Annotated in this window: 46 protein-coding genes and 2 pseudogenes (1 of these 48 running past the window's edge); 9 read left to right on the top strand and 39 right to left on the bottom strand. The window is 70.0% G+C overall.

Annotated features, from left to right (window positions below; translation table 11 throughout):
• On the top strand, positions 1-178 hold the 3' end of the coding sequence (locus tag ACFY12_RS33115) for an FHA domain-containing protein (protein ID WP_390719665.1). Its footprint begins 755 nt before the window's first position; only the last 178 of its 933 coding nucleotides appear in the window; the start codon falls outside the window, past its left edge; it ends in the stop codon at positions 176-178.
• A 59-nt stretch (positions 179-237) separates the two neighbouring features.
• Positions 238-1,035, top strand: a complete 798-nt coding sequence (locus tag ACFY12_RS33110) for a right-handed parallel beta-helix repeat-containing protein (protein WP_390719664.1) — start codon at positions 238-240, stop codon at positions 1,033-1,035.
• 158 nt (positions 1,036-1,193) lie between these two features.
• On the opposite strand, the gene ACFY12_RS33105 is transcribed toward ACFY12_RS33110, so the two are convergent.
• Complete coding sequence (locus ACFY12_RS33105; RefSeq protein WP_390719663.1) at positions 1,194-1,841, bottom strand: hypothetical protein; 648 nt, start codon at positions 1,839-1,841, stop codon at positions 1,194-1,196.
• Between the two features lie 278 nt (positions 1,842-2,119).
• Here ACFY12_RS33105 and ACFY12_RS33100 point away from each other — a divergent pair, with 278 nt between their 5' ends.
• A complete protein-coding gene (locus tag ACFY12_RS33100; protein WP_390719662.1) occupies positions 2,120-2,782 on the top strand; it encodes a phosphatase PAP2 family protein in 663 nt (220 codons plus the stop codon).
• 7 nt (positions 2,783-2,789) lie between these two features.
• Here ACFY12_RS33100 and ACFY12_RS33095 read toward each other — a convergent pair whose 3' ends face one another.
• From ACFY12_RS33095 to ACFY12_RS33000, 20 genes are all read right to left on the bottom strand, one after another.
• Entirely contained in the window at positions 2,790-4,169 is a 1,380-nt protein-coding gene (locus tag ACFY12_RS33095; protein ID WP_390719661.1) for a glutamate-1-semialdehyde 2,1-aminomutase, read from the bottom strand.
• Positions 4,170-4,176: 7 nt separating this feature from the next.
• A complete protein-coding gene (gene rfbC, locus ACFY12_RS33090) occupies positions 4,177-4,728 on the bottom strand; it encodes a dTDP-4-dehydrorhamnose 3,5-epimerase (RefSeq protein WP_390719660.1) in 552 nt (183 codons plus the stop codon).
• Positions 4,725-5,969 carry a polysaccharide pyruvyl transferase family protein gene (locus ACFY12_RS33085; RefSeq protein WP_390719659.1) on the bottom strand — a complete coding sequence of 415 codons (1,245 nt, stop codon included), beginning with the start codon at positions 5,967-5,969 and terminating at the stop codon, positions 4,725-4,727. Before ACFY12_RS33085 ends, rfbC begins: the two co-directional genes overlap by 4 nt.
• On the bottom strand, positions 5,966-6,913 hold the full coding sequence (locus ACFY12_RS33080; RefSeq protein ID WP_390719658.1) for a glycosyltransferase family 2 protein: 948 nt from the start codon (positions 6,911-6,913) through the stop codon (positions 5,966-5,968). The genes ACFY12_RS33085 and ACFY12_RS33080 overlap by 4 nt, the downstream gene beginning before the upstream one ends.
• Entirely contained in the window at positions 6,910-8,199 is a 1,290-nt protein-coding gene (locus ACFY12_RS33075) for a hypothetical protein (protein ID WP_390719692.1), read from the bottom strand. The genes ACFY12_RS33080 and ACFY12_RS33075 overlap by 4 nt, the downstream gene beginning before the upstream one ends.
• 5 nt (positions 8,200-8,204) lie before the next feature.
• A complete protein-coding gene (locus ACFY12_RS33070) occupies positions 8,205-9,488 on the bottom strand; it encodes a DUF4910 domain-containing protein (protein ID WP_390719657.1) in 1,284 nt (427 codons plus the stop codon).
• Positions 9,476-10,501, bottom strand: a complete 1,026-nt coding sequence (locus ACFY12_RS33065; RefSeq protein ID WP_390719656.1) for an NAD-dependent epimerase/dehydratase family protein — start codon at positions 10,499-10,501, stop codon at positions 9,476-9,478. The genes ACFY12_RS33070 and ACFY12_RS33065 overlap by 13 nt, the downstream gene beginning before the upstream one ends.
• A gap of 3 nt (positions 10,502-10,504) precedes the next feature.
• A complete protein-coding gene (locus ACFY12_RS33060; protein ID WP_390719655.1) occupies positions 10,505-11,185 on the bottom strand; it encodes a PIG-L deacetylase family protein in 681 nt (226 codons plus the stop codon).
• A complete protein-coding gene (locus ACFY12_RS33055; protein WP_390719654.1) occupies positions 11,182-11,976 on the bottom strand; it encodes a glucose-1-phosphate cytidylyltransferase in 795 nt (264 codons plus the stop codon). Before ACFY12_RS33055 ends, ACFY12_RS33060 begins: the two co-directional genes overlap by 4 nt.
• A complete protein-coding gene (locus tag ACFY12_RS33050; RefSeq protein WP_390719653.1) occupies positions 11,973-13,217 on the bottom strand; it encodes a class I SAM-dependent methyltransferase in 1,245 nt (414 codons plus the stop codon). Before ACFY12_RS33050 ends, ACFY12_RS33055 begins: the two co-directional genes overlap by 4 nt.
• Complete coding sequence (locus tag ACFY12_RS33045; protein ID WP_390719652.1) at positions 13,214-14,458, bottom strand: glycosyltransferase; 1,245 nt, start codon at positions 14,456-14,458, stop codon at positions 13,214-13,216. Before ACFY12_RS33045 ends, ACFY12_RS33050 begins: the two co-directional genes overlap by 4 nt.
• Positions 14,459-14,460: 2 nt before the next feature.
• On the bottom strand, positions 14,461-15,693 hold the full coding sequence (locus tag ACFY12_RS33040) for an O-antigen ligase domain-containing protein (protein WP_390719651.1): 1,233 nt from the start codon (positions 15,691-15,693) through the stop codon (positions 14,461-14,463).
• Between the two features lies 1 nt (position 15,694).
• Positions 15,695-17,671, bottom strand: coding sequence for an alginate lyase family protein (locus ACFY12_RS33035; RefSeq protein WP_390719650.1), 1,977 nt, complete (start codon positions 17,669-17,671; stop codon positions 15,695-15,697).
• Complete coding sequence (locus tag ACFY12_RS33030; protein WP_390719649.1) at positions 17,668-19,863, bottom strand: bi-domain-containing oxidoreductase; 2,196 nt, start codon at positions 19,861-19,863, stop codon at positions 17,668-17,670. Before ACFY12_RS33030 ends, ACFY12_RS33035 begins: the two co-directional genes overlap by 4 nt.
• A gap of 17 nt (positions 19,864-19,880) precedes the next feature.
• Positions 19,881-21,815 carry an asparagine synthase (glutamine-hydrolyzing) gene (gene asnB / locus ACFY12_RS33025; protein ID WP_390719648.1) on the bottom strand — a complete coding sequence of 645 codons (1,935 nt, stop codon included), beginning with the start codon at positions 21,813-21,815 and terminating at the stop codon, positions 19,881-19,883.
• A 3-nt stretch (positions 21,816-21,818) separates the two neighbouring features.
• A complete protein-coding gene (locus ACFY12_RS33020; protein ID WP_390719647.1) occupies positions 21,819-23,432 on the bottom strand; it encodes a Wzz/FepE/Etk N-terminal domain-containing protein in 1,614 nt (537 codons plus the stop codon).
• Positions 23,429-24,826, bottom strand: a complete 1,398-nt coding sequence (locus tag ACFY12_RS33015) for a polysaccharide biosynthesis protein (RefSeq protein ID WP_390719697.1) — start codon at positions 24,824-24,826, stop codon at positions 23,429-23,431. The genes ACFY12_RS33020 and ACFY12_RS33015 overlap by 4 nt, the downstream gene beginning before the upstream one ends.
• A complete protein-coding gene (locus tag ACFY12_RS33010) occupies positions 24,823-26,103 on the bottom strand; it encodes a glycosyltransferase family 4 protein (protein WP_390719646.1) in 1,281 nt (426 codons plus the stop codon). Before ACFY12_RS33010 ends, ACFY12_RS33015 begins: the two co-directional genes overlap by 4 nt.
• Entirely contained in the window at positions 26,093-27,418 is a 1,326-nt protein-coding gene (locus ACFY12_RS33005; RefSeq protein WP_390719645.1) for a nucleotide sugar dehydrogenase, read from the bottom strand. Before ACFY12_RS33005 ends, ACFY12_RS33010 begins: the two co-directional genes overlap by 11 nt.
• Before the next feature lie 109 nt (positions 27,419-27,527).
• Complete coding sequence (locus tag ACFY12_RS33000) at positions 27,528-29,006, bottom strand: sugar transferase (RefSeq protein WP_390719644.1); 1,479 nt, start codon at positions 29,004-29,006, stop codon at positions 27,528-27,530.
• An 849-nt stretch (positions 29,007-29,855) separates the two neighbouring features.
• On the opposite strand from ACFY12_RS33000, the gene ACFY12_RS32995 reads away from it, so the two are divergent.
• Complete coding sequence (locus tag ACFY12_RS32995) at positions 29,856-30,389, top strand: nucleoside-triphosphatase (protein ID WP_390719643.1); 534 nt, start codon at positions 29,856-29,858, stop codon at positions 30,387-30,389.
• Positions 30,390-30,583: 194 nt separating this feature from the next.
• Here ACFY12_RS32995 and ACFY12_RS32990 read toward each other — a convergent pair whose 3' ends face one another.
• From ACFY12_RS32990 to ACFY12_RS32960, 7 genes are all read right to left on the bottom strand, one after another.
• On the bottom strand, positions 30,584-31,066 hold the full coding sequence (locus tag ACFY12_RS32990; protein ID WP_390719642.1) for a DedA family protein: 483 nt from the start codon (positions 31,064-31,066) through the stop codon (positions 30,584-30,586).
• A 348-nt stretch (positions 31,067-31,414) separates the two neighbouring features.
• Positions 31,415-32,167, bottom strand: coding sequence for an ABC transporter permease (locus tag ACFY12_RS32985; RefSeq protein ID WP_390719641.1), 753 nt, complete (start codon positions 32,165-32,167; stop codon positions 31,415-31,417).
• Complete coding sequence (locus ACFY12_RS32980; protein WP_390719640.1) at positions 32,164-34,899, bottom strand: ATP-binding cassette domain-containing protein; 2,736 nt, start codon at positions 34,897-34,899, stop codon at positions 32,164-32,166. Before ACFY12_RS32980 ends, ACFY12_RS32985 begins: the two co-directional genes overlap by 4 nt.
• A 37-nt stretch (positions 34,900-34,936) precedes the next feature.
• The gene (locus ACFY12_RS32975; RefSeq protein WP_390719639.1) at positions 34,937-35,824 is read right to left on the bottom strand and encodes a glycosyltransferase family 2 protein; all 888 of its coding nucleotides are present in this window, start codon (positions 35,822-35,824) and stop codon (positions 34,937-34,939) included.
• A 10-nt stretch (positions 35,825-35,834) separates the two neighbouring features.
• Complete coding sequence (locus ACFY12_RS32970; RefSeq protein WP_390719638.1) at positions 35,835-36,608, bottom strand: PIG-L deacetylase family protein; 774 nt, start codon at positions 36,606-36,608, stop codon at positions 35,835-35,837.
• Positions 36,609-36,671: 63 nt separating this feature from the next.
• Positions 36,672-37,316, bottom strand: a complete 645-nt coding sequence (locus tag ACFY12_RS32965) for a hypothetical protein (RefSeq protein WP_390719637.1) — start codon at positions 37,314-37,316, stop codon at positions 36,672-36,674.
• On the bottom strand, positions 37,309-38,478 hold the full coding sequence (locus ACFY12_RS32960) for a hypothetical protein (protein ID WP_390719636.1): 1,170 nt from the start codon (positions 38,476-38,478) through the stop codon (positions 37,309-37,311). Before ACFY12_RS32960 ends, ACFY12_RS32965 begins: the two co-directional genes overlap by 8 nt.
• Positions 38,479-38,844: 366 nt before the next feature.
• Between ACFY12_RS32960 and ACFY12_RS32955 the strand changes: the two genes are divergently transcribed.
• Positions 38,845-39,348 carry a hypothetical protein gene (locus tag ACFY12_RS32955; RefSeq protein WP_390719635.1) on the top strand — a complete coding sequence of 168 codons (504 nt, stop codon included), beginning with the start codon at positions 38,845-38,847 and terminating at the stop codon, positions 39,346-39,348.
• An 82-nt stretch (positions 39,349-39,430) separates the two neighbouring features.
• Here the strand turns inward: ACFY12_RS32955 and ACFY12_RS32950 are convergent, their stop codons facing one another.
• The 5 genes from ACFY12_RS32950 to ACFY12_RS32930 form a co-directional block, all read right to left on the bottom strand.
• Positions 39,431-40,858 carry a hypothetical protein gene (locus ACFY12_RS32950; protein WP_390719634.1) on the bottom strand — a complete coding sequence of 476 codons (1,428 nt, stop codon included), beginning with the start codon at positions 40,856-40,858 and terminating at the stop codon, positions 39,431-39,433.
• Between the two features lie 877 nt (positions 40,859-41,735).
• Positions 41,736-43,364 carry an ISAzo13 family transposase gene (locus tag ACFY12_RS32945; RefSeq protein WP_390719633.1) on the bottom strand — a complete coding sequence of 543 codons (1,629 nt, stop codon included), beginning with the start codon at positions 43,362-43,364 and terminating at the stop codon, positions 41,736-41,738.
• Between the two features lie 239 nt (positions 43,365-43,603).
• Positions 43,604-43,981 carry a DUF6461 domain-containing protein gene (locus ACFY12_RS32940; RefSeq protein WP_390719691.1) on the bottom strand — a complete coding sequence of 126 codons (378 nt, stop codon included), beginning with the start codon at positions 43,979-43,981 and terminating at the stop codon, positions 43,604-43,606.
• Positions 43,982-44,256: 275 nt separating this feature from the next.
• A complete protein-coding gene (locus ACFY12_RS32935) occupies positions 44,257-45,120 on the bottom strand; it encodes a Shedu anti-phage system protein SduA domain-containing protein (protein ID WP_390719632.1) in 864 nt (287 codons plus the stop codon).
• An 839-nt stretch (positions 45,121-45,959) separates the two neighbouring features.
• Positions 45,960-47,318, bottom strand: coding sequence for a PLP-dependent aminotransferase family protein (locus ACFY12_RS32930; protein ID WP_390719631.1), 1,359 nt, complete (start codon positions 47,316-47,318; stop codon positions 45,960-45,962).
• Between the two features lie 118 nt (positions 47,319-47,436).
• On the opposite strand from ACFY12_RS32930, the gene ACFY12_RS32925 reads away from it, so the two are divergent.
• The 3 genes from ACFY12_RS32925 to ACFY12_RS32915 all read left to right on the top strand — a co-directional run bounded on the left by ACFY12_RS32925 (position 47,437) and on the right by ACFY12_RS32915 (position 49,682).
• Complete coding sequence (locus ACFY12_RS32925) at positions 47,437-48,879, top strand: pyridoxal phosphate-dependent decarboxylase family protein (protein ID WP_390719630.1); 1,443 nt, start codon at positions 47,437-47,439, stop codon at positions 48,877-48,879.
• A gap of 71 nt (positions 48,880-48,950) precedes the next feature.
• The gene (locus tag ACFY12_RS32920; protein ID WP_390719690.1) at positions 48,951-49,481 is read left to right on the top strand and encodes a GNAT family N-acetyltransferase; all 531 of its coding nucleotides are present in this window, start codon (positions 48,951-48,953) and stop codon (positions 49,479-49,481) included.
• A gap of 3 nt (positions 49,482-49,484) precedes the next feature.
• Complete coding sequence (locus ACFY12_RS32915) at positions 49,485-49,682, top strand: hypothetical protein (RefSeq protein ID WP_390719629.1); 198 nt, start codon at positions 49,485-49,487, stop codon at positions 49,680-49,682.
• 414 nt (positions 49,683-50,096) lie between these two features.
• Here the strand turns inward: ACFY12_RS32915 and ACFY12_RS32910 are convergent, their stop codons facing one another.
• From ACFY12_RS32910 to ACFY12_RS32885, 6 genes and pseudogenes are all read right to left on the bottom strand, one after another.
• Positions 50,097-51,653 (bottom strand): APC family permease, encoded by a 1,557-nt coding sequence (locus tag ACFY12_RS32910; RefSeq protein WP_390719689.1) that lies wholly within the window; start codon positions 51,651-51,653, stop codon positions 50,097-50,099.
• Positions 51,654-52,290: 637 nt separating this feature from the next.
• Entirely contained in the window at positions 52,291-52,467 is a 177-nt protein-coding gene (locus ACFY12_RS32905) for a hypothetical protein (protein WP_390719628.1), read from the bottom strand.
• Between the two features lie 57 nt (positions 52,468-52,524).
• Positions 52,525-53,967, bottom strand: a complete 1,443-nt coding sequence (locus ACFY12_RS32900) for an adenylosuccinate lyase family protein (protein WP_390719627.1) — start codon at positions 53,965-53,967, stop codon at positions 52,525-52,527.
• Positions 53,964-55,946: an FAD/NAD(P)-binding protein gene (locus ACFY12_RS32895; RefSeq protein WP_390719626.1), complete on the bottom strand. Its 1,983-nt coding sequence runs from the start codon at positions 55,944-55,946 to the stop codon at positions 53,964-53,966. Before ACFY12_RS32895 ends, ACFY12_RS32900 begins: the two co-directional genes overlap by 4 nt.
• A gap of 232 nt (positions 55,947-56,178) precedes the next feature.
• Positions 56,179-56,700, bottom strand: a pseudogene (locus tag ACFY12_RS32890) (MFS transporter); the annotation flags it as partial.
• A 119-nt stretch (positions 56,701-56,819) separates the two neighbouring features.
• A pseudogene (locus ACFY12_RS32885) lies at positions 56,820-57,206 on the bottom strand (hypothetical protein); the annotation flags it as partial.
• Here ACFY12_RS32885 and ACFY12_RS32880 point away from each other — a divergent pair.
• Positions 57,205-57,633: an ArsR/SmtB family transcription factor gene (locus ACFY12_RS32880; protein ID WP_390719625.1), complete on the top strand. Its 429-nt coding sequence runs from the start codon at positions 57,205-57,207 to the stop codon at positions 57,631-57,633. The pseudogene ACFY12_RS32885 and the gene ACFY12_RS32880 overlap by 2 nt on opposite strands.
• Positions 57,634-57,671: the final 38 nt, after the last annotated feature.

Below are 57,671 nucleotides of genomic sequence, written 5' to 3'. Positions count from 1 at the left end.
CGTCGAGCACCTGGTCAACGGCGTACGGGTACGGCTGTCCCGCGACGGTGTGCCCTGGCTGACCCGGGAGGAGGTCGGCGAGCCGGTCGGAAACACGCTCAACGACCACCTGATCCGAGTGCTGATGGCCTCGACGACACTTGTCCCGATGGATCTGTCCCTGATCGACATGGCCTGAAGCACCACGGGCCGCACGCCCGGGACCCCTCCCGAAGGAGGCCCGTAACCTCACCCGTCATGACGACCACGCCCCGCCGACGCATTCTCACCCTGGCCTCCCTCGTCCTGGTCACGGCGTACGCCACCACGACGGCACCCCCCTCGGCCTCCGCGGCCGCGTCCACCCGACTGGTCATCACCAAGGGCGGGACGGCCGACCGTCCCGCCGTCTATCGCGGCCACGGCGACGCGGTCGACGGCATCACCGTCGAGGCCGATCACGTCGTCGTCGAGGGCTACACGGTCGACACGCCCAAGGCACCTGGTGTGGAGATCACCGGCGACGACATCACCATACGGAACAACACCGTCACCCGCCCCCACGGCGGCGACGGCGATGGCCTGCGCTTCTTCGGCACCGACCTCAAGATCCTGCACAACACCATCCGCGGCGCCTCCAACAGCTACGGTCACGCCGACTGCATGCAGACCTTCGCCAGCGACACCCCTCCCAGCCGAGGCGTCCTGATCGAGGGCAACCGGTGTGAGGACATCGACAACATGTGCCTCATGGCGGAGGGCCCAAATGACGGCGAGGGCGACGGCCACGGCCACACATCCGGCTTCACCGTCCGCAACAACTACTGCGAGACGCTGAAAGCGTCGCAGACCCTGATGTTCGAGGATGTCCAGAACACCACCATCACGGACAACATCTTCGCCGCCGCCCCCGATCACGCCATCGGCCTCGCCATCCACTCCACCGACGCCCACATCAGCGGCAACAAGGTCAGCCCCCACATCCGCTACGAGGTCGGCATCGACACCTCCTCCCTGCCGGGCTACGTGGGCCCGGAACCGGGCGGTGCGCCCTGATGCTCAAAGGACAGCGAGGGTCGGGTCCTTGGGGAAGAAACGGCCTGCATACACCCGGTGGACGGACTCCGCGAGACGTTGTCGGTGAGCCGACGGGCAGGCCCCTTACCTGCCGTAAGCCCACCGACAGACGGTACCGTCATCGGCGGACGGAAGCCTCAGCCGTCCAGCAGGTTGGTGATCAGCTTCCGTAGCCGTCCCTCGTGGACGGTCGCCACGCCGTGGACGAGCTGGGCGCCGTAGACGACGGCGGTGCCGGCGGGCGGGGCGCTGGTCCAGCGGGTGCGCGGGATGCGGCTCAGCGCGGCGGTGGCCTCGGGCCCGGCGTGGTGCGAAATCTCGCGGGCGAAACGGGTGCCGGGGAAGAAGCTGCTGCCCGGCTCTGCGGTGCGCTCGGTCCACAGTGCGTCGGAGGATGCGGTCTCGACGTAGAACTCTCCGCCACGCTCGGCCTCCTGCAAGTGGAAGGCCACTCGCGCGACCCGCTGCGGCCGCGCGTCGGGCTCGCCCACGCCGTGGAGGTGCGGGTCGATGCGGTCGCCGGGGCCGAGGTCGTGGTAATCCCAGGGTGTGGCTCCGGCCACGGACGGAAAGACGCGGCGTATGGCGGGCAGCGCACGTTCGATACCGGCCGCCAGGATCTCCTGGATCTCGTCGGGCGCGACCATACCGTCGCTGGGCCGGACGGGTGCCCATCCACTGGCGATGAGGTGCTCGTCCAGGAGCTTGGTGAGCCGGTCGGTTTCGTCGGGGGTGAGGAAGCCCTCGACGGTGTGCACGGCCAGGGTCTCAGTCATGTGGATCACGAACTGACTCCTCTCGCGGGGACTCGCGGAGATCGGCGCACCGCATTCCAGCGCAGGACGGTACGGGCTGCCTACCGCTGCGGCGAGCACCGCGGAGGCAAAGGGCGCGCACGAGGGCGTGTTCGAGGGCGCACGGCTTGGGGCCCAGGACGACCGGCTCGCCATCGGCGAACCTGCTTTGACTTCTCGATTACGCCAAGCTGATAAATCTGGCTTCGGGGACGCTACGAGACAGGGGGCTCACATTGGATTGCCTGGCAGGAGCAAGCTGTGGACGGGTGACCGGCCGGTCGACGCACGCGGTGCTGCCACCGTCGCTGCGCGCGTGGCTCGGGCCGATCGCAGTCCTCGCCGCACTGGTGGTCGTCGTGCTCGGGGTGCTGTACGCCGGCCACAGCGAGCCGGGCGGGGTGGACAGGTGGATCATCCAGCCGGCGGCGGACAGTGTGCGGACGCCGTGGCGGCGCGTCGCTCTGGTCATGGATTTCCTGGGGGAGCCCGCCGGAGCGGCGGCGCTGGTCGTAGCCGTCGTGACGGGCTGCCTGTTGCTTCGGCGTCCCCGCGCAGCGGTGCTCGTCATTGCCGGCGCCGGCATCACCGTGGGGACGACGACGCTGATCAAGTCCCTGGTGGGACGCACCATCCACGGGGACGGCAACCTGTCCTATCCGAGCGGGCACACCGCCTTCCTCACCGCGCTCGCCCTCGTGGTGGCGCTGCTCGCGACCGGCCGGCTCGGCCTTGGCAGGACGGCCGGCACGTCACTCGTGCTCACCGCGGCGCTGGTCGCCGGCGCGCCGATGGGATGGGCCCAGGTCGCCCTGGGCGCGCACTACCCGACCGACGTCCTCGGCGGCTGGTGCACCGCGCTGGCGGTGGTTCCGGCGACCGCATGGCTGGTCGACCGGACGGCTGACCCCGGCCAGCGGACGGGTCACTGAGGTCACGTCACGCCAAGCGGCGGAATACGGGCTTCACCGGTCGCCCGCCCAGCCAGGGGGCAGGATCGGCGGCGTCCAGCGCCTTGCGGTACACCGCACAGGCCTGGGCCACCACGTCAACGGTGCGGTCGATGTCGGCGTCGTCGAGTGCGCTGCTCACCACGAACGACGGGGCCAGCACTCCGCCCGCGAGGAGCCGGCGCAGGAACAAGGTGCGGTACTGCTGCGACGGTTGCCGGTTCTCGTCGAGGGTGGCGAAGACCAGGTTGCTGGACCGGCCCCGGACGACGAGGTGGTCGCCGACGCCCATCGCGGCCGCGGCGTCGCGGACACCGGCGGCCAACCGATCGCCGAGGGTGTGAAGTTGCGCCGTGACGCCCTCTTCGACGTAGGTGGTTTGCACGGCCATCGCGGCGGCGAGCGAGTGTGTTTCCGCGCCGTGCGTGGTGGACAGCAGGAACACCCGGTCGTCGGAATGACGCAGCCCGCCGCGCTCCATCAGCTCACGGCGCCCGGCCAGCGCGGAGACGGCGAACCCGTTGCCGAGTGCCTTGCCGAACGTGGAGAGGTCGGGGACGACGCCGTACAGCCCCTGGGCGCCCGCCTCGGACCAGCGGAAGCCGGTGATCATCTCGTCGAAGATGAGGACGCAGCCGTGCCGGTCGGCCAGTTCGCGGAGGCCCTCGAGGTATCCGGCCGGCGGCCCGGTGTGGGTGGCGGGTTCGAGGATCAGGCAGGCGACCTCGTCCTGGTACCGGGTGAGCAGCTCCTCCGTGGCGGCCAGGTCCCCGTAGGGGAATGTCAGGGTGAGCTCGTTGGTCGTCTCCGGAATACCGGCGGACATCGGCGTGGTGCCGATGAACCAGTCGTCGACGGAGAAGAACGGATGGTCGGCGCAGAGGGCCACCCGCGGGCGCCCGGTGACGGCGCGGGCGAGGCGCACCGCGGCGGTGGTGACATCGGAGCCGTTCTTCGCGAACTTCACCATCTCGGCGGTCGGCACCGTGGCCAGGAAACGTTCCGCGGCCTCGACCTCCACGATCGACGGCCGGACGAAGTTGCCGCCCCGGTCGAGTTCCCGCCGCACCGCCTCGATCACGCGCGGGTGGGCGTGGCCGAGGCTGACCGACCGCAGGCCGGAGCCGTACTCGATGTAGCGGTTGCCGTCGATGTCCCACACATGGGCACCGCGGCCGTGGCTGATGACCGGGGCCAGGTTCTCGGGGTACTGGTCGTCGCCCTTGGCGTAGGTGTGCGCGCCTCCGGGGATCATGGCGTGCAGCCGCTCGTTCGCCGTCCGCGACCGGGGCAGGAGGAACTCTTCGGTCTCTTGGGTCTCTTCGGTCTCTTCGGTCTCTTCGGTCTCTTCGGTGTCTTCGGTGTCCACGCCGGCTTCAGCTCTCCTTCTGCTTCAGGGCCTCGGCGAGGCTCGGCGCCTCCCGGTCCCGCTGGGATATCGACGTGACCGGCAGCGGCCACGGAATGGCGAGCTCCGGGTCGTCGAAGGCGATCGTCACGTCCTCAGCCGGATCGTGCGGGCGGTCGATCCGGTACGAGGTGTCGGCGGTTTCCGTCAGCGCCTGGAAGCCGTGCGCGCAGCCCGCCGGGATGTACAGGGTCGCTTGCGTCTCGTCGGACAGTTCGAAGAAGGCCCGGTTACGGTACGTGGGCGAGTCCGGCCGCAGGTCCACGACGACATCGAAGATCCTCCCGTACGAGCACCGCACCAGCTTGGCCTCGCCGGCGCCGGAGCGCAGGTGCAGGCCGCGCAGCACGCCCCGGCCCGAACGGGACAGGCTGTCCTGGATGAAGGCGTCCGGGTCGAGGCCCACCGAGCGGACCACGTCGGCGTCGAAGGTGCGGCAGAAGAAGCCGCGTTCATCGGCGTACGGTGTCGGCTCGAAGAGGAACGCGCCGGCGATCTCCGGGACTTCGGTCGCTTTCATGGAGCCTTCCGCGGGGTGTGGGTGTGGTCGGCCGCCGGGAACACGGCCGCGGTCAAGGCCGTGAACTGCTGCTCCAGGTGCTGGGCGGCGGCCTGATTTCGCTCGGTGAGGGTCTGCCGCAGCTCCGGCGAGTGCTTCTCCAGGGCCCGGAACTGCTCCAGCAGCCGGTCGGGGTCGACCTCGCGCGCCGGGTGGCAGTACGCGCCGAAGCCCATCCGGTCCATGAGCGCGTCGCTCTTGGCCGCATAGCTGAGGGCGAGCACCGGAGTGCCGGTCTTCAGCGCGCAGATCAGGTTGTGGTAGCGGACCGCCACCACGGTGTCGGCTGCCGCCATTTCCCTCATCAGGTCGGCCAGTGAGGCCGGCTCGGCGGCGGTGACCAGCGGCGAGTCCACCGCGTCGAGGATCGCGACGACCACCGACGCATCGCACTCGTCGCCGGTGAGCAGCCGGACCGGCCTGCCCTCCTCGACCAGCGTGCGGACGAACCGGATCGTCCCGTCGAGGTAGCGCCGGTATATCTCGTCGGCCCGGGCGCGGTCGTCGTTCCCGCCGTGGAAGGCCATGACGCCTACGCAGACCGGGCCGGGCGGGCCCGAGGGCGCGCTCGCCCGAGGACGCGGCGCCGGCAGGGCGAAGGCGAGGTCCGGGTAGACCTCGTCACGCGCGGTGTCCACGCCCATCGCCCGCATCGCGGCGCGGGACTGGGCGTCCCGGTACGAGCGGTACGCGGCCAGCCGCGCCGACCAGCGCACCAGTGCCCGGGTCGGCCGGTCGCCGATCGCGGCGGCACCGACGCTGACCAGCGCGACCCGGGTGCCGAACAGGCGGCCGGACGCACAGAGCAGGAACAGCGCGTACGGGAAGCCCCATGGCCGTAGCGGCAGCGTGGCTTCCAGGACGCCCATGCCCGGCACGATCACGACATCGTGCCGGCGCACCCAGGCAGCGGTGCGGACGGCGTCAACGAGTTTGCCCAGAGCCTTCGCCGCGATCGCGCCCGCACGTGACGCGGTCCGGTACTCCCCGCGGTACCAGTGCAGCCGCGTGGCGGGGATCCCGAACCGGGTCGTCACGGCCTTGGGCCCGCCGCACAGCGCGTCCACGACCGCGTCCGGGTGCTCGGCGCGGAGATACCCCAGGACGGCTTCGAGGGACCCGTCGTTGCCGAGGTTTCCGGAGCCGAGCAGGCCGAACACCCCCACACGTGTCCCGGTCTTCATGCCCGTCGCCGTCTTCATGCCCGTCGCCCCTCACGGCCTGCGACGAGGGCGTCGACGGAGACGGTGAGCCCCGCCGGGTCGGCCGGGGCGCGGTCCTCGACCCGCTCACCGGCGCCCGGCCGGATTCGGCTGGTCATCCAGGAGGCCAGGTGGCCGTAGCACGCGCACCGGTCGGCCGCGGACAGCGGCGCCCGCCGGATCGCCGAGACGAAGCCCGCCACGTACTCGGCGAGCAGCCGGGGCGTCGGGTGCAGCGGGCCCGCCCGGCGCGGGTCCAGGTTGACGCACCGGGCGCGCTTGGAAGGGTTCGCCCGCTCGGCGCGGGTGGGGTGGTCGCGGCGGAAGTACAGGAGTTCCGGCACCTGGTGGAAGCGTCCGTGCAGGGCGATCTCGGCGACGAACGTGCGGTCCGCGTGGTGGTAGCTGTCCATCGGCTTCACCCGGCGCAGCGCGGCGGCCCGGATCACCCCGTAGAAGTCGTCGCCGCCGGGCTCGAACAGCAGACTGCGGAAGCGCTCCGGCGGGTGCGGTGAGTCGGTGGCGAGCGTGTACTCGTAGGGGACCTTCACCTGGCCGTCGCCGTCGATGACCGCCTGGTCGGCGTGCGCGAGGATCACGTCCGGCCGCTCGTCCAGTGCCTGGACGCAGCGCTGCAGCAGGTCGCGGGCGTAGAGGTCGTCGTGCGAGGCCCACTTGAACAGCTCGCCGCGGCACTGGGTGAACACGTAGTTGTGGTTCGGCGTGGCGCCGACGTTCCGGAGCAGCCGGATGTACCGGATGCGCGCGTCCTGCGCGGCGTACTTGCGGCAGATGTCCTCGGTCCCGTCGGTCGAGGCGTTGTCGGAGATGACCAGCTCGAAGTCCTCGTAGGTCTGGCCGAGGAGAGCGTCGAGCGACTCGGCGAGGTACTTCTCACCGTTGTAGACGGGCAGGCCGATGCTCAGCCTGGGTTGGACTGTCATGAAGTCCTCACTTCGGGAACGGAGTTGGGGTGGTGCTCGCGCAGGGCGGACCGCAGGTTCAGCCACCACACGGCCGAGCCGCTGACGGTCGCGGCGGCGACGCCCCACGCCGAGCCGACGGTGCCGGCGACGGCCGCCCCGCCGAGCCCGCCGCCGACGTAACAGGCCGAGGCGAACAGCTGGCAGCGCAGGCTGCGTCGGGCCGCGGCGAGTGCGCGCAGCCCGGCCGCCGCGCCGGTGCCGAGGCCGGCGCCCGCGACGCCGAGCGTGACCGGCACGATGAGCTGCGAGGCGGAGTGCCAGACGCCGCCGAGCACCAGCTCGCCGAGCCGGTCGGGTATCAGGAGCAGCGCCGCGCCCCAGAGCAGCGCGGCGGCGACCTGCCCGCCACCCAGCAGGAGGCAGAACCTGCCCAGCCGGTGCGGGGCCTGCCGCAGCACCCGTGCCGCCTCCGGGACGGTGACCAGCGACAGCCCCATCAGCACCGCGAGGAACGGGCCGAGCAGGAGCTCGGCGCCCCGCACCGCACCCACCGCGCCGACCCCGACGATCGCGCCGAGCCCGTACGCCCGGAGCTGGCTCGCGCCGCTGAGGGCGACGTTCTCGACCAGGTACCGGTAGCCGAGGTCGCGCTGTTCGCGAAGCCACCCGCGCGCCTGGGGCATCCGGGGCCGGATGCCGGACTGGAGGCAGCCGTACCCGGCGGCCACCGCGGCGGACGCGCCCCAGGCGAGCACGAAAGCGGCCACGCTGCCCACGCGGGCCGCCACCACCATGGCCGGGACGAGCGCGACGCCCCACACGAGGTCGTTGACGAACGCCTTTCGCCCGGTACCGGCGGCGAAGAACGCGTACCGCCAGGCGTCCTGGAGCAGCAGCGCCGGCAGGACGACGCCGAGGCAGGCGAACGCGGGCCCCACGCGGTCGCCGAGAGCCGGCCCGACCACCAGGCACGCCGCGCCGAGGGCGGCACCTAGGCCGAGCGCGGTCCCCGACGACCGGGCCACCGCAGCGCGCCAGGACGCGGCCGGCACGCCGCTGAAGCGCACCACGAGCGGGTCGGTGGCCAGCCCGCGGGAGACGTTGAGCACCACGCCATAGGTCACCCAGGCCAGGCTGAACACACCGAACGCGGCCACCCCCAACGAGCGGGCCACGTAGATCCCCACCACGAAATTGGACAAGCTGGAGGCCGCCTGGTCGGCCAGTCCCCAGGACAGCCGGCCGACGAGGGCCCTCCTGGCGGTAGCCGCCCTCGGCCTCGTCTTCTCCCCCTCGATGGTCATCGGCGTCATGCCTTGATCAGACCGGCACCGTGCAGAGCGTCGGCGGCGGCGGCAACGGTGTCGAACGGCAGCCCGGACCGCTCGGTGACGTCCAGCAGACTGTGCTCGCCGTCGGAGAGGCTCAACACCCAGAGCATGGCCATCTGGGCCTGTTTGGTGTCGCTGCGGCCGCCGAGCGCGTCGTACAACCCGCGTCGGCCCAGCTGTGGCTCGCCGTAGGGGCTGAGGTTGAGGTACCGCCGGTTGCGGTCGAGGACGGTGAATGCCTCGCGGCAGACGGCGAGCGTGTCCGCCATCGCCTCCGGGGAGACGAAGTCCAGGTTGTCCGCCGAGGTGTGGTATTCGGGGTAGCCGGCGTACGGGGTCCGGGTGAGCGAGCCCACGCCGAGATTGAATCCCGGCGAGCAGAACTGCCGCTCGTCGTAGCCGTACGGAGTGAACTCATTGACGCGGTGCGGTCGTTCGGATGCGGTCAGGACGTGCCGCATCACCCGGTCGATCTCCGCGTCGCCGCGCCTGCTCTGCTTGTACGTCAGCCGGCCCGGGTCACCGGCGCAGGCCAGCACCAGCCCGTGCTTGACCCGGTCGACCCGCTCCGCGTTGCGAGCCAGCCAGGTGATCGCCCCGATGGTGCCGGGTGCGAAGAGGAACCGGTAGGTGTAGTACGGCGTATGCCCGCCCAGCGCCCGGGCCAGGAACGTCGCCACCGCGATACCGGCCAGGTTGTCGTTGGCCAGCGACGGGTGGCAGACGTGGCACGAGACGATCACCTCGTCGGGGACCTGCCCGGGGACCACGTGCTCGGCGTAGGTGAGGTGCCCGTCCGCGAGTGTGGAGTCGATGCGCACCTCGTACTCGCCGTCCGGCATCGCGTCCAGGGTTGCCTGGGCCAGGCAGAACCCCCATTCCGGCTGGTAGTAACTGGTGCGGTACGGCACCCAGTTCGGGCGGTCGGGCAGAGTGTGCAGGTGTTCCCGCAGCTCGGCCAGCGGCATGGTCGCCGACACCGGCACGCTGTAGCCGAGCACATGCAGGCTGGACGCGGCAAAGTCGACGACCCGGTGGCCGGCGGTGTCGGCGATGTACGCGTCCCGGATGTTCCACTCCTGCGGCACCGTCCAGTCGAGCACCTGCGTCCCGGTCGGCACCTCGTGCCTCTGGAGCGGGATGTACTCCCCGACGATGTCCAGGGTGGCGCGCACACCGTCGCCGGTGATGCTCCGGCACAGCGGGTACATCCGCTCCACCAGCGCGTACATCTCTTCGCCGATGTCAGTCACGGGCGCCACCGCAGGGTGTCGTCGACGGCACCGGCCTCGGACGCCGCGCGCAGTACGGCCAGCCGGGTGAAGCGTCGCTCGAAGTCCTCCTGGTTCAGCCCGAACTTCCGGTAGGCATCGGCGAGTTCGATCGCCCCCTGCTTCACCGTCCACTCGCAGTCGAAGCCGGGGATCGCTTCGCGGAACCGGGAGAAGTCCACCCGGTACGACCGCGGATCGGCGCCGGTCTCCCCGGTGATCACCACCTTCGCGCCGGACACCGCCTCGGCGACCTGCTCGGCGATCTCGGCGACCGTGACGTTGTTGATCTCGCTGCCGATGTTGAACGCCCGGTCGTGCACCGCTTCCCGCGGCGCGGTCAGCGCAGCCGTGAAGGCCCGGGCGATATCGGCGGCGTGCACCAGCGGGCGCCAGGGCGTGCCGTCGGATAGCACCAGCACCTCGCCGGACAGGAGCGCATGGCCCACCAGGTTGTTCAGCACGATGTCGGCGCGCAGCCGGGGTGAGTAGCCGAAGGCGGTGGCGTTGCGCATGAACACCGGGGTGAAGTCGCCGTCGGCGAGCGTGTGCAGGTCGTCCTCCACCCGCACCTTGGACTCCGCGTACGGCGTCACGGGGCGCAGCGGCGCGTCCTCGCCCACCAACTCGTCGCCGCCGGCGGCACCGTAGACCGAGCAGGTCGACGCGTACAGGAAGCGCCGCACTCCGGCGTCGCGAGCCAGCCGCGCCAGCCGCACGGACGCATGGTGGTTGATGTCGTAGGTGAGCTCCGGCGCCAGCGATCCCAGCGGGTCGTTGGACAGCGCGGCCAGGTGGATCACGGCGTCCACCCCGGCCACGTGCTCGGCCGTGACGTCGCGCAGGTCCACCCGGTGCCCGGAAGGGTCCGCGGGTGACGGGCCAAGGATGCAGTCGGTGAACAGGCCGGAGTCAAGGCCGACGACCTCGTGTCCGGCGGCCGTGAGGACCGGGGCCATCACGGTGCCCAGGTAGCCCTGGTGTCCGGTCAGCAGTACGCGCAAGGTTCAGTCCCCCACAGTGGAAGTGCTCAGATGGGAAGTGCCCAGGTTGAGCGTGAGTTTGGTGACGGCGAACGCCTCGGCGTATCGCTCGTGGCATTCGATGCCCCGGATCCGCGCCAGACCGAGGAAGGCCTCCCGGTCGTACCAGGGCCGGTGCCGCTGCGAGGGGTAGTGGTCTTGCAACAGCCGCACCTTCTGTTCGGCGATCTCCGGCGACAGCGGCTGGTACGCCGCCGGACGGCCGAGATCGCCGTCCCACTTGACGATCTCGTAGCCGAGCACGAGGTGGTCGCGGAAGGTGGTGGGTATCAGCTGCGCCAGGCCGCGGTGATCCTGGTGGGCGTCATCGGTGCGCGGGGCCAGGATCAGATCCGGCTCGGTCTGCGCGCGCAGTTCCTCGACCGCGGCCTTGGCCTCGTCCCAGTGCACGGGCATCCGGCCGTCCGGCAGCTTGAGCACGGTCAGCCGCAGGTCGGCGCCCGGGCAGAAGGCGGCGAGCGCGGCCTGCTCCTCCTGCTCCCGCTCGCTGCCGCCGCCGGAGAGCACCAGCGCATCGACGCGGAGACCCGGCCGGGCGAGGCACAACGTCAGCAGCGTGCCGCCGGCGCCGATGGCGATGTCGTCGCAGTGCGCGCCCACCGCGACGATCCGGTCCAGGGGCCACCCGGCCCCGAGCCGGATCACGCGCTCACCCCAACGCTGTCCCGCTCCCACACGGCCCACGGGCGGTCGCCCCGGGCGTAGGCGGCGTCGAGCGCAGCCCGCTCCTTCACGGTGTCGGTCGGCTTCCAGAAGCCGCGGTGCTGATGCGCCACCAGCCGTCCCTGCTTGGCCAGTTGGGCGCATCCGTCGGCGACCAGGTCCCCGTTCTCCGGGATGTGGTCGAAGACCTCCTGGCGGAGCACGAAGTAGCCGCCGTTCTCCCACAGCGGCAGTTCGCTCACCGCGGTGATGCCGCCCACCAGGCCGTCCTCGCCCAGGTCCACGCAGTGGAACGACGACTGCGGCGGTACCACCATCATCGACGCACCGGCATCGCGCCGGGCGAAGGAGTCGATCATCTCCGGCAGTGGAGCATCGGTGAGCACGTCGGCGTAGTTGGCGAGGAACATCTCGTCGCCGTCCAGGTGGTGCCGCACCCGGCGCAGCCGCTCCCCGATCGGCGACTCGATGCCGGTCTGCGCGAACGTGATCGTCCAGTCCGCGATGTCGGTGGACAGCAGCTCGGTGCGCCCGCCCCGCAGCACGAAGTCGTTGGACGTCGTCTCCTCGTAGTTGAGGAAGAAGTTCTTGATGTGGTGCGCCCCGTACCCGAGGCACAGGATGAACTCCGTGTGCCCGAAGTGCGCGTAGTAGCGCATGACGTGCCAGATCAGCGGTCGCGGGCCGACCATCGCCATCGGCTTGGGCACATCGTCGACGGCGCCGCTGCGCATCCGCATCCCGTACCCGCCGCAGAACAGGACGACCTTCATCGCTTGACCTCGACAATGCTCAGTTCCGGGATGGGAAAGACCAGGCGGCCGCCCCAGTCGTGCACGAAGGACAGCTGCTCGGTCAGCTCGGCCCGCAGGTTCCACGGGAGGACGAGGACGTAGTCCGGCTTGTCTACGGCTATCTGCTCGGGCGGCAGGATCGGGATGCGGGTGCCCGGGGTGAACCTGCCGTGCTTGTAGGGGTTGCGGTCGACCGTGTACGGGAGCAGGTCGGGCCGGATGCCGCAGTGGTTGAGCAGCGTGTTGCCCTTGCCCGGGGCGCCGTAGCCCACGACCGTCTCGCCGCGTTCGGCCGCCTCGATGAGGAACCGCAGCAGGTCCCGGCGCACCTTGGCCACCCGGGCGGAGAACTCGGTGTACCCGGACAGCTCCTGTAGCCCGGCGGCCTTCTCCCGGGCCAGGACGTCGGCGACCCGCTGGGACGGCTCGCCGGCCACCCCGTTCGGCCGGGCCCACAGCCGGATGGAGCCGCCGTGCGTGGGCAGCAACTCGACGTCCACGAGCGTGAGTCCGCCGCTGGCGAGGGCCCGGATCGCGGAGGCGACCGTGTAGTACTGGAAGTGCTCGTGGTAGATCGTGTCGTACTGGTTCTCCTCGATCAGGGTCAGCAGGTGCTGCACCTCGATGGAGACCCAGCCGTCGTCGGCGACCAGGGCGCGCAGCCCCCGGGTGAAGCCGACGGCGTCGGGGATGTGCGCGTACACGTTGTTGGCCACGACCAGGTTCGCCGGGCCGTGTTCGGCGCGGACGGCCGATCCGGTGTCCGGGGACAGGAACTCCGTGAGCGTGGGCACACCCGCGTCCCGCGCCGCGGCGCCGACGTTCACCGACGGCTCGATGCCCAGGCAGCGGATCCCCCGGTCCACCACGTGTTTCAGCAAGTACCCGTCGTTGCTCGCAACTTCGACCACAAAGGCCTCGGAGCCGTCGGTGCCCAGACCCACCCGCTGTACGGCATCGGCGACGAACGTCCGCGCGTGCTCCACCCAGGAGGTCGAGTACGAGGAGAAGTACGCGTACTCCTTGAACGTCTCCTCCGGCGTGATCAGCGGAGGGATCTGCGCGAGCCAGCAGTCGGTGCAGACCCGCAGGTGCAGCGGGTACGCCGGCTCCGGCTGGTCCAGTTGGTCCGCGGCGAGAAAGCTCTCACACGGTGGCGTCGCCCCAAGGTCGACAACGCTCGCCATCGCTTCCGAGCCGCACAGTCGGCATCGTGTCATCTACTGTCCCCATCCCCCCTGCTCGCGCGGGTTTCCCCGCCGCGAGCCAGTGCTGACCGACCCGCGATCGCGGTGCGGTACTCATCAACCAGGCGGTCAAGGCCGACCGCCGGGCTGAAACCCTGTTCGTAACGGAGCCGGGCCGCCTGGCCCATCTCCCGGCCCAGGTCCGGCTCGGTCGCGATCCGGCGTATGCAGGACGCGAGCGAGGCGGGCTCGCCCGGCCGGTGCAGCAGCCCGGTCACCCCGTCGTCGACGAGTTCGACGAAGGCGCCGTGACCGGCGGCGACGACCGGGACCCCGGCCGCCATCGCCTCCACGACCACCAGTCCGAACGCCTCCAGCCACGTCGACGGAGCCACCACGGCGACCGACTGCGCGATGGCCTTGACGCACTCCGCCGGGTCCAACAGGCCGACGTAGCGCACGTCGTCCCGGCCCGCCGCCCAGGCGGTCACCTCGCGCTCCAGCGGTCCCGCGCCGGCGACCACGAGCGGCACGCCCACACCACCGTCGGCGGCGATCTCGTCCCACGCGGCCATGAGCAGCCGTACGCCCTTGGCCTCCGCGAGCCGGCCGAGATAGAGCAGATGCTCGCCGTCGCCCACTCGCCGGTCGTCCGGGTCGGGCACGAAGTTGTGCTTCACCGCCAGCCGCTCGGCCGGCATACCGGCCCGCACCAGGACATCGCGCTGCGCCGCGGAGATGCAGAAGAACCGCTCCACGCCGGACCACCACCGCCGCCGGTTGACCGACAGGCTGACCGCGAGCGGCACCGTCGCCAGCCGGGAGCCGCGGTAGCAGCCGTGCCGGACGGCGGGCAGCGGCGCCGCCGACCCGATGCACTCGGTGCACGGCCGGCCGTCCCGTTGCAGCGTGCCGGGCGGGCAGACCTGGGTGTAGTTGTGCAGCGTGGCGACGGTGGGCACGCCGGAGTCGGCGCAGGCGGCCAGCACCGCGGGCGACAGGAGCGGGAAGACGTTGTGGACGTGCACCACGTCCGGCCGCTCGGTACGAAGCCGGGCGGTGAGTTCCGCGCGGACCGCTGGGTTCCAAGGCACCAGGAGCGGCACCGCGGCCTTGCCCCACAGGGACCGGGCGGCGATGTCGTCGCTGCGCCGCTCGAACACCTCGACCCGGTGGCCGGCCGCGCGCAGCAGCGCCACCTCCTGGTCGACGACCTTGTTCTCCCCGCTCGGCTGCGCCGATGCGTAGCGGTTGTGCACCACGAGGACGTGCATGCTCAGGTCACCTCCGAGCTACGGGCCCAGCGCGGGATGTGTCGTCGAGGGACTTCGGGCGTGGAGCGGGGGCCGGCCGCGGCCGGTGCCGCCAACAGCGAGGCGGCGACGGCCAGATGCAGCAGATACGGCGAGGCGTCGCCCAGGCCGGCCTCGGTGTACGACGCGATCGCGCAGTAGCTGATCAGGTAGATCGCGCAGGCCCTCGGCAGCGACGGTGGCCGCAGCAGGGCGACGCCGCCGAGCACGATGATGATCGCCGCGACGAGGGTGACGCCGAGCAGACCCTGCTCGCCGTAGACGGCCAGCCAGCTGTTGTCGATCGGCAGCCCGCCGAACGACTTGTCGCCCAGGCCCATGCCGAACAACGTCTCCCCGGTCGTCCGGGGCGCTGCCAGCAGGGCGTCCCAGACCTTGGCCCGACCGGTGAGGTTGGAGAAGTTCTCCTTGCTCTGTCCGCGCAGGAACCACGTCTGTAGCGCGGTGCTGAACGCCACCGCGGCCACCACGGCGCACAGCACCGCCCAGGTGAAGAAGCGGCGGGCGGCGGCGCTGGTCAGGATGAGCGAACCGATCGCCAACGCAAGGCCGATGACCAGGCCGAGCGTGGCGGTCCGGGTATGGGTCAACGCGAGCAGGACGAGTGACGGGACGATGACCACCGCCGCGCCGGCCCTGTCGGTCCGGTGGCCCAGCACGAGCAGCACGGTGAGCCCGATGATCACCGCGGCGTACTGTCCGATCTGCGGCGGGGTGAGCGGCCACAACGCGCCGACCAGCCGCCCGCCGTAGAGATCGGGCATGGCCGCGCCCGGTGAGACGACCAGGCCGGCGGCCACCGCACCGAGCACCGCGAAGTACATCCGGATGTGGTGCCGGACGAACGTCAGGCTGCCATCCCACCAGCGGCTGAGCAGCCACAGCGTGCCGACGAAGAGAGCCAGCCGGGCGCAGCGGAACAGCGCACCGAACCCGGACTCCAGGTGCGCACTGGAGATCACGCTCGTCACCAGCAGCAGAGTGAGCAGGAGCAGGTACGCGCTGGCCCGGATGCGCAGCTGAAGATTGACCGCGAGCGCCAGCGCGAACGCGGCGACCAGCGCGCCCATGGTGACCATCTGGATGAGGGAGCGAGGCAGCGGGATGATGGTCTGCGCCCCGGCGGAGCCGAGCGTGTTGAGGATCAGTAGCCCCCAGACCGTCCCGACGATCTTCGACGTGCGGTCCGCAGCCATCTCAACCATCGTCCTGTGCGCGGAAGATGCCATGGAACCCGAGGACAGTGGTGAACTCCGCCACGCCGTCGGCGAAGCCGGTGCCGACCAGCGTGGTGGTGGGTTCCTTGCGCCCGAATCCGGCGGAGTACCAGCCCAGTGGCGGATCGGTGTCGCCGCGATGTGCCTGCCAGGACAGCTGCCCGGGCAGGTCGAGCACCGCGGAGCGGTTGTCGCCGTCCCGGGTCCAAGTGAGCTGTGCCCGATTCCCCACCAGGTCCGCTGTGATCGCCGGGCCGAGGTGGAACGCCAGGCGTACGTCCCGGCGCGGTCCGCGTACCTCGTCGACCACCCGCAACTCCTTGCTCGCCGCATTCAGTTCCACCCGGCGGCGGTGCACGGAGTCCCGGTAGCCGTCGTGCTCGGCACACCAGCGGGCCACACCCGCGTCGTACGGGCCCGCGACCAGGACGCGGCTGTGGGCATGCCGGGTCCACAGGAACGGGCCGCCGGAGACGGACTGGTCACCTCCGTCCAGTTGCAGGGTGTTGTGGCCGAGGGTCGACCGGAAGTACTGCCGCCACTCGGGCTGCCCGTGGTAGCAGAACGTCCCGGGATCGGTGAGCACGTCGACCCCGTCTTGCCGGACCTCCACGGACAGTGCGTCCGCGTGGGCATGCGCGGCGATGGACAGGAAGCCGTGCGGACCACCGTCGCAGCGGCACCAGATCTCCTCCGGGCCCCGCAGGATGGTCATGCCCGCGTCGGCGAAGTGGCCCGGTCGGCTCGCCGGGCGGGTCACGGACAGGTCAGTGGGCTTGATGAGCGCGGCCAGCAGCGGGGTACGCACATCGGTGCCGGTCACCGCCGGCCACCAGGCGAGCCGGCCGAACGCGGCGTCCCCGGTAGCAAGCAACGAGGCCCAGCGGTCGGTGCCCGCGCCGTCTACGACCAGACCGTGCCCGTCGTCCGCGTCCCCCTGGCGCGGGGGCCGCAACCGGCTGTCCACGATGGCCGCGAGCGCGTCGGTCATCCGCAGCAGTACCAGCTGGACCGACGCGGGGACCGGCACGTCGGCGGCATCCGCCTCGGCCACCGCGGCCAGGCCGAGTTCCAGCACAAGGCCGTGATACTCGGTGGCCAGCTCGCGGTTGAGGCCGGAGGCGAAGGTGTTGTGTCGCAGGTTCCGCTCCAGCGACCGCAGTGCGTCGGCGCGCCAACGCCCCGAGGAGGGGAACCACCCGAACGCGCAGGCTGCGGCGAACTGCCCGGCGGCTTCGGCGATGACGTGGTTGTTCGCCGAAGACCCCCGGCTGGGGAAGGCGGCCAGCCAGCGCTGGTGGTGCCAGATCTGGTTCAGCGCCACCGGGTTGTCCTCGAACAGCCGGGCCGCGCCGGGCCAGTCGTCGAGCAGCCGGCGGATCCACACCCAGGACAGCAGCCGGATGCCCAGCTCGATGCCGCTGATCCAGTGCACACCGCGCAGCGGCGGGTTGGCCGCCCACCAGGACCGCAGGTGCTCGGCCACGCGCTCGGCGTACCGCTCGTTCCCCGTGATCGCGTAGGCGGCAGCGAGCACAGTGAGGTACTGATGCCGGGACAGCTCCCAGATCTGCTTGATGTCCCCGACCGCGTCCTCGTTCCGGTACGGCACGTCGAAGGCGTAGCCCCACGGAGCCCGGCGCCCGGTCTTCGGGTCGTACCACCAGTCCGGGTCGGCCAGGTCGTCGCGGACGACCCCGAAATACTCGGCGTGTCCGTACATCAGCCGATCCGCCTCGGCGATGAGACGTTTCGCGGCGTCCGGGGGTATGACAGTGATCGCCCCGGCGGGCAGTACGGCGGTGAACCGGGCGCCGGTCACCCTCGGGCAGTCCGGCCGCGCCGACCGCCACCGCCGCCTGCGCACCGCGTCGCCCACCCGTCCGCCGACCTCCCGCGGTCCCATCCGGGACAGCCGCCGCAGGTACCAGCCCGCACTCCCCGAGCTCACGGTCATCGCGCCCTCGCCAACGTCACCGGCGCTCCGCCGGCCAGACCGGCCCGCACGGCGAGGGTGGCCGCCGTGGTGGCGACCAGCGACTCCAGCGGCACCGGCATCGGCCCGCCGGTCCGCACGGCCTTGATGAACGCGGCCAGCTCGGCGTTCTGGCCCTTGTCCCGGGCCTTGGGCAGCCGCGAGCCGACCCACCGCTTGCGGTGGCCGTCGTACACAGCGGCGCGGACGAAGTCGTCGAACCGCAGCGCACGGCCGTCCGCGACCAGGTCGAGGGTCTCCTTGGGGAAGCCGGCCGGGCCGGTGGTGACGTAGCTGATGGTGGCGGTGGACCCGTCCGGGTAGCGCAGCACAGCCTGAATGTCACCGCCGCCCTCGTTGCCCGAGTTGCCGGACGTGGCGACCGCGCACACCGAGACCGGATCGGCCGCGAGCAGCCAGCTCGCCGTGTCGATGAAGTGTCCGCCCTCGCCGGCGAACCGCGAGCCCTCGGTGCCCTGTTGGAGGTACCAGCTGCCGTGCTGCAGCCGTCCCGCGTTGACCAGGTAGCGGAGGCTCGCCGGACCGGTCCGGGCACCGAACCGCTTCCTGGCCTCGTTCAGCAGCGGCGCGAACCGGCGGTTGAAGCCCACCTGGAGCCGGTCGTTGCCGGACTCCTCCATCGCCGCGAGCACGCCGGCCAGCTCGTCCTCGGTGAGCGCCAACGGCTTCTCCACGAACACCGTCTTGCCGGCCAGCAGCGCCCTGCGCGTCAGTTCGGCGTGCGAGCTGTGCCGGGTGACCACGAACACCGCGTCGATGGACTTGTCGCCGAGCACGGCGTCGAGGTCGGTGGTCGCCTCGGCGAAGCCGAACTTCCGCTGCGCGTTGGCCGCGGACAGCGCCGTCGTGGTGACGACCGTGGACAACTCGACGCCTTCGCGCTGTGCCAGGTGCGGCAGCAGCATCGACGTCGCGTAGTTTCCCGCGCCGACGAACGCCAGTCGCACCGGCGTCCCGGCGGCCCGACGCGGCCCTCGCCGCCCGTTCACCGTGGGCACGGCCACCACCGGGGCCTCCGCCTCCCCGGCATGTTCGGGATAGCGGAACAGCACGGCCACGGCCTTCAAGTCGCCTTCCTTCAGGCGCTGGTACGTCTCGACGGCGTCATCGAAGTCGGCGATGTGGGAGACCAGGGGCTCCACGTCGACGCGGCCGCGGGCGAGGAGGTCGAGGAAGCACGCCAGGTTGCGGCGCTCGGTCCAGCGCACGTAGCCGATCGGGTAGTCGCTCCCCTCGATCTCGTACTCCGGGTCGTAACGCCCGGGGCCGTACGAGCGGGAGAACCGGACGTCGAGCTCCTTCTCGTAGTACGCGTTCCACGGCAGGTCCAGGCGGCACTTACCGATGTCGACGACCCGGCCACGGTCCCGGCAGAGCCGGGCGGCCAGCTCGACGGGCTGGTTGCTGCCGCCGCCGGCGGCCAGGTACACCTGGTCCACTCCGTGACCGTCAGTGAGCTCGGCGACGGACGTCTCCACGGCCGCGGACGCGGGATCGCCGCAGGCCGAGGCGCCCAGGCGGGCGGCGAGTTCACAGCGCACCGGGTCGGGGTCGACCCCGACGACGCGGACTCCCGAGGCGGCGAGCAACTGCACGACGAGCTGCCCGATCAGCCCGAGGCCGATCACCAGTGCCACGTCTCCGAGTTGCGGCTCGCCGCGGCGGACGCCCTGTAGGGCGATCGATCCGACGGTACCGAAGGCCGCGTGTCGCGGCGCGAGGCCGTCCGGCACCCGGGCGTAGAGGTTCTTCGGCACCCAGTTCAACTCGGCATGCAACGCGTGCTCATTGCCCGCGCAGGCCACGAGGTCGCCGACCTTCACCTCGTCGATCCCGGTGCCGACCTGCTCGACCACCCCGCACAGCGAGTAGCCCAGCGGTGTGTAGGAGTCCAGCTTGCCCATCACCTTGCGGTAGGTGGCGGGCACCCCGTTGGTGGCGACGCTCTGCATGACCTTGGCCACCTGGTCCGGCCGGGAGCGGGCCTTGCCCAGCATCGACATGCCCGCCTCGGACACCTTCATGAGCTCGGTCCCGGTGGATATCAGGGAGTAGGCACTGCGGACCAGCACACCGCCCGGCTTGCACCCCGGTACCGGCACGTCGAGCACCGTCAGCTCGCCGCTCTTGTAGTTCTGCACAACCTGTTTCACCCGAACTCCTCTGATTCCTAAGCCGTCAACCGAGTGCTCTGGCCGGACCCAGAGGTCGCGTCGCGATACCAGTACTCGAGGGTCAGCACATGCCACAGATGCTTGGAGAAGTCCCGCTGCCCGGCGGCGTCCTCGGCGACCAGCCGCTGAAGCGCGTCGCGGCGCAGGAACCCGGAGCGGACGAGTACGCCGTCGTTGACCACCTCGCGCACCAGCGGTGCGAGATCCCGGCTCATCCAGGCCCGCAGCGGGGCGCTGAACAGGCCCTTGGGTCGGTACACGATCTCCCGGGGCAGGACCGAGGTGGCCGCCTCCTTGAGGACGGCCTTGCCCTGCCGTCCCACGATCTTGCGATCACCGGGCACCGCGAACGCCGCCCTGACCACCTCGACGTCCACGTACGGCACCCGCACCTCGGTCGACGCGGCCATGCTCGACCGGTCCGTGTACGTGAGGTTCAGACCCGGCAGGAACATCCGGGTGTCGCCCAGGCACATGCGGTTGACGAAGTCGTCGAGGTCATTGTCCTGGTAGATGTCCGCATGTTCGGTCAGCACGTCGTCGACCGTCCCGGCCAGGTCCGGATCGACCAACGCGAGCAGCTCGTCCTGGTCGTACAGGGTGTAGCTGCGCCGGAACGCGGTCTCCTCCGGCAGGTCGGCGAAGGAGAGGAACCGCTTCGCGAAGCGCACCGACCGGTACCCCCGGCGGGCCGTGGCGACCGGCAGCCTGTCCACGGCCCTGGACAGGCCGCGCCGCAGGGGGCGCGGGGCGCGCTGGTAGCGCAGCGCGAGCAGGTTGGCCAGGTGCTTGCGGTATCCGGCGAACAGCTCGTCGGCGCCCATCCCGGAGAGCATCACCTTGATCCCGGCCTCCCGGGCGGCCTCGCAGATCAGGAAGGTGTTGATCGCGGCGGGGTCGCCGATCGGCTCGTCCAGGTGGTACGTCATCCGCGGCAGCAGGTCGAGCACGTTCGGGGCGATCTCGATCTCGTGCAGGTCGACGCCGAACCGCTCGGCCACCTGCCGGGCATGGCGCAGGTCGTCCGGCATCGCCTCGAACCTGGCGTCCTCGGCGCGGAACCCGATCGTGTAAGCGGAGATCCCTGGTCGGTGGCGGGCCGCCAGCGCGGTCAGGTAGCTGGAGTCGAGGCCGCCGGAGAGGAAGGTCGCCACGGGTACGTCGGAGAGCAGATGCCGCCGGGTCGACTCCTCGACGAGGGCGGCCAGGTCCGGCCGCTCACCGCTGCGGGCCCGCTCGCGCCCCTCGGCGGCGACGTCCTTCAGATTCCAGAACCGGCCGCGCTCCACCCGGCCGTCGGGCCGGCAGCGAAGCCAGCTCCCCGGCGGCAGCTTCTCCGCTTCGCGGAACGCGCACCGCGAGTCCGGCACCCAGTAGTACAGCAGCGAGGCCACCAGCGCCGCATGGTCCACCTCCAGCGACCCGCCGGTCGCGGCGGCGAGCGCCTTGAGCTCGGAGGCGAACGCCAGGCCCGCTCCGCGCCGCAGCAGGAACAGCGGCTTGATGCCCAACTGGTCGCGGGCGAGCACCAGTTCACCGGTTCGCTCGTCGAAGACGCCGAACGCGAACATGCCGCGCAGCCGGGGCAGGCAGTCCGTGCCCCAGCGCCGCCATGCCTCCAGCAGCACCTCGGTGTCGGAGGTGCCGCGGAAGCGCACCCCGGCGGCTGCCAGTTCGGCACGCAGCTCGGGCGCGTTGTACAGCTCGCCGTTGTACGTCAGGGCGAGGCCGCCCGAGACCATCGGCTGGGCGCCGGTCCCGGACAGGTCGATGATCGCCAGCCGGCGGTGCCCGAGGTGCACTTCGCCGTCACCGGCGGGGTGGCTGTACCGGCCCGCCCCGTCAGGACCGCGGTGGGCGAGGGTATCGGTGAGCCGGTCGGTCACGGCCTTCCCGTCCGGCCATCGGTACGTGCCTGCGATGCCGCACATGTCCTACCTCGCCTCCTGGTCGTTGTCCGGGACTCTTCCCCGAGCTCTCAACTCCGTTCGAGCAGGGGAGGCCCCACTGGCCCACATCGGCTGCCGCTCCATCCGCAGCCGGCCCGTACCGTTCTGCTGACCCATCCCGTTCTGCTGGCCCGTCCCGTTCCGCCGGGCCGTCCCGTTCTGCCGGGCCGGCCGCTCACCATGGCCTCGCAGCGCGATGTGCAGCCCGTCCCACAGCGTGCCGTCGGTCCGGTCACGCGGATCAGGGTCGATCAGGACCACACCGATCACCGGAATGCGCTGGTCCGCGAGCTGTCGCGCCACGGTGTGCAGCCATGCGGCGTTGCCGTGCCCGGCACGCACGACGAGCACGGTCCGGGTGCCGAGGTACTGAAGGTCGGTCCACGCGGTGCCGGGCGACACCGAGCCGACGCCGAGCCGACGCTCCTGAGGCGACACGGCCGCGGCACGCTCGCCGCTGACCACGGTGGGGTCCCCCGGCTTGGGGCGGCGGCCCGCGAGCCGCAGGCCGGGCAGACCGTCGACGACGACCACCGGCCCCTCCGCCGCCAGTGCCCCGGCGAGTTCCAGAGCGATCACGCTCGTGCTGTGCGCACAGCCCAGTTCCAGCAGCGATACCGGTTCCGCGGAGCCGCGAACGGTGCGGGCCAAGGTCGTGGTGAGGCGTTCGCGTACCGCCCGGGTCCGTCGGCGCCGCCACCGGCCGCCCGATCGGCGGGGCAGCTCCGCGATGACCGAGGCACCCAGGTTCGCCGCAATGTCCCGGCGCAGCACGGGGCGGTCCCCCACCACCACGCCGACCGCGGCCAGCGCGAGTCCGAGGACGAGCCCGAGGACGAGCCCGATCGCTCCGTCGGTGGCAGCGGCCCTGGGCAGGGAGTGCCGCACGGCGCGCGGGGCGTCCACGATCTGCGTACCGGCGATGACCTTGGGCGTGGCGGTACGCGCCTCCGCGGCGCGCTGGTCGAAATCGGTGATCCGAGAGGTGAGCTCGGCCCGGCGGGCGTAGAGCGACTCGGTACTTGCCGACCCTTTCGCGTCGCTCTGCGGCGATCGGTCTCCGATCGCCCTGTTGACCTCGGCGAGCTCGTCCCGCATGCGGTCGCGCTGGTCGGTCAGGGCCTTGGCCTCGGCCTGCGCGGCCTCCTGCATCCGCCTCACATGGTCCGCGACGAACGCATCGGCCAGCGCCTTGGCCCGGGCCACCGCTTCCGCGTCGCTGTCACCTGTCACATCGATCTGCAGCAGGTTGTTGGTCAAGCCGGTACCCCGGTATTCCCGCATGAAGTCGTCCGGTTTCTCCGGGGACTTGAGGGACCGCAGGGCCTTGCCGGCGATGCGTGAGGTCCCCAGCACCGCGGCGTCGGTGCGGATCAGCGTTCCGGTGTCGTTCGGCTGGTCCTCCTGATGCGCGACCAGCACCTTGGTCACCGCGGTCGGCGGTGGCGGCAGCAGGACCGCCACCGCTACGCCGACCAGCAGTCCCAGCAGCGCCATGGAGCACCAGAGGCGGCGGCGTCTGCGCACCGACACCACCAGCGCCTGCAGGTCGAGCAGCGGAGCGGCGGCCGGCGGCTCCGCAGTCGGGCTCGTCGTCACACCGAGCCTCCCGTCGCCTGGCCGCACACCGCGAGCGCCGGAGTGGCGTCGTCCGGAGGATCGCCGACAGACCGCATCGGACGGGCCCGGACCGGGTCGGCGACGACGATGCCGACGACTTCATGCCCGCCGTCCACACACGCCTCGGCGAGGCCGGCGAGCTCCTCCGCGGTCCACCTGCCCGCGCTGAGGACGACCAGGGCACCGGACTCGGTGTCGCGGTCCGGCACGATCGGCCGGTTCACCGAAACCTCCACCACCCGCAGCATGGGGTATCCCCTGCCCGACGAGCTGGGGGAAGGATCGCTCCTGGCCTCGGCGGCGAGCTGCCCGGCGGCCTGGAGGGAGATCTCGTCGCCGTCCGGTACGACAACGAGCAGCCGCCGGGGTGCCGGCAGCTGGTCCCGGAGGCGAGCACACACCCGCCGGTAGCCGATCCGCCGGCCGGCCTCGTCGCCGGACCGCTGCGGGGCCGGTGCGTCCCATCGGGTGTCGACGCCGAGGAGCCGGCGGATCCGGGCCCGTGGGCCACGGCCTTCCGGCCGGTGCGTGGGCCGTTCACCAGGTACTTCGACGGTACCGAGGAGCACCGAGCCCAGTGCCGCGGCGATCTCCGGTGCGGTGCGCGGCCGGCGATCCATCCGTGCGGCGACGAGGTGGCCGATGACCGCGAGCAGGAGGAACAGCAGCGCCCCGGCGACGATGAGCTGCGTCCTCGTCGGCGGCGCCTCGTCCGTCGGCCGGGCCGCCGGCCCCATGACGACCATGCCGGCCTTGTGTGACGCCGGGTCGGCCTCGTCCAGCTTCTTCATGGCCTCCTGCAGCGCGGTACGCAGCTTCTCGAGTGAGGTCCGGGCCTGCACGCTCTCCACGGACCGCCCCGGATCGGCCGCACGGGCCAGGTCGGTGATGCGGCGGTTGGTCTCCACCACCTTCTGCCGCAGCGCCTCGGTCCCCGTAGCCGCGTCGGTGCCGGTGCCGCCGCCTGTGATCCGCGCGGCGAATCCGACGAACTGCCGGGCCACCTGGTCGGAGAGCTGCTGCGCGCGCTCCGGGGTATCGGCCGTACCCGAGATCGTGATGATGTTCCCGTCGGCGGCCTTGGCGGTCACTCGATCCCGCAGCTCGCCGCCGCTGACGCCGCTCCAGCCGAGCTTGGCCGCCGCGAGGTCGGCCACCGACGAGCTCGTCGCGATGTCCACCTGAGTCAGCAGCTCGCGCTCTTCCCACTGCCCCGGCAGCAGTACCGATGCCGAGGTCGTGTAACACGGCGGGAACACCACCGAGGTGCCGTAGCCGACGAGCGCGCCCGCCACGGCGAGGATGGTGAGAAGCCGCCACCGCCCGCGGAGAATCCGCCCGATCGTGACCAGGCGTATCAGGTCATCGCTCAACGGCGCTGCCTCTTCCCTGTGCGGACCGGCTCGCCCGCCGACACCGAAGTGTGGTCGCGGCACGCGGCGGCGTAGGCGGCAAGCAGCGATGCCTGCGAGTTCCGCCAGGAGAGCGGCCCGTTGATCCGCTCCTGGCCGGTCCTGCCCATCCGGGCCCGCTGCTCGGGATCGTCCAGCAACAGGGCGATCAGCTCGGCGAATCGGGCCTCGTCGTTGGCGGGTGCGTAGACGGCGGCGTCACCGGCGGAGACGCGCGCCTCCCGCAGGTCGAAGGAGACGATCGGCCGGCCCATCGCCATGTACTCCAGGACCTTGTTCATGGTCGACACGTCGTTGAGCGGATTGCGCGGGTCGGGGGAGAGACACACGTCCGCGGTGGACAGGTAGCGCACCAGGTCGGCGTCCGGAATGCGCCCGGTGAACTGCACCTGCTCGGAGAGCCCGAGCCGCCGGGAGAGCTCCACCATGGCGTCGAAGGCGTCGCCGGCGCCGACGAACACCGCATGCCAGTCGGTCCGCCCGAGTTCGTCGCGCAGCTTCGCGAGGGCCCGCAAGGCGTAGTCGACGCCGTCCTGAGGGCCCATGACGCCGAGGTAGCACAGCAGATGAGGCTTGCCGCACTTCAACTCCGGCTCGGGCGGTACCGGTTGGAACCGGTCGATGGCGGGCGCGCTGCGCACCACGAAGACGTCCGCCGGCCGCTTGCCGCCACGGCGCAGTGCGACGTCCCGGTAGCTCTCGTTCGTGGCGAGCACGATGTCCGCGGCACGGTAGGTCCGGCGTTCCAGCGCGCACACGGCGCGGTAGAGCAGATCCTCGCCGCGGTCGAACCGGGAGAGGTACAGCTCGGGCACCAGGTCGTGCTGGTCGAAGACGAACCGCGCGCCGCGCCGCTTCAGCCACAGCGCCGGCAGGAACAGCAGGTCGGGCGGGTTGCAGGCGTGGACCACGTCGACCGGGCCGATCTTGCGGGCCAGCCGGACCGTATGCCACAACGCCGATCCGTACTCCCGCAGGTAACCGGCCGGCCCTCCGGTGGCCGCGCGCAACGGGTAGCGGTGGATCCGCACCCCGTCGATCTCCGCCTCCGGCTCCGTGTCCCGCTTCTCCCCCCGGGGACAGATGACGTGCACCTTCCAGCCCGCGTCGCGCAGCGTCGTGCACTCCTGCCACACCCGCCGATCGAACGGCACCGACAGGTTCTCCACCAGGATCAGCGCGCGCCGGTCCGGCCGGTCGCCGCTGACCATGTCACCGAACGATGTGTCACCAAGCAAGGCCCATGTACCCCGGTTCGGCCCGGCGCGCCTCGGCGTCGGGAAGGTGGATGAGGTCGACTATCACCGGGCCGTCGCCATGCGGCAGCACCGACAGCACGGCCGGATCCCTGGTCCCGACCAGGCACACCTCGGCGTGCTCGAGCACCTCCTCGGCGGAGTCCGCGAGCAGCTGCGCGAGGTGCGGCAGCCGGGTCTCGATGTACTCGCGGTTCGCGCCGATCAACCGGGAGAGGCTCACATTGGCGTCGTGGATCCGAAGGTCGTACCCCTTGCCGAAGAGCCGCTCCGCCAGCTCGACGAGCGGGCTCTCGCGGAGGTCGTCGGTGCCGGGTTTGAAGGACAGCCCGAACAGGCCCACCCGGCGCTTGCCGGTGCGCTCGACCAGTTCCACCGCGCGTTGCAGATGTGCGGAGTTGGAGGGCAGCACGTGGGCGAGGATGGGCACCGAGACGTCGGCCCGCCGCGCCGCGTGGACCAGGCTGCGCAGGTCCTTGGGCAGGCAGGAGCCGCCGAAGGCGAAGCCGGGACGCAGGTAGGCGGGGCTGATGTTCAGCTTGCGATCGGCCAGGAACACGTCCATCACCTGGTGCGAGTCCACCCCGAGCGCCTGGCACACCGCGCCCAGCTCGTTCGCGAAGCCGATCTTGAGGCCGTGGAACGCGTTGTCCGCGTATTTGATCGCCTCGGCCGTCGGAACCGGCACCCGGAACACCTCGCCGGGCAAGCCGTCGTACAGCGCCGTCACCACGTCGCCGCTCGCCGGGTCGAGCTCGCCGATGACGGTCTTGGGCGGATCGAAGAAGTCCCGCACGCTGGTGCCCTCGCGCAGGAACTCCGGGTTGACCGCGACCCCGATGTCCACCCCGGCCGTGCCGCCGACGTACTTCTCCAGGATCGGCACCAGCAGGTTCAGGCAGGTGCCCGGGAGCATGGTGCTGCGGAACACGACGGTGTGCCGCCCACTGCGCCCACTGCGATCCGCCAGCGCGGCGCCGATCTGCTCGGTGACCCGCTCCAAGTACGTGGTGCACAGGCTGCCGTTGGGCTCCGAGGGCGTGCCCACGCAGACCAGCGACACCTCGCTCTCCCTGATCGCCTCGCGGACGTCGCCGGTGGCGCGTAGCCCTCCGGTCCGCACGACCTCGGCGATGAGCTCGCCGATCCGCTCCTCGACCACGGGGGGCTTGCCGTCGTTGACCAGGTCGACCTTCACCTGGTTCACGTCCACCCCGATGACCTCGTGGCCCATGCCGGCCAGGCACGCGGCCGACACGCAGCCCACGTAGCCGAGCCCGAAGACGCTTACTCTCATGCCCCGTCCCTCCCCCAGGCCGACCCCTGCGGCCTGCGATCCGTGCGTCGCTCGGACGCCGTCCCCCCACGCATCAGTGCGCCCCCGCGCATCAGCACACCCCCGCGCATCAATAGGCCCCCTGCCCCTGAAGCACCGCACGCAGCGTCTTCCACAAGATCACTGTGTCCAGGGCGAGTGACCAGTCCTCCACGTACCTCAGGTCGAGGCGGACCGCCTCCTCCCACGGCAGATCGCTGCGTCCGCTGATCTGCCACAGTCCGGTGAGCCCGGGCTTGACCAGCAGCCGCCGCCGGATGTCCGGGCCGTACGCAGCGGACTCCTCCGGTAGCGGAGGCCGCGGGCCGACAAGCGACATCGATCCGGTGAGTACGTTGAGAAGCTGCGGGAGCTCGTCGATCGAGTACCGGCGCAGCACCGCTCCCACCCGGGTCACCCGCGGATCCCGGCGGAGCTTGAACAGCAGCCCTGCGCCCTCGTTGCGCTCGGCCAGCTCGGCACGCGCCCCGTGCGCCCCGGCGACCATGGTGCGGAACTTGAGGATGGTGAACTCGCGGCCGCCCTTGCCGACCCTGCGCTGGCGGTAGAACGCCCCGCCCGGACTGTCCACCACCACGAGCAGCCCGACGCACACCATCAGCGGCGCGAACAGCATCAGCAGGATCGCCGCGCCCATCCGGTCGACGACCACCTTGATCGCCCGGCGGCCCCCGGTGAACGTCGGCATGCTGACCCGCAGCAGCGGGATCCCGAGCACGCCGTCGACGTGCAGCCGCGGGCCGGCCACCTCCATCAGCACGGGGGCCACGACCATCTCGGCATCGCTGCCTTCGAGGTTCCAAGCCAGCCGCTGCAGCCGGTCCGGTGACCAGTGCGGGTCCGGTGTGACCGCGACGACTCGGTAGCCGTCGCGGCGGACATGGTTGGCTACGTCCGCCAGTTCGCCGACGACCGGCACTCCGTCCAGTTGGTCACCGTCGAGCCTGAGACCGTCCGTCGTGCACACCGCATCCACTCGCCAGCCGAGGTGCGGGAACTTGCGGGTCCGGGTGATCAGATCGCGCACGGTGGCCGGGCTCCCGGCAGCGAGCACCGGTCTCAGGCACTGTCCCTCCTTCCGTTGTTTGTGCAACCAGAGGCGCAGCACATACCGCTCCGTCATGGTGACAAGCGCGATCGCGGGGATCGCGACGAAGATCCAGAGCTTGATGTTGCGCGAGGTGAGGGCGATCCCGCCGAGCGCAAGTACAACGGTCGCTGTGAAAAGCGAACGTCCGAGCCGGCGGAATTCCTCGGCGCCCTGGCCGAGCACGGCCGGAGCCCACGACCGGCTCACCGCAAGCGCTCCCAGCACCAGCAGCTCGGTGCCGAAGGCGAGAATCCCCCACTTCTCATGCCAGTTGGCCGCGTCCCGGGCCCCGAAGAAGTTGCCGATCGCCGCCACCACCAAGCCGGTGGCCACGGTATCGCTGGTGATCACGGTACGGCGGTACCGCTGCTCCCATTCGTTCGCCGACTGGCTGACCGCCCCGTTCGTCAGACGCTCGCGCGCCGACGGAAAAGGGCCGACTAGTCCCCCCTGCCGCACAGAAACCCCCCGGTTCCCAGTGGTACGTCGTGGTACGTCGTCGAATAGCGCTGTTCCTCCCCTCGGGAGGCCCCCGCGCCGCACCGTTCCTCCCCGGGAGGCCCCCGCCCCCCGCGCGCCACGCATGGCACTTCGGCTGTTTTCAGCGCTACTTGAGCAATGTGCGAAATGGAGCAATCCATCCAGACGGCAGGGACCCGCATTACCCTGCCGAACACTCGAGGTGCGCGGGAACCCGTCGAAACCTCGGGTGCTCCCTCACCCGAGCCCCCCTCGCGGGCCCCAAGAATTGCTTGATCGTCCCCACGTCCGACGCCGGAGACACAGGTACCGGCTGTCCGTAGCGCCCGACCCATAGATCATCATTTGTCGCTTCGTTTCACACCATCTGAAGCACGGTCAATCTAGAGCATCGGAGCCCGCCTGAAGAGAGGATGTGTGGAATTTGTGCTCAAGATTTGAAGCAGGATCCACTGACCGGTGAGGGACCGGTGACCATCCACGGGCGCCTCGATACCCAAGCACGCCTTGTGACCTGTGATAACGGGCGTTCTCCGAGCCGCCGACACCGGGGCGACCCGGAGGCGCCCCGGCACCGCCCCCGTCGGGCCGCACTCACCACCCGCCCGGCGGCCTTGTCGGTGAGCACGGGCGGTGGCGGCGGGTCTGGATGATCGACCGCACGCGGGAACAGATCTTCACCGCTCTGCTCACGCAGGCAGCGGGCTGAGGACGACCTCGACCGGGTCGTCGCCGTCGCCTCCACGATCAACTGGCCCATGCCGCCTACCATCAGGCGGCAGCCGCCGCCGACGAGGCATCCCATGACGGACCGATACGGAGCACACGATGCCGACCAGAATCCTGCTCGAGGGACGCCCGGGCGCGGGCAAAACCACCGTTGTCCGTCGATTGACCGCGCTGCTGCACACCCGCAGGGTCGTCGGCTTCACCACGGAGGAGATCCGGCAAGGCGGAACCCGGACCGGTTTCGCGCTGGAAACCCTGGAGGACGCTCGGCGAGCGGTGCTCGCCCATGTCGACTTCCCAGGTCCACCACGGGTGGGCCGGTACGGCGTCGACCTGGACGTCATGGAGCGGCGCGCACTGCCGCCGCTCAGGTCAGCGGCAGCGGATCCGGTTCCGGGGGAACTCGTGCTGATCGACGAGCTCGGGCGTATGGAGCTGGCGTGCTCCGCGTTCCAGGACACGGTCCGGTGCTTGTTCGAGACCGACATCGACATCGTCGCCACGGTCCACGCGAAGAACGACCCGTTCACCGACGCCCTCAAGCGACGCGCCGACATCGAACTCGTAGAGGTGACCCGGGCGAACCGGGACGCACTCCCCGAGGATCTGGCAGCCCGACTCGAACATCCATGACGAGCTGAGCATTCCTCCCAACCACGCGAGTATGCCGACCAGTTGGACCGAACGGCCTTGACCAGCCCACCCGGAAAGGAGCGCATCGGCGAGCTGGAGGAGGAAACCGTCGGCCTTCTGCCTGACGGGGGAAGGATGCCCAACGGCCACCAGGCGCCGGCCGACAGAGCACAGCTACACGGCGCGGGGCGGGCTCACGATTCTTCGGCCGCAGCGTCGCGGCGGGACGGAGCAGCCCTTCTTCTGCGGTACACCACCACACCGCAGGCCGCGAGGAGGAGGCCGACGACCACGGCCACACCGATTGCCGTCCGCTCGGCGAACAGTCTTGCCAGCATGTCGAGCGCCCCGAGCCCGGCGGTCGCGTAGACCAGCGCCCAGGCCGCTCCCCCGACGAACAGTGCGGGGAGGTAGCGCGGCAGGGGCATACGCATACTGCCCGCGAGAAAGTTGGCGGCGGTCTGGAAACCGACGGTCAGGAAGGAGACGGCCACCACCGGCGCACCCCACCGCTGGATCGCCCGTTCCGCGCGCCGGAACTTGGCCGAGGAGATCCGCCCGGCGAGCCTGCTGCGCCGGGCTCCGGCACCGGCGAGCCACCCGACAGCGAACGTCCCTCCGGCTCGCAGCAGAACGATCACATACAGAGCGGCAGCCGTAAGCGCGACCTTATCCACGACGCCTCACCCTGGACGCCGGGCCGAGGCCCGCGTCCCACGTCACCCGCTTCGCACGTCCCGCCACAGCGGGCCCACGACGGGCACAAGCCCGGTCTCCGTCTCTCACCTGTGGTCTGCCTCTGCCTATTCCGTCCCCTGCGTTCCCCTGCGTGCCCACCGTGGCGGCACCGGAACCCGAGCCTGCCGCCGAACCAGGCTCACCCGGCACAGCCAGGTTAACCGAACGCGCATACGCCGGGTACACGGCGCTGGGCACCGGAGAGGAAGACTGCGACGTCAGGGGCGGCAGCCGCTGAAGGACAGGGAGCAGGGCTGCAGCGGGTTGGCCGGACGGGCGGCCGAGGGCTACCGGGGATGGTTCTTCTCCCACCGGAACAGGTACAGGGCGATCAGGGCGGCGCCGGTGCTGAACGCGAGGAGGGACAGGGCCGGGGTGGAGAGGGCTGCGGCCGGTGCGCCGTGGGCGAGGACGGCGGTCATGGCGGTGTTGACGTGGTAGAGCGGCAGCATGTGGGCGGTGGTCTGGATCCAGTCCGGGGCCTGGCGGAGGTCGAAGAAGGTGCCGCAGACCAGGGCCATGGGGGTGATGAGGAGGTTGGCCAGGGCGACGCCGGCCTGGTCGTTCGCGCAGCGGGTGCCGATGAGGAGACCCAGGCAGGCGAAGGACAGTGCGCCGAGGGCGATGAGCGGAAGGCACAGCCACCAGCCTGCGCCGAGGGTGATGCGGAAGGGGGGCAGGGCCAGGACGGTGAAGAAGGCGGCGCTCTGGGCCGAGGTGATCAGGACGATCACTGCGAGTCGGGAGAAGAGCACGCTGACGATGCCGGCGGGCGTCTGCCGGATGCGCCGCAGCAGGTGGCGCCGGCGCCAGTCCACCAGGCCCATGCCCATGCCAAAGACGCCGGTGCCGGCGACGGACCAGGTGTAGAGGGGGATGACCCGGGCGAGGAGGGCATGCGGGTCCGCACTGACAGCGATCTCGTGCACGCCGTACGCGACGACGAACAGCAGGGGGAAGAAGAAGGTGAAGAGCAGGGTGAACCAGTCGCGGAGGAACTCCTTGAGCATGGCTCGGGAGAGTGCGTAGAAGGCGATCATCGGCGGGTCTGCTCGCTGGTGAGTTCGAGGAGGACGTCTTCGAGACTGGGAGGCGCCACGTGGACGCCACGCAGGGCGCCGTGCCGGGCGAGGCCCTGCAGGACGAGGTCGGGCGTTGTGGAGACGAGCGTGAGCTCGTGGCCCTGCGGTTCCACCCGCTCGACCCCGGGCAGGGCGGCGGCTGTGCCGGCGGCGAGGGCGTCGCGGGCGATCGTGATCCGGCTGCGGGTGCCGCGGGCGCGGACAAGCCCGGTGGGGCTGTCGGTGGCGAGGATGCGGCCGTGGTGCATGACGAGGACGCGGTCGCAGAGGATCTCGGCCTCGTCGATGTGGTGCGTCGTGTAGACGATGGTGGTGCCTTCGGCCTGGACCTTCCGCAGGATGTCCCAAAGGTCGCGGCGGGCCCGGCTGTCGAGGGCGGCGGTGGGTTCGTCGAGGAAGAGAACTTCGGGGGCGTGGACGAGCGCGCAGGCGACGGCCAGTCGCTGGCGCTGGCCGCCGGAGAGCACGCATTCCTGGACGTCGGAGAGTTCGGCCAGGCCCACTTGTTCGAGGGTGGCGCGGGCGCGGCTGCGCGGCACCCGGTAGAGCATCGCGAAGGTTTCGAGCTGTTCGAGCGCAGTGAGCCGGTCGAAGAAGGCAGAGGTCTGGAACTGGACGCCGACACGAGCGAGCAGGCGGGGGTTGCGCTGTGACGGGTCCTCACCGAGCAGCCGCACCCGGCCGGAGGTGGGCCTGCGGAGTCCTTCGAGGATCTCCATCGTCGTGCTCTTGCCCGCGCCGTTGGGGCCGAGGAAACCGAGGAACTCGCCCCGGGCGGCGGTGAAGGAGACACCGGTCAGCACCTTCTTGGCGCCGTAGCTGTGGTGAAGGTCCTCTGCGGTGATCACGTCCGGGACCGACGCAGGCTCCGACAGGGTCGGGGACGGGGACGGGGACGGCAAGGTCATGTCAGGGTTTTCGATGTCGGAGGCATCGGAGGTGTCCGAGGTGTCGGAGGTGTCGGAGCGCTGATAGCACAGTGCGAGCAGCGGGCCGCTGCCCAGGAGGAGGGCGAGCAGGGCGGCGGTGGCCGCCGCGAGGGCGGAGCCCGGCGCGGCAAGGCCCGCGGCGAGCAGTCCGCACGCGCCGAACAGCGCCGTCTCGGCGCGGGCGTCGCGCCAGGCCTGCCAAGGATTGCGGCTGCCGGTGGTCTTGGGGGTGCGCAGGAACACCGCGTGGCGGGTTCCCAGAGCGCGTAGGCACGCCCATGCGGTCACCGGGGCGAGCGCGGCGTTCGCGACCATCGCGCCGAGGACATCGGTGGGCCGAGCGTCCGGGGTCGCGGAGACGGCGAGCCGCATCCGTACCACAGTCGTCCACACGTAGAGCGCGAACATGACGACGGGCAGCAACACACCCGTCCGGCCGCCACCGAGGGATGCCGGCAGCAGGGGCGCGGCGAGCAGAGCGGCACAGGCGAGTGGGGCCAGTTCGGTGAGGTACTGGTTGGCCAGCCCCCAGAAGGAGGTCCGCTGGGCGGCAGTCAGCCGGAGGCCGTCGCCCGGCAGTCCCAGGAGCGCACGTCGGTGTTTGCGAAGGATGTGCATCATGCCGAGCGCCCAGCGGAAGCGCTGCCTGCGCAGGGCGCCCAGATCCAGGGGCATGAGTCCGGCGCCCCGGACCCGATGGTCGAAGACTCCCCGCCAGCCGGAGCCGAGCAGCCGCACGGACAGCTCGGCGTCCTCGGTGCAGGAGCTCTCGTCCCACAGCCCCACCGACTCGATGGCCGACCGGCGGATCACCGCCATGGTCCCGACGCAGATGAAGCCGTTGAACTCGTGCCGGACGGGCTTGCGGACCTGGTAGTACTCCTCGTACATGTGGAACAGGGCCCGGCCCAGCCGGAGCGACTGCCATCCGCGGTAGTGCTGGGGGGTCTGCACGTAGGCGACGCGCGGATCCTCCAGGTGACGGACCGTCAGCCGCAGGAAGTCCGGCTCGACGAGGTAGTCGGCATCCACTACGGCGATGTGCTCCACCCAGCCGGGGAGCCGGCGGATGGCCTCGTTGAGGGCGCCCGCCTTGTAGCCCGGCCAGTCCTCCAGGTGCAAGAAGGTGAGGCGCTCATGATGGCGGGCGCAGAAGTCCTGTACCGGTTGCCAGGTCTGCGGGGCGGGGGTGTTGTTGTCTACCACCTGGATCATCCAGCGGCCCGGGTAGTCCTGGCGCAGCAGGGCGCTGAGCGTGGCGATGACGAGCGCGGGCGGCTCATCGTGGGTCGGGACCTGGAAGCACACAGCGGGCCAGGTGGCAGGCTCCTCGCGACTCAGCGCGGCTTCGCGGGCGGGGAAGGCACGCAGTCCGAGGAGCGCGGCCGCGTCGAGGAGCGAGCCCGCGAGGGTGAGCACGGCGAGGACGACAAGCAGTGCCGTCACGGCGGCGGTCGCGATCTCGAGGGCTGTGCCGGCGTGGACGAGGTGGACGGCCGCCCAGCCGACGGCGGCGACGACAGCCTCGGTGACGCAGACGGCGTAGACGCGGAGCCAGCCGGCCCACCGGCCGTTCCGGCAGGTGAGCCCGGCGGCCAGGGCGAGGGCCGCCGCACCCCAGCCGATTGGGCCCCGGACGATCACCGTGAGCCAGACCAGCCACAGCGCTGCCGGGAGGAAGGTGAGCGCCCTCTCGGTGCGCCATGCGGGTGGGTGGCCGGGCCGCTCTCGTAGGGCGGCCACGGCCGGTTGCTCCGGCATGCAGGGCGGCTCGGCGGAATCCGCCACTGGAACACCGTCAGTGCGCATCGGCCGGCCATCCCCACAGGTTCAGCCCCGCGAACGCCTCCGGCCCGTTCTCGGTCCACAGCCGTCGGCACTCCTCGACGTACCACGGGGTGTGGTCGAGGTCGATCAGCTCGGGCCGGTGGCCCTTCCACCAGCCGTCCGGGACCTTCGAACGGCGGATGCCCCGCTCGTCCAGCGCACGGGAGTACTTGGCATCGAGTTCGGCGACCCGCTGCCGGTCGGGCCAGCGCAGCTGCTCGAACATCTTGTAGACCCGGTGCTTCCACAACAGCCGCTCCCAGCAAGCCCACTGCAGGTGCATCAGACCGCCGCCCTCCCAAGCGACGACCGGGGTCGGCACCATGCCGCCCACCGCGCCGCGCGGGGCCCGGTGGTGGTGCTGATAGCCGTCTCCCGGGGCGGGCGTCCAGTGCAAGTTCGGGCGGTCGGCGACGGCGATGGACACGAAGTGCCGGCACCACTCCGACTCGTCGTCGCGGAAGTGGTAGAGGTCGCGCCACACCGGGATGAGGGGAAGATCGAGGACCTGGCCGGGCGCCAGCGCTTCGATCCAGCCACGGATGTGCGGAAGCAGGTTCGCGGTGAGCACCTCGTCGGCGTCCACCAGCGCGCAGTGGGTGGCACCCACCTCCCGGGCCAGCTCCAGCAGGCGCTGGCGCTGCGCCATCTCGTCCCAGCGGGAGGGGTCCGGCCAGCTCTCGATCCGCAGCCGGTCGGCGCCGACCTCGGCACGGATACGCCGGAGCAACTCCGGGGTGTCGTCGGTCGAGGCGTGATCGACGACAACGACCCGGTCGCACCAACGCAGTGCGGCACGTACCGAACAGTCCAGCACCCAGGCCTCGTTGCGGACCAGCATGCAGCCAACCAGGTTCACGGACGGCCTTTCAGACGGAGGAGACGAGGACGCTGTCCGTGCGGATGGCCGGTGCGCCTGCTGACAGCCGCCAGGCGATCTCGTAGCTCAGGAAGGACTCCCACCGGCGGGTGTCGGCCGGGTCCAGCCAGAGAGCGGCCAACTGCGACCGGTAGGCCTGGACCGCCTCGCTCTTGCGCCGCCGCTGATCGGCGGTCAGCTCCACGGCCTCGCGGATCAGCTCGGCGGGGCGGAAGCACTGCTCCGCCAGCTCGTTGTCGAGCCAGTAGTCCGGGTCGAGATGCCCGGGAGCGGGACGGCCGGTCAGCCAGGTCGGCCACCCGGCCCACAGCGAGTAGGGCTGATCCGCGTACACCACGACCGGCACCTCGACGTTCCGCTCCCGCAGCCCGGTGCGAACGGCGTCCCGAACCGCGACGTGGTCGGGGTGCCCGCCCACCGCGGCGGGTGCCCACACCTCGTCGGCTCCGTCAGCGAGATCGGCGAGCCGCCCGGCCAGCGCATCCAGGTCGAGGTCGCCTTGCCGGTACTGGTTGTCGACCTCGTCGAGCCTCTGGAAGGGCACTCCCAGCAGGGACATGGCCCGGTCGTCCTCGGCAAGCCGCGCGGTGTGCCGGTCGGCGGAGGACCGGGCGCGGGTGAGGCGGTCCCAGTGCGTCAGCCCGGTGGCCGGCGACGGCGGTCCGGCGAAGACCGTCACCACCTCGGTCCCGGGACGGAGCAGGCACACGGACGCGGACAGGACCGCGTCGTCCATGTGCGGGGAGAACACGACGGTTCGCAAGAGAATCCCTTCGATAGTGGTGCCGACGGACTATGCAGTGGTACCGACGGACTATGCGGACGCTCAGGCCGACGTACGGCCCGAACGCTCCATCCGCTGCCGGACTCTGCGGAGGAGCACGTCCCGGTAGTGCGATTGCATCGTGGAGCTGCCGGGGACGGCGTGCGGGAAGAGGAAGGACGACTCCGGCACCGCGCCGGGCCCTCGGCCGACCGCCCACGGGCCCGCCCGTGACGAGGTCGGCAGCAGGCGTACGACACCGAACTCCGGGGAACGGACGGACCCGCGTGCCTCGGCGATGTCGACCAGGTGCACCCACTCCGCGAAGTCCAAGGCAGAGCCGCGCTCATGCATCAACTCCGCTGCGGTCACCGCCCGCGTCTGGAACTGTGCGCCCGCCTCCGAACCCCTACGGAAGGCGGGCAGGAGCGAACGCGCGGTGACCTCTTCGCACGCCAGCACGCGCACCAGAACGGTGCTGTGCCGGGTGGCCTCGCCGCCCCACAGGGGCTGGTCCAGCACCGGCCCCCGAACGGCAGGCCCGCCGGACGCCGAGTCTGTCACTGCCGCCCCGCAGCGCGGGCACGGCACCCGGCGCACCCGAGCTCCGGTCGTCTCGACCGCCGCCCCCAGATGGGCCGCGGCTTCCCGCAGCGCCATCCGGCGGACCGCTGCCGCGAGTTCTCGATCCACCGCCCGGTCAGCCACGGCCGCTGCCCCGGAGCAGCCCGTCCCGGACCGCTGCCAGGCCGGCGTCGACCAGGGCGGCCTTCTCCGCGTCGCCCAGAACGCGGTCGCCACCGCACAACCCCGCACCCAGCCAGGACGCCACGGCCGCCCGCCCGAGCTCGTTCCGGTGTCCCTGGCCGGGCAGCTCACCGATCCCCGTCCGCCGGCCGGCGTCGAAGCCGAGCAGCCAACACGCCGCCCCGTACTCGCCCGCGACGCGTTGCGGACCCGGTCCCGGCCGCCCGAAGGCCCGTTCAGCCATCGCCCTGATCTCCCCGGCGTCGACACCGAGGAGGCCGCACCAGTCCTGCCAATACCAGCCGAACGGATGGAAGTGCGGCTCACTCGCACCGGCGCGCGGAAAGCGGAGCAGCGCACAGGAAGCCGTGAACGACACGGCGAAGTCGAGCCGCCCATCGAACTCGGCGGCGCTGTCGAGACGACGCACGACCTGCTCGCCTTCGAGCCAGTGCCCGACCCGCAACGAGGTGGCCGACCCCGGAACCGCCCCTCGCCGCACCCCGTGGAAGTCGTTCCCCGTGACACTCACCAGATCCCCGTGATCCAGAAGATGCGGCACCGCCGCGATCACCCTGACACCCCGGTCCCTGCAGAACACCCTGATCAGCTCGTCGTCGTCCCGCGCGTCGTCCGGAAAGGCCGCGAGAAAGGCGGCCAGCTCACGAGCAAGATCGGATGGCAGCACCAATCCCAGCGCCGGGGTGTACTCCCGACTCGACAACGGCGCCCACGGCACCCCGAGCACCGCCGCCCGCCGGACCAGAAAGGAGTTCTCCGGCGCATCCCAGTTCACGTACAGGGCGACGGCGTGCCGGGGCTTCGCCCGGATCACGTCGAGCAGAGATGAGGCGAAGTCGGACGTGAGGACGGCGTCGTCCTGGATCACCACGTGGTGAGTCGTCTCCCCCACCGCGGCCCATGCCCGCTTCGCCGTCCGTAACGGACTCGGTGGACCACCCGGATCGGGGTCCTCAACCACCGTCACCGACAGCGGCGCGCAGCCGCTCAGCAGCCCCGGCAACACGTCGGCCCGCCGAGGGTGGTGCATGACCGCGATGCCGGGTACGACCAGCTCCGGCGGTGTGCCGCCCCTGACCTTGCGCCCATCCGCCCACGTCACGACCAGTGCAACGAGACTGTCCGTACGAGGAAACGGGCCCTCGCCCTCGCCTTACGCATAACCACATATGAGCCAGAACGCCACGTTGGCCACAGCATGACCCTCACGCGCACCGAGCGACCAGCCCGTTCCATGATGAAGATGAAGAGTGGCTTCGCCGACAACACCGGCCAATGCGCGTGCCGTGGCGGTGCGTGTGGGTTCACATCCCGCCACCCTGACAGGGTAAGACCAGGCCAAGGGCCTGATCCCCAATGAGGATCAGGCCCTTTCTGCATCTAGGTGATCGTTTGGGAGAAATCTGAGAGAAGATCTTGGTGTGGGTGGCCCCAAGGTCTGGGGTCCGGTATATCGGGAGGGCGTGCGATGGAACCGAGAAGTGCTGCGGCGGCGGGACGGGACTTCCCCTACACCGCGCGGACCACCTGCTACATCGAGATCCACAAGGACGGCCGCGTCACCCACGGCGCAGACCGGACGACGTACGAGCGAGCAGTAGCCGGCGAGTCCAAGCTGTACGCGGTGTGGCCGGGGCAGTGGTCCAGCCATCTGTTTGTGATCGATGATCTGAACGAGTACGCAAAGGCCCACGGCATCAAGCACGACATGCAGCGCACAGGGCTAGCCGAGCATGTGCACCAGGTCCGGTGGACCGAGTCGGGCGGCGAGCAGAATCCCCGCAGCCCGTACATCGGCATCGAGGTTTCGCTGGAATGCGGGTGCAAGATCCAGAACATCGACGTGTTCGCCGCGCAGATGCGAGATCAGAAGGGCTGGGCTGTAGCCACCTCGGTCGGGTGGAGCAGCAGCAGCGGCCCCAAGGGCACCATGTACTCCCTCCGGGTCCGCCGCAAGAGCCTGACTGCCTGAGCGATCACCGGTCAGGCAGTCAGGCTCTAGCCCCGCCCTGCTGGGTGGGTACGGCCACCCAGCAGATCGGCAGTCAGCGCAGTCAGCGGCGGAACCCGCGGTGGGGGTCCCGAGCAGGGACGTTCATGAACGGGTCGAACCAGGCCGCAGCGCGGAGATCACCGATACCCATGTACCGGTTCGTCTCGTCGTCCGGGTCCTCGATCCCGTCGAAGCGAGCGCTGTAGAGCATCAGCACGTCGGAGTCCTGGAAGAACACCTCGGAACACATGTCGAAGTCGTAGTCGTCACGGTGGACGGGCAGCCTCCCGTGCTCGCCAGTGGCATGCTCCTCATCCCCTCGTTCACCCGCGTCACGGACGGCGAGATGGAGGGCAAGTTCCTCGGCCGTGCAGGTGGGCTGCGGCCACTGCCCGCGTTCGAGGTCGCCGGCGAGGTCGTCGGCGGCCCGGGCGAACCGGCGGCGCCACTGGAGATCGGCCGCGAAGGTCACCTTCGGGAGATAGGTGAACACTCCCCAGCCGCCCTCGTGCTCGTCGGGCACCACGGTTCCGTCACCCAGTTCCTCGCAGTCGTCGTACGCCTGGTCGGCGAGCACGCACAGCTCCGTGTACAGGACATCGGCCGTACGAGGGGTGAGCTGCCACTGGCACCGCTCGTCCTCGCACTCCGGGTCCTCACAGTGCGGCGGCTCCATCTTGAACAGCGCCGCGAAGTCCGGGAGCTTCTCCTCCGCAGACGGCTTCGCCGACTCACCCCGGCGGGCAGCCTCCTTGCACCGCCAGCCTGAACCGAAGTCGGCGACCACCGGCTTCTCGCTCCAGTCGGCGACCTCATGCCCGTTCTCGATGCGCAGCTTCAAGCCCTGGCAGGCGTCCGTGATTGTGTCCGCGCCCTCGATCTCGCGATCGGACTCCCCAAGCCACATGACGGCCCCGACGACGTCCTGCGGGTCGTCGTCCTCGGGTTCGTCATTCTGCAGGGGCTCCCAGCCCGCGCTCCTGGCTGCCGTCAGCACGGCCTGCGGGTCATGTACGTGGAACTCGCGGAGCACCTCTACCCGGATGACTGGACCTGTCAGGTCAGCGAGCCGCGCGTCGTCCGGAGTGCGCAGGGCGCGGGTGGCCGACTCGGCGTCAGTCTCCTCGTCCGCACCCTCGTCGACACCGTCGGCGTTCTGCTCCCACTTCAGGTAGCTACCGGGAGGCATGGGCCAGACGCCCGCGAGCGCGTGCCGTGCGGCACTGCGGAGGGAGGAAGCCGGAGCATCCGGCAGCTGAGCGCACAGCTCCTCCAGCGGCTCGGGCTTCCAAGCGTCGGCGGAAGAGCGGATGGCCTGCTGGAGGATGCCCACTGCCTGCTGCGCGAGCTCAGCTTGCCGGCAAGTGAGGACGGCTTGCAGTGAGGCAGGGCCCTCACGGTGGTGGACGAGAGCGAGGATGCGGCTCTTGCTGGGGGTGTGCTCGCAGTGGAAGCTGCGGAGCACGGCCAGTGTCGGCTGGGCGGACATGCGGAGGACTCCGAACGTGTGGGCGCACGGGACCGTGCGTGGAAGTGAGTGGAGTTCCGCTGGTGGGCACGCTGCTGACGCGCCTCCGGACGGTAAAGGCATAAGTGCCTCGGCTGGTTCCCCCGGTGCTGACGGGAGTCCGGACCTGGCTTCCACAGCTTACTCATACAAAGCGGCCGAGATCGACGCGATCATCTGATCCACAGCCGCTTCCAAAGTGCGGGCCGCGCGATGCGTCCGGCCACACGACCCATGGTTCCTGGGCTGGAACCAGTTGGCCAGTCCCGGTGGAGCGGCACCACTCGTAGCAGCCGATCGCCGTGCCGCCGCTGGCCAGCCAGTGGCCGGTCACGCGGGCACGAAGGAGCTGTTTGTCCTGCCCAAGGAGTACTCCCGCGATTCCACCGAACACCACCAGCACGCGCCGCAGTTGTCTGGGAGTCTCCACAGACTCCCTGAAGGACGGGACGGCCCCATCCACCGACTTCCAGTACCACCGCTGCTTCCCACGGTCCCACTGAGCTTGGGCGCGAAACTCAACAGACGGCGTACGCCAGCGGATAGCCTGATCTGACTCCGACACCGCAACCTTCCTGTCTGATTTGTCAACACGGATGGTCACCGCGATCAAGTAGAGGCCGCTGTCTGCGGAGCAGTCAAGGCGGCCTTAAGGGTCACGCTCGCCATGCTCAGCAAACTCCCGCGGCGATATGTATTCCTGCAAGGAGTGCACTTCAAGTGCCCCGCTACCCGGCCGGCCGGTCCAGGGCAGCGGCCACGGCTCGGCTGAATCTGCCGCCGTGAGCCTTGTCCCCGTACTCAATCACGCCGATGCCCTGCACCCTGCGCTCAGTGTCGCCTAAGGGCCTGCCGATCATTAACACGTCGTCTTGATCTTGCTGTTGGGGTCGCTGTCGAGGGCGATGACCCGGGCTTGGAGGGTTGCGAGAGTGGTGGGTGGGGTGGTGGCCGGCGGGACGTTGATGCCGTTTGCTTCGAGTAGCTTCCTGATCTTCAGCAGGGTGCGGTGCATGGCGGTCCGGCTGCTGTTGAAGAGCACAGCGAGGGGTTCCGCGGCCAGGTTGACGCGTAGATGGAGCACGGTGGCCAGGACCTGGTCGGCGAAGGTGAGGCGGGGTGGGCGTCCGCGGCGGGCGTCTCCTTCCGCAGCCAGGGTTTCGATGAGGTGCTGCAGCTGGTGTGGGGCCAGGCCGGTTAGCGTGGGATCGGAGAGCAGTGCCGGATCCCACTGCGGCGGCGGTGGCTGACCGCTCCGGGCTGTCGGGATGACCGGGGTCGGCCGGGGATGCACGGCATAGTTCCAGTCGCCGTGGAAGTTGTGCCGGATCAGCGGCAGGGCCGCCATCTCCGCGTCGCGGACCCCAATACCGGTGGGATAGGTATTGGTGTCCAGCTGGGCCTTCACGCGTAGTCCGGTGCGGGTGGTGGTCGCGGCGATCGATTCGAGGATGACTTCGTGGCTGGTCAGCGGGCGGCCGCGCCAGTTCATGGTGATGTGCGAGAAGAGCCGGTGCTCGATCTTGTTCCACTTCGATGTGCCGGGCGGCAGGTGACAGACCGTGATGGTCAGGCCGGTCTCAGCGGCCAGGCGGGCGAGGTTCAGTTTCCAGGCCCGGGTGCGATAGCCGTTAGAGCCGCCCGCATCGGCGGTGATCAGCAACCGGGAAGCCTGCGGATAGGCGGCACGACCCTGGTCATGCCACCAGCGGCGGATCGACTCCACTGCGAACGCGGCGGTGTCATGGTCAGTGCCGACGTTCACCCAGCCGGTGTTGGCCGCCAGGTCGTAGATGCCATAAGGGATGGCCTTGCCCAACTGCGGATCGGCGAAGTCATGCACTCGCACCAGCACCGGATCGCCCGTCGGCCGCCACGAACAGCCCGGATTGTGGAAGTCACCGACCAGCTCCTTCTTCTTCGTGTCCACGCTGATCACCGGCTGGCCGGCATCCCGGTGACCGCGTGCCTGCTCGTTGAGATACCGGAACTGGGCATCCCGGTCGGCATGCTGACTGCCCTCTAGCGTCTTGGCATTCGCCTGCAGCCGGAAACCCTCCTGCCGCAGCAGGCCGGCGACGGTGTCGGCACCGACCCGGTGCCCCTGGCGGGTCAGCTCGGCCGCCAGCATGCGGGTCGACTTGGTCGTCCACCGCAACGGCGACATCGGATCCCCGCGCTCGTCCGGCTCGACCAGACTCAACAGAGCAGTCCGCAGTCCAGGATCGAGGTCCGCGACGCGTTTGCGCCCGCCGCCGGGTCGCCGCACCCGCCCCACCAGGGATTCGCCCGCCTCCAGGTCGGACATCCCCTTGCGGATCGTTGTCTCGCTCACCCCAGCCGCCCGGCCCACGGCCCGGATGCCGCCATGGCCCAGGCTTCGGGTCTCTGCAGCCATCAGCAGCCGTCGCTGTCGCTCGTCCAGATGCGGGAACAACACCGCGAACTTCACAGCAAGTTGATCACGAGTCTCGTCCGGGATACGCATACGACATCAACGAGCACCAACCTCGAAAGCAACACCTTGATGATCGGCAGGCCCTTAGGCGCATGCCCTGCGCGCCGCAAGCAGATTCTCGCGCCCGCTCGGGCGGAAGGAGGGGTGGCTCCTGGTGGATCCAGCATCAGTAACAAGAAGCGTGGCGAAGAGATCCTCTGCGCACGGCTCATGAGACCGCAACCCTTCTCGACCGTGTTCGAGCCCGAGCCAGCTCGCGGGGCGGGCGGTCAGCGAATCTGTACGGTGGCGCAGGTGAACGTCGTGTCCTGGAGCAGCATTGGAGTGTTGGCGACGCCCGTCACGTGCGCTGCCAGAGCGAACGCAGCCGACTCTTGCCGCAGCGGCGGCCAGAGCGGACGGCCCCTAAACGCCGCCCGTGTACATCGCGCGGGTCGGGGATCACAGCAAGGAACAACAGCAGGTCGCCCGAGCGCGGCAGCGGTGCCGCACCATGAAAACGAGCCAGTTGATCCAGCGCGGAGGAAATGAGGGATGATGAGGGTGCAGGCACGGACTCGCTCGGCGTTCACGAGATTCAACACTCTCGTGATCACCGCGGCCGTACTTGCACTGCTTCCCGTACGCCCCAGCCACAAACCGGACATGACGACATCCGAGACGGCGTCCCCGGCAAACCGGGTCATCAACGATCTTGCAAAGAGCCCTGTCTCACGACCGACCGGACCATGACCGTAGTCAGTCCGACCAGGACCAGCATTCAAGACCCTGTTACGAGTTCGCAAGAACAGCAGCTCCCACTCGTCCGGCACGAGCCGCCCTCACCCAACCAAGGTTGTGTGACTCCATCTTCTCCCAGCAGGCCGGAGAGACGCCCGAGCGCAGCTCCGAAGCTCGCCACGAACCCTTTCGATGCTCCGGGTTACATCACTTCACCTGCCGCGAGGGCTCTTTCTGCACTGTCGATGAGCTCCTTGTAGGTGAGAATCTCGATCCGGTTCAGATGCGAAGTGTGAATTCGCAGAGCATCATTGATTTCATTCTCGTCAACTTCTGGCTGACTCAGCGGATGCCCGATGAGTACGAGAGCACTTGCGCGACGGGTATCAATACCAAACTCCGTGGATATACGCTCTCGGTTCTCGTCCAGACCAACAAGGTAGTTGATAGCTTGGCCCACGGCATCATGCACCTCTCTCCTGGGCACCCAGGAGCCCCGATGTCCCTTTACCAACTTGACCGCCGCGGATTGCTTCAGCTCAACTATCTGGAGCGAGCCGTCCCCACGGATCAGCGGGATATCAACCTCGTCCCCGGGCACCAGTCTTCTTTGTTGAGCCTCACCGATGAAGCGTCCGCCGAACACCCAGTACATCCCCTTCAATGCCCGCTGCAAAGCGTGTTCAGACGCAGTTGTGTCTTCGGCCAGCCGGCGCAGCTCACAGAGCTGGGCCGCCCGACGTTGTAGCTCTGCGGCACGCAGGACCGTTCGCCCGTCTTCGTCTGCCGCCAGGACGGAGAGGGCTTCAGGAGACGACATGATGCGGCGGGCGGATTCCGCCGGATCCGTCACCTCAACTCGGTTCCTCAACACACGCTCCGTCCAGAGCGCGCGCTCGGCAATCCCACGAGGGATGTGGTAACGCGCTGGATCTTCTACAGGAGCGTGCATGAACCGGGCATCCTGACCCAGCTTGCGCACATGCTCCAGGACCTCTGCGACAACAGCTTCAGGATGTTCACTGAGATAGTTCTCCGCTTCGTGGCACCAGAATTCGTTAGTCATGACCACGGTCCTCGCGATGGAATCCAGCCCCAGCTTGTCGCGCGGGCCGTGGTCCGTATAGTGCAACCGGTACTTCTCCTCATAGTCAGGCCTGAGGAGCCGCCCCTCCGTATAGTGGAGGGCGTCTTGCAAGGACCTTACAATCTCCCATTCCTCTGCTTTTGCCGCCGAGAGTCGCGCACAACTGAGAAGTTCCGTCAGCCGCTTGCCTCCCCTTCGCTTTCCTCCGGTGCCAGACCGTATATGACTCAGGGCAGCTGTGACCGCGCTTGTCACGGTCTCCGTCGTCGCGGCAGAGAGGATCTTGTCAAGGTGGAGCTCAAGAGCCAGATCAGATCGTGTAGACATGAGCAGGATTCTGGCTCACGGGTCTGACAGGCCGCCTGGCGGGGGTTCTGCTTGAGTACACGGAGGTCGTGCTCGAGATCAATGATGACGGCCCGTCAGCAGTGGAGTCACAGGTGCAACTTGTCAACTACGTGACCACAGATCAGAAGCCAGGCCCCCCAATGCTGAGCGCTTTCCAACCTGGGAACCACTCGTCAGTTGGGCTGGCAGAGCAACCTGGTAGCTGGATCTCCCGCCAAGATGAACCGTCTTCACCTGAGGCTTCATGTGTCGGCCCAGCCGTTCGGGACTGGGCCTGTCCAGCCCCGGTATTGCCTCACCACATCGCCTGCACGCCGTCCGCGACATCCAGGGCTGCCAGCGGACACCACGTCGTGGACCTCTCGGCCAAGCCAACACCGCCCACCGGATAATGAGGCGCTTCAAAAAGACCAGCCCCCTGATCCTGTTACGAGCTCTTAGCAAGAACCCTCAGCCGCACCGCCCCGTTCTCATCGCCCGCACGCCGTGTCCAGTACCTCCGCGATGTGGTCCAGTACGCGCGGCGGCGGTGTGTAGGGCACGCGCAGCAGGCGGGTGAGGGTGGCGTCCGCCGCGAAGCGGGGTCCGGCGGCGAGTTCGACGCCTGCCTCGTGGGCGCGGGCGACGACGGTGTCGGCTCGGTCGTGCGCGAGGCGCAGCCACAGGGCCAGGCCCCCGGCCGGGACCGCGAACTGCCATCGGTCGTCGCCCGCGAGGAGACCGGCGAGGTGGTCGCGCTGCTTCCGCAGCTCGGCTCGGCGCTGCCGCAGCAGTTCGTCCAGATCGCCCAGGAGCTCGACGGCGACCAATTGCTGCATCGGCGGTGCGGACAGCGGGCCGCACAGGGGATGGCCACGCAGCTCGCCGATCAGGGTCGCTGACGCGCGGACCCAGTCGATCCGCAAACCGGCCCAGATCGCCTTGCTGACCGAGCCGATCAGGATGGCGTGACGTATCCGGGGCATCGGTTCCGGCCGGTCGCGCAGGTCGAGGTCCCGCATGGTCTCGTCCACGACAACGGTTACTTGGTGCCGGGCGGCCAGTTCGGCGACGACCCGGCGGATGCGCGGGGTCATCAGCGCGCCGGTCGGGTTCTGGAAGTCGGGCACCAGATAGGCCAGGGCGCCTCGGGCCGCGGCGAAGGCGTCGGCGAGTTGGTCCAGGTCCCAGCCATCGGTGGTGACCCGGCAGCCGACCAGCCGCGCCCCGCCGCCGCGCAGCATGCTGAGCGCGTCGAAGAACGTGGGGATCTCGACGGCCGCCACCCGGGGCTTGAGGTGCGCTCTGAGGAGAGCGAGTGCCGCCCGTGCGCCCCCGGTGATCAGGATCTGCTCGGGCCGGGTCGGCAGGCCCTCGCGGGTGTGGCGCTCGGCGATCAGGGCTCGCAGTTCGGGCAGGCCAGGCCCGGGTTCCCCGTGCTCGGCGAGCAGCGGGCCGGCCCGCTCCATGGCCCGCTGGGCCGCGGCCAGATAGGCCGTCCGCGGCGCGGCGGGCACGGCCCGGCGCAGGTCGATGCCCGGACCGCTGTCGCCGGTCGCCGACAGCGGTGCGATCCGCTCGGCCGCGGCGGGCGGCAGCCGTACGGTGCTCGCGCTGCCGTGCCGGGTGTGCACCCACCCGGTGTCGCGCAGCCGGGCCAGCGCGGCGGCCACGGTGCCGCGGCTGACGCCGAGGGCCGTGGCGAGCCGGCGCTCTGCAGGCAGGGAACTCCCGGTCCGTACGCGCCCGTCGAGCACCGCGTCCCGTACCGCGTCGACCAGCGCCGTGGTCAGTGCCAGGCCGGGCTTGCGCCAGGAGCCCAGAGCCCGTACCAGCTGCTCTTCTCTCATGCGCACTGGTCCAGTTTTCCATGATTGGACCAGGCTCCAGGGGGCGCGGTCCGCCTACCGTCATCGCTGTCCCTCCTCGGTGAACATCGCCGTCCCTCCCTGATGAACGGAGCTGTCCGTGCACACGCAACTCGCCGCAGACCGTGATGAGTTCTCCCACCTGCTGGAAGCCACCCGGCAACACGCCGCAGAGGTCCTCGACGGCGTCGAGGAGCGGGACGTGATTCCCGCCGCGCCGACCCCTCCGGCGGTGCCGCTGCCGTCCCCCGGAGTCGGGCTGCGGGAGGCGTTGCGGGAGTTCGCCGCGCGCTGGGAGCCGTCCCTGTCCACGGGTACGGGACCGCGCTACCTCGGATTTGTCACCGGCGGCGCGACCCCCGCCGCGCTGGCCGGTGACTGGCTGACCGCGGCCTGGGACCAGAACTCGAACTCATCGCTGGACGGGGCCGGGCAGCAGCTGGAGCGTGAGACGGTTGGCTGGCTCCGCGACCTGTTGGGCCTGTCCGACGTGCATGAGGGGACGTTCGTCAGCGGCTCCACCATGTCCAACACCGTCGGCCTGGCGATCGCCCGCGAATGGCTCGGCGAGCGCCTCGGCGTCTCCCCCGCCGAGGACGGAGCCGCTGCCCTGGGCCGGGTACGGATTCTGTCGGGCAGCGCCCATTCCAGCGTGCCCAAGGGCCTGTCCATGCTCGGCCTGGGCCGCAGGGCGCTGATCCAGGTACCCACGCTGCCCGGACGGGAGGCGGTCGACCCGCGGGCGCTGGAAGCCGCCCTGGAAGAAGCCAACCGGGAGGCGGACGGGCGGCCCTGCGTCGTGGTCGCCAACGCCGGTACGGTCAACACCGCCGACTTCGACGACCTGCCCGCCATCGCCGCCCTGCGGGACCGGTACGACTTCTGGCTGCACGTCGATGCCGCCTTCGGGGCCTTCGCCGCGCTGTCCCCCGGCCTCACGCATCTGGTCGACGGCCTCGACCTCGCCGATTCCCTCTGCGTGGACCTGCACAAGTGGCTGAACGTGCCGTACGACAGCGCGGTGCAGTTCACCCGGCGGCAGGACCTGCAGGCCCGCGTCTTCCAGAACGCCGCCGCCTACCTCGGCCCCCTGCACGACACCCCCGACCTGGTCCACCTCACCCCGGAGAACTCCCATCGGCTGCGCGCCCTGGCCACCTGGTTCACCCTGCGCGCGTACGGTCCGGACGGCTACCGCGAGATCGTCGAGCGGTGCGTAGCCTGCGCGCGGCTTCTGGGCGACGCCATCGACGGCATCCCCGGCCTGCGTCTGCTCGCGCCGGTCCGGCTGAACGTCGTCTGCTTCACCCTGGCGGACGACCCCACACCCGAGCGCCTCGCCGCGCTCACCGACCAGATCGCCGGCGAGGTGTTCCTGACCCCGACGGTCTACGACGGCGTACCCGCGTTGCGCGCCGCGTTCAGCAACTGGCGGACCACGGAATCCGACACTCGGCGCGTCATCGCGGCGCTGAAGGGTGCGCGGCTCCAGTGGCCGTACACGTCTCCGCACCCGTCTCCGCACCGGCCTTCGCCCGTGTGACCGAGCACCTCTGCTGGCCGCCCTGGGTGATTCGGTCGCCCAGGGTCCGGCGCGAACAGGATCATGGCGAGATGACAGATTGCTTCCCTTCCGCATCGCCCGTGGTGCGACTCGCGGAGTACACGAAGACCGAGCAGATCGAAATTATCGGCGACGGTGCCGATCCCTTCGGCGTCGCAGACGCCGGATTGACTTGGCTGCCCAAGGAAGAGCATTTCGGCATCAGGCAGCAAGGCCGTCTCGTCGCACACACTGGTCTGCTGCGGCTCCCCATATCGATCGGAGGGGTCCGCACACAGGTGGTGGGCGTCGGCGGGGTGGCTGTTGCGCCCGATATGCGGGGACGCGGACTGGCACGGTTGGTCGTATCGGCGGCCCTGGACCACGCCCGGACGATGGGGCCACAGCATGGGCTTCTCTTCTGCCGGCCGCCCCTCGTTCCGCTCTACCAGCGACTCGGCTGGCGAACGCTTGACCAGGACATCCACGTCGAACAACCCGAGGGACCCGTGATCATGCCGCTACGGACCATGTGGACGCCGCTGTGCGACGGTGCGAATTGGCCTGCTGGAGAGGTCCACCTGCTCTCGCTCCCCATGTGATCGATGGCGCTGGTGAGGACCGTCCCCGTTCTGGCGGCCCTCACCGGCGAATCGAAGCCGGCCCCGAAGCACGGCAAGGGGTTCCGCTTCGCCAAGCCGGACACCTGGGGTGAGCCGGACGCGGAGACCATGCAGGTCACCGACCGGTACGGCACCGCCCGCACCATGGCGTGGGACCGCACCGCATCCACCTGCGGCTGACCACCCGCCCGGCCTGGATCGACCATGACGGCGCGCTCCCTCTCATCGCGGCCACGCTGATCCACCTCCAGGTCAACCGCCTGTCCGGCGGAGGAGACCCGCTGCCCGTGTGGCTGTGGTCCTCCAAGACCGGCATGACCAGCGAAGACGTCGACCTGCGCTGGCAAGGGATCCTCCGTCGCTTCAACTTGGAGCACACCTTCAGGACGTGCGGCGACCATCCAACATCAGACCCCGCAGAGAACAGTCACTCTTGGCCCCGCCGGTCCTTCCGCGGTACCGAGGCGAACACATCCGCCACGGCTACGCCAACTTCGCCCGAACACGGTTCACTTCATGTGCGTCCACACACCCACCGTCACACACCCACCGTGCTCCTCAACAGGCCCGGCAGGAAGACCTGGCGGAGTCCTCCTAAGCTGCCGGTCGGGCGTCGGCCGGCCGGCCGACGCCCGACCGTACGCCCCAGAAGAAGACCGCCAGCGCCACTGCGGCGACCGTCAGGGAGTCGTACGGTGCGGGCAGGTGCCCGGAGCCCTTGAACGTGCCCAGCCAGGACAGCGCGGTCAGGGCGGCGAGATAGACCACCAGCCAGGCGCCGGTGCGCAGTTCGGCAACCAGGGGGCGGTGCGGCCCTGCGCCGTCGCCTTCGGCTGCCCGGGCGCCGGGTCGCCGCATCGCGAGGAACACCAGCAGCCCGGCGAGGACCAGCGGCAGTCCCAGCCGCAGCACGTGCCAGCCCGACCAGTAGACGAACTCGGTGGCCACCACGAAGCTCAGCGGGGCGATCCAGCGCAGCCCGGGCACCCAGCCGGCCGTCCCGCCGCCCGGCCCGGTGCGGAAGACCGCCACCGCGACCGCGGAGGCGGCGTACACCAGCAGGTACATGTCGCCCATCACGCTGACGATGTCCTGCCAGCCGCCGAACGGCAGCAGGAACAGCACGATCACCACGAGGTTGATCACCAGTGCCCGGCGCGGCATACCGGAGCGCTCGTCGACCTTCATGAAGTAGCGGGGGATGGTGCCGTTCTTGGCGAGTGCGTAGGTGTGCCGGGCGTCGATCGCGACACCGACGTAGGCCGAACCACCGGGCGAGAGCACGGCATCGGCGTAGAGCAGGCTGGAGAGCCAGTGCAGGTTGAGGATCAGCGCCAGCTGCCCGAAGGGCGAGTCGAAGGAGACGCCCCGCCAGCCGCCGCCGAGCAGATGTTCCGGAACGGTGAACAGATAGGCCAGTTGCAGCGCCAGATACATCAGGACGGCGAGACCGATCCCGGTGAGGACAGCCCAGGGCAGAGTGCGGCGGGGGCTGCGGGTCTCGCCGGAGAAGTCCAGTGGGGCCTGGAAGCCGTTGACGGAGTAGACGATGCCGCCGCCGGCCAGCGCGGTCAGGCAGGCGACATAGCCGTACGGGGCGAAGCCGCCGTGGTCGGTGAGGCGTCCGGAGTGCCAACCGGAGGCGATCAGGGCGAGCACGGTGGCGATCGGGACCGCGATCTTGAAGATGGAGACCAGGGTGTTGAGGCGGGCGAACAGCCGCACCGCGAACCAGTTCAGCGCGGTCAGCAGCACGCTCAGCCCACAGGCCAGGCCCAACCCGGAGAGGCTGAGCGTATGGCCGTTGTAGAGGCCGGGGAGGTAGTGCGCGGTGTACTGCATGATGGCGCTGATCTCGGCAGCGGTCCCGCCCACCGACAGCAGCACGGACCAGCCGACGAGGGTGCCGACCAGCCGCCCGCTGGCGAGCAGCGGCCAGCGGACGGTGCCGCCGCCCTCCGGCCGGGACGCCCCCAGCTCGATCATGACGAGGGCGACCAGAGCGCACAGCAGCCCGGCGCCCACCCAGGACAGCAGCGCGGCGGGCCCGGCCGTCTGCGCGGCGAACATGGCGGCGAACAGCCAGCCCGAGCCGACGATGTTGGAGAAGCCGATCCCGGTCAGCCCCCAGAACCCCAGATCGCGCCGCAACCGACGCTCCTGCGCCCGCGCGTCGGACGCCCCGCCCGTGCCGGCCTCCCCCGACACCTGGTGCTCCGCCACCGCACGGCCTCCTCGACTCGCTGTTCTTGCTGGTCAGGACCCTACTCGACATGTTTGCGCCAGCAGGCGGCCGAATGTTGCGGCGGTATGAAAAGTGCGGCGGCGCAAGGGCCTGCCCGGTGTCCTCACCTACCAGTTCCTGGACACACCGACCGTTCGATCTCGATCCCGACGGGCACCGGAACGGTCTGTGGACGGCACCGCCTCATCGGCCGTCACCACACCGGACACGGGCAGCACGCCGAAGTGCCCATGGCCGACACGATGTTCGCCTTCGCACTCGTCGAGCACCTCGCGGGCGGGGCGTACTCTCACGGCCAGGACGGCCGGCCGGACGGACGGCCGACCGGCCTTCGGGCCGCAACGCACCTGGCTGCTGACCCAACGCGTTCCGGAGGTTGCTGCGCCACCTCTGCCTCAGTCGCCGACAGTCAGGCGACGACGACCGCCCCAGCCAGCCGCGTCACCAACCTGTCCGGACAACACAACTAGGGCGTCAAGTGGACGGGAGTAATTGGCTCATGGGTCTGATTCGAGCCGGCCTCCCTGCCCTGATGCGCAGTGGTCACGGCACACCGGTGCCGCGGTAGGCGATGCGTGTCACGGTGGCGTTGCGGAACACCGTGGCCAGATTCCAGAGCCGACGCCACTCCACAGCCGCGGGGGTGAACTCACTCACCCCCGTCCCCAGCAAGTCCTTCACCTGTGCCTGCGCCTGTGCCTGCGTCTGGGCCCGGGGCAAGGGATCGAGAATACGCAGGCCACCCTGCCCCGGGCCTGATTGGGGCCCGCTTCGATGTCAGGCCGTGCCACACCGACGCGAGCGGTGGAACCGGTCGAGGACGCGGTCCACGAGCGATCCGGCGACGCCGGTGTACTCGGCGGGGTCGCACAGCTTGTGAAGTGACTCGATGCTGTGCTTCCCGGAGAGTTCCGGTGCTTCGGCGAGTACGTCCGCCAGGTGCCGTCCACTGCTCGCAGCCTGCGCCGACGCCCTGCTGACCAGCGTCTTCGCCGGAGCCCTGCCGAGTTCGGGCGACAGCACTGCCGCGAGGCGTTCCGAGACCACCAGGCCACCGGTGAGCTCGAGATTGGCTCGCATCCGGTCGGTGTGGACGGTGAGGCCTTCTGCCAGTTCCGCTCCTGTATGGGCGGCGCCGCCGACCAGCCGCAGGCACTCGCGCAGCGGCTGCCATTCTGCGTGCCAGGCGCCGGCGGGCCGCTCGTCGTCGGTGACCGAGGCGTGCGTCAGAGCGCTCACGAGTCCCGGCACCTGGTAGGCGCTGGAGCGGATCAGGGCGGCCAGCGCAGGATTGCGTTTGTGCGGCATGGCGGAGGACGCACCACGGCCGTCCGCGGCCGGTTCGGTGACTTCCGCGGTCTCGGTACGGGACAGCAGCTGGACATCGGCCGCGAAGGTGCCGAGTGCACTCGTGGTGAGGGCGAGCGCGGCGGCAAGGCCGGCAAGGGGGGTCCGTACGGTGTGCCAGGGGACGAGCGGCTCGGCAAGGCCCAGTTCGGCGGCGAAGGCGGTGGTCAGTCGCTGTGCGTAGTCCGCTCCTCCGGCCGCTTCACCCTCGCCGTGGATACGGGCGTATTCGAGATAGCCCGCCATGGTGCCTGCGGCGCCGCCCAGTTGAACGCACAGCCCGGTCTCCAGAACCCCGGTCAGTGCCTGCTCCGCGTCGAGCACAGCCTGCAGCCAGCCGGCCGCCTTCAGCCCGAAGGTCGTGGGAACGGCGTGCTGGCCCAGTGTCCGCGCGGCCATCGGGGCGTCCCTGTACCTGAGCGCAAGGCCCGCGAGTCCGGTCGCGACGCGCTCCAGATCGCCGAGGATGATTTCCGTCGTGCGGGCGGAAACCAGCATGAGGGCGGTGTCGAGGACGTCCTGGCTGGTGGAGCCCTGATGGACGTAGTGGGCGGCCTCGGGGTCCTTCTCACGTACGGCCTCAGCAAGCAGCTGCACCAGGGCGACCACCGGGTTGGCCGCCGCGCGCGAGCGTCCCGCCAGCTCCTGTACGTCGAACTGCTCCGCTCGCGCGGCATCTGTGATGGCCCGGGCTGCCTGCGTGGGTACGGTGCCGAGCCGGGCCTGGGCCCGGGCCAGCGCGGATTCCGCATCGAGCATGGCCTGCAGGCAGGCGGTGTCGTGAGTGGCGGCCTCGGCCGCCGTACCAGCCCGTACGGGCGACAGAAGTCCGGCGTCCAGGGGCACGTCGTGAACAGTGTGAGCAGTGGTCACAGGATCTCCTGAAAGGTGGGGGTCGACGGCTGCCTCACGGCCGGCGTGCGCACCGGGACGGGAACGGGGACAGCGAGAGTGAACAGGGTCATGGCGATCGCGTCGGAGTCGCCGAGCGTCACGGAGTTGACGCCCGGGCGGACGCCGGCGGCGGTCACCCAGTGCACTGCTTCGGTTGGTATGCCATAGGCGAAGCGGCGCGGATGGATCTGTCCGTCCGCGTCAACCAGGTGGTAAGGGCGCTCGGTGACTTCAAGACCGCCCGTCTCGTAACTGCCGGATTCCGGGTCGGATATGAGGTAGGGGCGGCATCCGCCGTCGGTGGTCAGATGGCGTAACAGGGAGTCGGCGGTGCGCCGCAGATCGGGTTCCGGGAGACGGGCCTCCACCAGCGTCGTCACCCGTACCTGCGAATCGGGTACCTCGGGTGACTCGACGCAGAAGGCACCCGCACGCTCGTCCGTATGCACGCGCATGCCGGGACCCAGGACATGGAGCACCCCGGCCTCGATGAGCGCGATCATCTCCTCGATACGGCTCGGCGGCGGGCCGATGGACAGGAACGCGTTGAGCGGGGTGTACCAGTGCTCCAGGTCGTCACGGTGGGAGCGGCCGGTGAGCCCGCCGTGGTCGACGACGAGGCGGATCTCATTGCGCAGATCGCGCAGCACGTCGAGAGCCGCCTTCAGCGGGCCGTCCACATTGCCGGCTTCGGACTCCACGAGGTCCTGGCGCAGCGTGTCCAGCAGCCAGCTCCGGAAGTCGTCCGCGTCACGGAAGCTGAGGTCTCCATAGGGACGGGCGATCCGCTTCCAGTCCCAGCGGTCCTCGGCGGCAACGCCGAACTCGTCCAGGAGGTCGGCCTCTTCGGCCGATCCCCACGGCAGGGCAAGGCTGTGCGCGTGTAGCCGGCGCGCCGCGTCGGTACGGCCCTGCCGGGTGAGCAGCGCCGCGTAGTAGACGGTCTCGACTTCCTTGGCGATCAGCGGCCACAGGTCACGGGAGAAGTCGAGGCCGCCGGCATCCGCGGTGCGTCGTAGTTCGGCCAGCTTCTCGGGGGTGAGCAGCAAGGGGTCGTGACGGCCGTGCGCCCCCTTCTGGTTGCGGCCGCGGGAGTGGTACGGAACGCCGCGCCGGGATGCCGCGAACAGCTTCGGCTCACGGCCGGACGGCCGGTAGACGAGGGTATCGCCGCTGCGCTGAAACGTTCCGCCCCGGCCGAGGGTGAACAGTGCCAGGTGGTCGAAGAAGTTGAGGCCGAGGCCGCGCAGGGCGACCGCCTCGCCGGGGCGCACGCATGCCAGGTCGACGTCGGCGGGGTTGGCGGGCGGCACATAGGTCAGGTCGTGTTTCCGGGCGAAGTCCGACAGCCGCTGCTCGCCTTCGCTCGCGGTGACCGGCAGATGTCCTTGGGCCAGGACCACGGCGTCCAGGCCTTCGACGCGGACGCCGTCAGCCAGCGTCACGGACTGCCGGCCATCCGCCTCGTCCTGGAGCCGCACCGCACGCGTCGCATGCACGACCACTCGTACCTGCGGTGGCGCTGTTCGGATCACGCGCTGGAAGACCCACTCCAGGTAGTGACCGTAGAAGGCCCGCGTGGGATAGGAATCTGGGGTCAGCCCGGCGGCTTCGGCCAGCACCTGGCCGTCATAAGCCTCTCTATCCTCTCTCCCGCCTACCAATGCGAGATCGCGCGCCCACTCGAAGAGACTGGGGCCCGGAGAGAGTTCGCCCGCCATCTCCACGCTTGGGTCCGTGAACAGGGTCACCTGCGAGGCCACGGTGTTCATCAGGAGATGAGGGGATTGGTCGGTGCGCCAGACGCCTCCCGCGCCGGGGCGGTGCGGGTCCACGAGGTGCACTACTACGGCGGTGCCGGCGGCGTGCTCGTCTGCGTTGGCGCAGAGCCGTTCCAGCACCGAGAGGCCACGAGGTCCTGCGCCGATGATGCAGACCTCGAGCTGTCTCTCGCTCACATAAGCCTCCGACTCTTGTGGGGAGTTCCCAATGGGTTGCAACTGAAACCGGCCATTTTCCGCCGCCGATGATCAGATGATCATATGCATCAAGCACATTCAGGCAAGGTTTTTCTCCAGGTCTGCCGGCAGTCAACGGCCGGTGAAGGAGCGGGCGTCGGCGGGGCACCGGTGTCACGGCGAGGATTCCGCCAAGTCCGAGGAGGCATCCGCACCGGCCGTCGCCGGAGTCTCACTCGCTCGCCCGTGCAGCCTCCACGTACCTCCCGGTGTCGGCGTCGAACGACTGTCGACGGGGCGCGGCGGGCTGTCGGGTGGTGTGCGTGGGCCGGAGTTCGAGGAAGCACACGAAACTGATCACTGCGGCCGCGGCCACGTAGCCCGAGTAGGCCACGGCGTTCCTCGCGTGGTCGGCGGCCGCGGCCAAGTAGGGCGCAGCGCCACCGAAGACAGAGACGGCAAGCCCGTAGGGAAGTCCGATCCCGGTCGCACGGAGGTGGGCCGGGAACTGCTCGGCCATGATGTATGGGGCGATTGCCCCATAGCCGCAGAAGATCACCAGGCCCACGCACTGCACAAGCACCAGCCACGCGAACGACCGGGGTGCCAGAGCGAGGAGGGGAATCGTGAGTACAGCGAAGGCCCCGGAGAACAGCAGGAGCAGCGGCCGGGCACCGACGCGATCGGCCAGCATCCCTGCAAGTGGCAGCGCGACGATGAACAGCAGCTGAGCAGCGGTGGTGGCAACCAGCGCAGAGGACTCCGAGCCCCTGCCGCAAGGAGCTGCTTGAGGCCATCGGCCAAGCCGGAGTACGGTGAAGGCTCAGCCGCGGAGCGAGATGTGCTGTCCTCGAGGTGCCAGCTGAGCGAGAGGACCTCGATCCAGGCATCCGCGCAGGCGATGGTCAGTCCGTGCTCGGGGTCGGTACGGACCGTCCCAGCCTCGGCGTGGGCGCCCGGCAGGGCACGCGCCCGGTGAATACGCAGCCCACCGTCGAGGGCGGCCAGAGCGCCCGGTTGCGGCTGACATGCCGCACCACCCGCAGGACCGCTGGGCGGGCCACGACCAGTCGATGGTGGTGTCCTGCGGGACGGGGTTACCGAAGTACGGGACGGGGTTACCGAAGTAACTGCGCTACTCCGTATCTTGCCTTTTCGTTGGAATTTCTTTTGACAGTGGTTGGTTGATTCATCGTGTAGCCGACCTGTGAACCGGCCTTCACCGTGCCTGATCAAGCTAGCGAGTAACGTGTTCGGCATGAACCGAACTGTGGACGACGGGCCCGACATTGCTTTCGTCGCGGCCCTCCTGGGGGATGCGTCCCGAGCCGCGATGGTGATGGCGCTGATGGATGATCTGCGGCTTCCGGCGAACGAGTTAGCCAGAATCGCGGGAGTCAGCAAGTCGACAGCGAGCGAACACCTCGGACGCCTAGTGGAGAGCGGGCTACTGGCTACCGAACGGTGCGGAAGGCATACGTACTACCGCGTCGCCGATCCAGTGGTGGGGCATGCCCTGGAGACGCTCGCTGTTCTGGCGCCACGGCGCAGGCCCAACTCTCTGCGTTCGGTCCGCCGCCAGGACGAGTTGGCGCGGGCCCGCCTCTGCTACGACCATCTGGCCGGTCGGCTAGAGCGTGTCTCTTTGATCGGCTGGTCAGTTGATCGGATGTGTCCGTCCGGTTAGTGATCACTGATGCGATGTGGGGCCGGATCGAGCCGCTG

It is taken from the genome of Streptomyces sp. NPDC001339, from assembly GCF_042895955.1.
Classification (GTDB): Bacteria; Actinomycetota; Actinomycetes; order Streptomycetales; family Streptomycetaceae; genus Streptomyces.
Note: the sequence above shows the minus strand (reverse complement) of the source record. Positions and strands in the feature narration are given on the sequence as shown.

Bases quoted from the DNA above. Each gene is read 5' to 3' on its own strand.
- ACFY12_RS33050 (WP_390719653.1), bottom strand. From the start codon at position 13,217: ATGACACGATGCCGACTGTGCGGCTCGGAAGCGATGGCGAGCGTTGTC.
- ACFY12_RS32940 (WP_390719691.1), bottom strand. From the start codon at position 43,981: ATGTCCGGTTTGTGGCTGGGGCGTACGGGAAGCAGTGCAAGTACGGCC.
- ACFY12_RS33005 (WP_390719645.1), bottom strand. From the start codon at position 27,418: ATGAGAGTAAGCGTCTTCGGGCTCGGCTACGTGGGCTGCGTGTCGGCC.
- ACFY12_RS32935 (WP_390719632.1), bottom strand. From the start codon at position 45,120: ATGACTAACGAATTCTGGTGCCACGAAGCGGAGAACTATCTCAGTGAA.
- ACFY12_RS33055 (WP_390719654.1), bottom strand. From the start codon at position 11,976: ATGAAGGTCGTCCTGTTCTGCGGCGGGTACGGGATGCGGATGCGCAGC.
- ACFY12_RS33110 (WP_390719664.1), top strand. From the start codon at position 238: ATGACGACCACGCCCCGCCGACGCATTCTCACCCTGGCCTCCCTCGTC.
- ACFY12_RS32915 (WP_390719629.1), top strand. From the start codon at position 49,485: ATGGCGCTGGTGAGGACCGTCCCCGTTCTGGCGGCCCTCACCGGCGAA.
- ACFY12_RS33075 (WP_390719692.1), bottom strand. From the start codon at position 8,199: ATGACCATCGAGGGGGAGAAGACGAGGCCGAGGGCGGCTACCGCCAGG.
- ACFY12_RS33045 (WP_390719652.1), bottom strand. From the start codon at position 14,458: ATGCACGTCCTCGTGGTGCACAACCGCTACGCATCGGCGCAGCCGAGC.
- rfbC (WP_390719660.1), bottom strand. From the start codon at position 4,728: ATGAAAGCGACCGAAGTCCCGGAGATCGCCGGCGCGTTCCTCTTCGAG.
- ACFY12_RS32980 (WP_390719640.1), bottom strand. From the start codon at position 34,899: ATGCCGGAGCAACCGGCCGTGGCCGCCCTACGAGAGCGGCCCGGCCAC.
- ACFY12_RS32955 (WP_390719635.1), top strand. From the start codon at position 38,845: ATGGAACCGAGAAGTGCTGCGGCGGCGGGACGGGACTTCCCCTACACC.
- ACFY12_RS33040 (WP_390719651.1), bottom strand. From the start codon at position 15,693: ATGGCTGCGGACCGCACGTCGAAGATCGTCGGGACGGTCTGGGGGCTA.
- asnB (WP_390719648.1), bottom strand. From the start codon at position 21,815: ATGTGCGGCATCGCAGGCACGTACCGATGGCCGGACGGGAAGGCCGTG.
- ACFY12_RS32950 (WP_390719634.1), bottom strand. From the start codon at position 40,858: ATGTCCGCCCAGCCGACACTGGCCGTGCTCCGCAGCTTCCACTGCGAG.
- ACFY12_RS32995 (WP_390719643.1), top strand. From the start codon at position 29,856: ATGCCGACCAGAATCCTGCTCGAGGGACGCCCGGGCGCGGGCAAAACC.
- ACFY12_RS32985 (WP_390719641.1), bottom strand. From the start codon at position 32,167: ATGATCGCCTTCTACGCACTCTCCCGAGCCATGCTCAAGGAGTTCCTC.
- ACFY12_RS32920 (WP_390719690.1), top strand. From the start codon at position 48,951: ATGACAGATTGCTTCCCTTCCGCATCGCCCGTGGTGCGACTCGCGGAG.
- ACFY12_RS33085 (WP_390719659.1), bottom strand. From the start codon at position 5,969: ATGAAGACGGCGACGGGCATGAAGACCGGGACACGTGTGGGGGTGTTC.
- ACFY12_RS33035 (WP_390719650.1), bottom strand. From the start codon at position 17,671: ATGACCGTGAGCTCGGGGAGTGCGGGCTGGTACCTGCGGCGGCTGTCC.
- ACFY12_RS32945 (WP_390719633.1), bottom strand. From the start codon at position 43,364: ATGCGTATCCCGGACGAGACTCGTGATCAACTTGCTGTGAAGTTCGCG.
- ACFY12_RS33080 (WP_390719658.1), bottom strand. From the start codon at position 6,913: ATGACAGTCCAACCCAGGCTGAGCATCGGCCTGCCCGTCTACAACGGT.
- ACFY12_RS32930 (WP_390719631.1), bottom strand. From the start codon at position 47,318: ATGAGAGAAGAGCAGCTGGTACGGGCTCTGGGCTCCTGGCGCAAGCCC.
- ACFY12_RS32880 (WP_390719625.1), top strand. From the start codon at position 57,205: ATGAACCGAACTGTGGACGACGGGCCCGACATTGCTTTCGTCGCGGCC.